The 57671-nt window shown below is 53.8% G+C and carries 47 protein-coding genes (1 of these 47 running past the window's edge); 40 read left to right on the top strand and 7 right to left on the bottom strand.

Translation table 11 applies throughout. The features are described from left to right. Positions 1-40: 40 nt before the first annotated feature. From aspS to NSQ80_RS15785, 3 genes are all read left to right on the top strand, one after another. The gene (gene aspS, locus NSQ80_RS15795; protein WP_260070217.1) at positions 41-1819 is read left to right on the top strand and encodes an aspartate--tRNA ligase; all 1779 of its coding nucleotides are present in this window, start codon (positions 41-43) and stop codon (positions 1817-1819) included. 37 nt (positions 1820-1856) lie between these two features. Continuing rightward, positions 1857-2615 carry a tRNA threonylcarbamoyladenosine dehydratase gene (locus tag NSQ80_RS15790; RefSeq protein ID WP_260070218.1) on the top strand — a complete coding sequence of 253 codons (759 nt, stop codon included), beginning with the start codon at positions 1857-1859 and terminating at the stop codon, positions 2613-2615. A 454-nt stretch (positions 2616-3069) separates the two neighbouring features. After that, positions 3070-5232 (top strand): ATP-binding domain-containing protein, encoded by a 2163-nt coding sequence (locus NSQ80_RS15785; protein ID WP_009224398.1) that lies wholly within the window; start codon positions 3070-3072, stop codon positions 5230-5232. Between the two features lie 543 nt (positions 5233-5775). On the opposite strand, the gene NSQ80_RS15780 is transcribed toward NSQ80_RS15785, so the two are convergent. Both NSQ80_RS15780 and NSQ80_RS15775 read right to left on the bottom strand, forming a co-directional pair. After that, entirely contained in the window at positions 5776-6705 is a 930-nt protein-coding gene (locus NSQ80_RS15780) for an HNH endonuclease signature motif containing protein (RefSeq protein WP_323077354.1), read from the bottom strand. Positions 6706-6853: 148 nt separating this feature from the next. After that, positions 6854-7150 (bottom strand): CD3324 family protein, encoded by a 297-nt coding sequence (locus tag NSQ80_RS15775; RefSeq protein WP_036644822.1) that lies wholly within the window; start codon positions 7148-7150, stop codon positions 6854-6856. A 460-nt stretch (positions 7151-7610) separates the two neighbouring features. On the opposite strand from NSQ80_RS15775, the gene NSQ80_RS15770 reads away from it, so the two are divergent. Further along, entirely contained in the window at positions 7611-8924 is a 1314-nt protein-coding gene (locus NSQ80_RS15770) for a replication-associated recombination protein A (protein WP_339299846.1), read from the top strand. Positions 8925-9078: 154 nt separating this feature from the next. Here NSQ80_RS15770 and mnmA read toward each other — a convergent pair whose 3' ends face one another. Further along, entirely contained in the window at positions 9079-10212 is a 1134-nt protein-coding gene (gene mnmA / locus NSQ80_RS15765; RefSeq protein WP_036644718.1) for a tRNA 2-thiouridine(34) synthase MnmA, read from the bottom strand. A gap of 240 nt (positions 10213-10452) precedes the next feature. On the opposite strand from mnmA, the gene NSQ80_RS15760 reads away from it, so the two are divergent. The 20 genes from NSQ80_RS15760 to NSQ80_RS15665 all read left to right on the top strand — a co-directional run bounded on the left by NSQ80_RS15760 (position 10453) and on the right by NSQ80_RS15665 (position 34388). Beyond that, the gene (locus NSQ80_RS15760) at positions 10453-10872 is read left to right on the top strand and encodes an Rrf2 family transcriptional regulator (RefSeq protein WP_036644716.1); all 420 of its coding nucleotides are present in this window, start codon (positions 10453-10455) and stop codon (positions 10870-10872) included. Positions 10873-10996: 124 nt separating this feature from the next. Continuing rightward, the gene (locus tag NSQ80_RS15755; RefSeq protein WP_009224392.1) at positions 10997-12148 is read left to right on the top strand and encodes a cysteine desulfurase family protein; all 1152 of its coding nucleotides are present in this window, start codon (positions 10997-10999) and stop codon (positions 12146-12148) included. A 97-nt stretch (positions 12149-12245) separates the two neighbouring features. After that, complete coding sequence (locus NSQ80_RS15750; protein ID WP_009224391.1) at positions 12246-12749, top strand: PRC-barrel domain-containing protein; 504 nt, start codon at positions 12246-12248, stop codon at positions 12747-12749. A gap of 33 nt (positions 12750-12782) precedes the next feature. Then, entirely contained in the window at positions 12783-12992 is a 210-nt protein-coding gene (locus NSQ80_RS15745; RefSeq protein WP_026263546.1) for a hypothetical protein, read from the top strand. A 243-nt stretch (positions 12993-13235) separates the two neighbouring features. Beyond that, positions 13236-14675: a PTS mannitol transporter subunit IICB gene (locus NSQ80_RS15740; protein ID WP_009224389.1), complete on the top strand. Its 1440-nt coding sequence runs from the start codon at positions 13236-13238 to the stop codon at positions 14673-14675. Between the two features lie 79 nt (positions 14676-14754). Beyond that, a complete protein-coding gene (locus NSQ80_RS15735) occupies positions 14755-16878 on the top strand; it encodes a BglG family transcription antiterminator (protein WP_339299844.1) in 2124 nt (707 codons plus the stop codon). Between the two features lie 43 nt (positions 16879-16921). After that, on the top strand, positions 16922-17359 hold the full coding sequence (locus tag NSQ80_RS15730; protein ID WP_009224387.1) for a PTS sugar transporter subunit IIA: 438 nt from the start codon (positions 16922-16924) through the stop codon (positions 17357-17359). Then, a complete protein-coding gene (locus tag NSQ80_RS15725) occupies positions 17356-18510 on the top strand; it encodes a mannitol-1-phosphate 5-dehydrogenase (protein WP_260070224.1) in 1155 nt (384 codons plus the stop codon). Before NSQ80_RS15730 ends, NSQ80_RS15725 begins: the two co-directional genes overlap by 4 nt. 795 nt (positions 18511-19305) lie before the next feature. Beyond that, positions 19306-20373, top strand: a complete 1068-nt coding sequence (locus tag NSQ80_RS15720; RefSeq protein WP_260070255.1) for an AI-2E family transporter — start codon at positions 19306-19308, stop codon at positions 20371-20373. A 396-nt stretch (positions 20374-20769) separates the two neighbouring features. Further along, a complete protein-coding gene (alaS, locus tag NSQ80_RS15715; RefSeq protein WP_339299841.1) occupies positions 20770-23394 on the top strand; it encodes an alanine--tRNA ligase in 2625 nt (874 codons plus the stop codon). A 134-nt stretch (positions 23395-23528) separates the two neighbouring features. Further along, positions 23529-23789, top strand: coding sequence for an IreB family regulatory phosphoprotein (locus NSQ80_RS15710; protein WP_016311191.1), 261 nt, complete (start codon positions 23529-23531; stop codon positions 23787-23789). Between the two features lie 59 nt (positions 23790-23848). Continuing rightward, positions 23849-24265: a Holliday junction resolvase RuvX gene (ruvX, locus tag NSQ80_RS15705; RefSeq protein WP_009224381.1), complete on the top strand. Its 417-nt coding sequence runs from the start codon at positions 23849-23851 to the stop codon at positions 24263-24265. A 12-nt stretch (positions 24266-24277) separates the two neighbouring features. Further along, on the top strand, positions 24278-24595 hold the full coding sequence (locus tag NSQ80_RS15700; RefSeq protein ID WP_009224380.1) for a DUF1292 domain-containing protein: 318 nt from the start codon (positions 24278-24280) through the stop codon (positions 24593-24595). Beyond that, a complete protein-coding gene (locus NSQ80_RS15695) occupies positions 24588-24887 on the top strand; it encodes a DUF1292 domain-containing protein (protein WP_036644712.1) in 300 nt (99 codons plus the stop codon). Before NSQ80_RS15700 ends, NSQ80_RS15695 begins: the two co-directional genes overlap by 8 nt. An 86-nt stretch (positions 24888-24973) precedes the next feature. Next, on the top strand, positions 24974-26029 hold the full coding sequence (gene mltG / locus NSQ80_RS15690) for an endolytic transglycosylase MltG (RefSeq protein ID WP_323077351.1): 1056 nt from the start codon (positions 24974-24976) through the stop codon (positions 26027-26029). A 64-nt stretch (positions 26030-26093) separates the two neighbouring features. Beyond that, positions 26094-27029: a peptidase U32 family protein gene (locus NSQ80_RS15685; protein ID WP_260070226.1), complete on the top strand. Its 936-nt coding sequence runs from the start codon at positions 26094-26096 to the stop codon at positions 27027-27029. An 84-nt stretch (positions 27030-27113) separates the two neighbouring features. Further along, positions 27114-28448, top strand: a complete 1335-nt coding sequence (locus NSQ80_RS15680) for a U32 family peptidase (RefSeq protein ID WP_009224376.1) — start codon at positions 27114-27116, stop codon at positions 28446-28448. A 240-nt stretch (positions 28449-28688) separates the two neighbouring features. Then, entirely contained in the window at positions 28689-30866 is a 2178-nt protein-coding gene (locus NSQ80_RS15675; protein WP_036644710.1) for a methyl-accepting chemotaxis protein, read from the top strand. A gap of 188 nt (positions 30867-31054) precedes the next feature. Then, a complete protein-coding gene (locus NSQ80_RS15670) occupies positions 31055-32839 on the top strand; it encodes a penicillin-binding transpeptidase domain-containing protein (protein WP_339299831.1) in 1785 nt (594 codons plus the stop codon). Positions 32840-32966: 127 nt separating this feature from the next. Beyond that, the gene (locus tag NSQ80_RS15665) at positions 32967-34388 is read left to right on the top strand and encodes a polysaccharide deacetylase family protein (RefSeq protein ID WP_036644708.1); all 1422 of its coding nucleotides are present in this window, start codon (positions 32967-32969) and stop codon (positions 34386-34388) included. 92 nt (positions 34389-34480) lie between these two features. On the opposite strand, the gene ilvD is transcribed toward NSQ80_RS15665, so the two are convergent. After that, positions 34481-36166, bottom strand: a complete 1686-nt coding sequence (gene ilvD, locus NSQ80_RS15660; RefSeq protein WP_009224372.1) for a dihydroxy-acid dehydratase — start codon at positions 36164-36166, stop codon at positions 34481-34483. A 188-nt stretch (positions 36167-36354) separates the two neighbouring features. After that, complete coding sequence (locus tag NSQ80_RS15655) at positions 36355-36621, bottom strand: general stress protein (RefSeq protein WP_009224371.1); 267 nt, start codon at positions 36619-36621, stop codon at positions 36355-36357. 210 nt (positions 36622-36831) lie between these two features. Here NSQ80_RS15655 and NSQ80_RS15650 point away from each other — a divergent pair, with 210 nt between their 5' ends. Both NSQ80_RS15650 and NSQ80_RS15645 read left to right on the top strand, forming a co-directional pair. Further along, positions 36832-37611, top strand: a complete 780-nt coding sequence (locus NSQ80_RS15650) for an HAD family hydrolase (protein WP_339299827.1) — start codon at positions 36832-36834, stop codon at positions 37609-37611. A 13-nt stretch (positions 37612-37624) separates the two neighbouring features. Next, positions 37625-38374 carry an NAD-dependent protein deacylase gene (locus NSQ80_RS15645; protein WP_339299825.1) on the top strand — a complete coding sequence of 250 codons (750 nt, stop codon included), beginning with the start codon at positions 37625-37627 and terminating at the stop codon, positions 38372-38374. Positions 38375-38401: 27 nt separating this feature from the next. Here NSQ80_RS15645 and NSQ80_RS15640 read toward each other — a convergent pair whose 3' ends face one another. Then, a complete protein-coding gene (locus NSQ80_RS15640; protein WP_009224368.1) occupies positions 38402-39265 on the bottom strand; it encodes an AraC family transcriptional regulator in 864 nt (287 codons plus the stop codon). Between the two features lie 177 nt (positions 39266-39442). Here NSQ80_RS15640 and NSQ80_RS15635 point away from each other — a divergent pair, with 177 nt between their 5' ends. The 13 genes from NSQ80_RS15635 (at position 39443) to NSQ80_RS15575 (ending at position 54671) form a co-directional block, all read left to right on the top strand. Beyond that, on the top strand, positions 39443-40618 hold the full coding sequence (locus NSQ80_RS15635; protein WP_036644705.1) for a galactokinase: 1176 nt from the start codon (positions 39443-39445) through the stop codon (positions 40616-40618). A gap of 5 nt (positions 40619-40623) precedes the next feature. Further along, the gene (galE, locus tag NSQ80_RS15630) at positions 40624-41610 is read left to right on the top strand and encodes a UDP-glucose 4-epimerase GalE (protein WP_009224366.1); all 987 of its coding nucleotides are present in this window, start codon (positions 40624-40626) and stop codon (positions 41608-41610) included. 14 nt (positions 41611-41624) lie between these two features. Next, on the top strand, positions 41625-43202 hold the full coding sequence (locus NSQ80_RS15625) for a UDP-glucose--hexose-1-phosphate uridylyltransferase (protein WP_009224365.1): 1578 nt from the start codon (positions 41625-41627) through the stop codon (positions 43200-43202). A gap of 189 nt (positions 43203-43391) precedes the next feature. Beyond that, entirely contained in the window at positions 43392-44555 is a 1164-nt protein-coding gene (locus tag NSQ80_RS15620) for an iron-containing alcohol dehydrogenase (protein ID WP_009224364.1), read from the top strand. A 146-nt stretch (positions 44556-44701) separates the two neighbouring features. Beyond that, positions 44702-45232: a hypothetical protein gene (locus tag NSQ80_RS15615; RefSeq protein ID WP_009224363.1), complete on the top strand. Its 531-nt coding sequence runs from the start codon at positions 44702-44704 to the stop codon at positions 45230-45232. Positions 45233-45256: 24 nt separating this feature from the next. Further along, a complete protein-coding gene (locus NSQ80_RS15610; protein ID WP_036644703.1) occupies positions 45257-46843 on the top strand; it encodes a flotillin family protein in 1587 nt (528 codons plus the stop codon). A 191-nt stretch (positions 46844-47034) separates the two neighbouring features. Then, positions 47035-47880 (top strand): PRD domain-containing protein, encoded by an 846-nt coding sequence (locus tag NSQ80_RS15605; protein WP_260070233.1) that lies wholly within the window; start codon positions 47035-47037, stop codon positions 47878-47880. 232 nt (positions 47881-48112) lie between these two features. Next, entirely contained in the window at positions 48113-50188 is a 2076-nt protein-coding gene (gene ptsG / locus NSQ80_RS15600) for a glucose-specific PTS transporter subunit IIBC (RefSeq protein WP_339299819.1), read from the top strand. Positions 50189-50319: 131 nt separating this feature from the next. Continuing rightward, positions 50320-50595: an HPr family phosphocarrier protein gene (locus NSQ80_RS15595; protein WP_009224359.1), complete on the top strand. Its 276-nt coding sequence runs from the start codon at positions 50320-50322 to the stop codon at positions 50593-50595. Beyond that, positions 50588-52300 carry a phosphoenolpyruvate--protein phosphotransferase gene (gene ptsP, locus NSQ80_RS15590; protein ID WP_339299815.1) on the top strand — a complete coding sequence of 571 codons (1713 nt, stop codon included), beginning with the start codon at positions 50588-50590 and terminating at the stop codon, positions 52298-52300. Before NSQ80_RS15595 ends, ptsP begins: the two co-directional genes overlap by 8 nt. Before the next feature lie 407 nt (positions 52301-52707). Further along, positions 52708-53421, top strand: coding sequence for a thioredoxin domain-containing protein (locus NSQ80_RS15585; RefSeq protein WP_339299813.1), 714 nt, complete (start codon positions 52708-52710; stop codon positions 53419-53421). Between the two features lie 24 nt (positions 53422-53445). After that, complete coding sequence (locus NSQ80_RS15580) at positions 53446-53886, top strand: disulfide oxidoreductase (RefSeq protein ID WP_260070256.1); 441 nt, start codon at positions 53446-53448, stop codon at positions 53884-53886. A gap of 77 nt (positions 53887-53963) precedes the next feature. Then, the gene (locus tag NSQ80_RS15575) at positions 53964-54671 is read left to right on the top strand and encodes a hypothetical protein (protein WP_260070236.1); all 708 of its coding nucleotides are present in this window, start codon (positions 53964-53966) and stop codon (positions 54669-54671) included. 60 nt (positions 54672-54731) lie between these two features. Here the strand turns inward: NSQ80_RS15575 and NSQ80_RS15570 are convergent, their stop codons facing one another. Then, positions 54732-55613 (bottom strand): AraC family transcriptional regulator, encoded by an 882-nt coding sequence (locus tag NSQ80_RS15570; protein WP_009224354.1) that lies wholly within the window; start codon positions 55611-55613, stop codon positions 54732-54734. Between the two features lie 131 nt (positions 55614-55744). On the opposite strand from NSQ80_RS15570, the gene NSQ80_RS15565 reads away from it, so the two are divergent. Then, positions 55745-57671 carry the 5' portion of a beta-L-arabinofuranosidase domain-containing protein gene (locus NSQ80_RS15565; protein WP_339299809.1) on the top strand. The gene runs 47 nt beyond the window's last position, so the window shows 1927 of its 1974 coding nt (coding positions 1-1927); its start codon is at positions 55745-55747; the stop codon falls past the right edge of the window.

The raw sequence follows: 57671 nt of genomic DNA, 5'->3' as shown, positions 1-57671 counted from the left end.
ACAACTACAAAAACAAAACGCGAAGAAAAGGGGAGTTACGATGAAACGAACGCATCATTGCGGCGCGCTGAGCACCGCGAACATCGGGGAAACCGTTACATTAAACGGCTGGGTGCAAACCCGCCGGGACTTGGGGGGTGTCCTGTTCATCGATCTGCGCGACCGCAGCGGCATTGTGCAAATCGTCTTTAACCCGGCTTATTCCGGCGAAGCGCTGAAAATTGCCGACCGCGTGCGCAGCGAATACGTGCTGGCCGTTACCGGGAAAGTGGTAGCCCGTGATCCTGAAACGGTCAACCCGAACCTGCCAACCGGCGATATCGAAGTGCAAATTACCGAAATCGAAGTGTTGAACGCAGCTAAAACGCCGCCGTTTTTCATTGAAGACGGCATCGAAGTGGATGAATCGCTGCGTCTGAAATATCGTTACCTCGACCTGCGCCGTCCGGAAATGCAGCAAACGTTGTGGCTGCGCTCCAAGGCGGCGAAGGTATTCCGCGATTTCCTTGACGGAGAAGGCTTCATTGAGGTGGAAACTCCGATCTTGACCAAGAGCTCGCCGGAAGGGGCACGCGATTACCTTGTGCCAAGCCGCGTGCATCCGGGAGAATTTTTTGCCCTGCCGCAATCGCCTCAGCTGTACAAGCAGTTGCTGATGGTCAGCGGCATCGAGCGTTACTACCAAATCGCCCGCTGCTTTCGCGATGAGGACCTGCGTGCCGATCGTCAGCCGGAGTTTACCCAGGTCGACATCGAGACTTCGTTCCTATCGCGCGACGAGCTGCTCGAGATGATGGAGAAGTTGATCGTACGCCTGTTCAAAGAAACGAAAGGCATTGATATTCCTACGCCATTCCAACGCATTAGCTATGCTGACGCGATGGATAAGTACGGCTCGGACAAACCGGACCTCCGTTTCGGTTTAGAGCTGGTGAACGTCAGCGATCTTGTGGCGAATAGCGGCGTTAAAGTATTTTCTTCGGTCATCGAAAAGGGCGGGGAAGTCAAAGTGCTGAACGCTAAAGGATGCGGGACTTGGAGCCGTAAGGAGATCGACGATCTTGGACCGTATGCAGCCCGTTATGGCGCGAAAGGTCTGGCCTGGATTCAAGTGAAGGAAGGCGAGTTCCGCGGTCCAATCGTGAAGTTCTTTACGGAGCAGGAGATCGAAGCGATTAAGGAACGCACCGGCGCCGAAGAAGGTGACCTGCTGCTGTTCTCCGCCGATAACAAGAAGGTTGTTGCTGACGTCCTCGGCGCATTGCGTCTGAAAATCGGCCGCGATCTTGGTCTGATCGACGACAGTGTGTATAAATTTGCTTGGGTCGTGGACTTCCCGCTGCTTGGCTGGGATGAAGAGCAAAAACGCTACGTCGCCGAGCACCATCCGTTCACCCGTCCGCGCGACGAGGATCTGCCGCTGTTCGACACCGATCCGGGGAAAATCCTCGCGCAAGCCTACGATCTTGTGCTGAACGGCTATGAAGTTGGCGGCGGTTCGATGCGGATTTACAAACGCGACGTGCAAGAGAAGATGTTCAAAGCGATCGGCTTGTCGCCGGAAGAGGCTCAAGATAAATTCGGCTACCTGATGGATGCTTTCGAATACGGTACGCCGCCGCACGGCGGGATCGCCTTCGGTTTCGACCGTCTGGTGATGCTGCTGGCCGGCCGTTCCAACTTGCGTGAGACGATTGCCTTCCCGAAAACGGCGAGCGCAACCGATTTGCTGATGAACTCGCCTTCCGAAGTCGACGGATCGCAGCTGGATCAGCTGCACATCAAGCTGGCTCCCAAGCTGGCGGAAGTAAAGAAATAATCGGTTAAGATGTCAACCTAACGGAGGTACACTGACCATGCTTCATCAATTTTCGCGGACAGAACTCGCCATCGGGGCAGAGGGTCTGGATATTCTCAAGAAAAGCACGGTTGCCGTGCTTGGCGTCGGCGGCGTAGGAGCGATGGCCGTCGAAGGGCTGGCCAGAACCGGAATCGGCCGGATTATCATGATCGACAAGGATGTTGTCGATATCACCAACATTAACCGGCAAATTCATGCGCTGACGACGACGATCGGACAGAAGAAAGCCGATCTGATGCGCGAACGGATCAAGCTCATTAACCCGGAGTGCGAAGCGATTGCGCTGAATATGTTCTACACGGAAGAAACTTACGAAGAGCTGTTTAAGTACGATATCGATTATGTACTGGACGCTTCGGATACGATTACGTACAAAATTCACCTGATCAAGCAATGCTTGCAGCGGGGCATCCCGATCTTGTCGAGCATGGGGGCTGCCAACAAAATGGACCCGACGAAATTCCAGGTTGCGGATATTTCGAAAACCCATATGGACCCCATGGCTCGTGTGATTCGCACGAAGCTGCGAGAGGACGGGATCAAGAAGGGCGTTAAGGTCGTTTTCTCGACTGAACCGCCGGTACGACCGCGCAAGGACGTCACGGAGAAAATCGCGCCAGCCGGCGCAAAAATCCGCAAGGCGAAGCAGCCGCCGGCCAGCAACTCGTTTGTGCCGCCGGTGGTCGGCTTGATCATGGTCAGCGTAGCGGTGCGTGAGCTGCTGGAGCGCGGAGGCGTAAGCGTAAGCGTATGAATCCGGAGCTCGTCAAGAAGCTGCGGTTACCTGCGGACAGCGACCGCGTGCTCGTGCTGGATGCGCCGGCCGGGTAGGTGGAGCAGCTGGGCTTAAGCTCGGAACAAACGCGAAGCGGCAGCCCTCACCGCCGCCGGAAACGCCGGAAGATCTAGCGGCAGCGCTGAGCGGGTTAGCCCCTTCGCATAAGAAGGCGTATATCGAGTGGATCTTGGATGCCAAACGTGCAGACACATGAGCGAGCCGGATTGCTCAAACCGTGGAGAAGTTTAAGGCAGGCTTAAAGCGCCCGTCGGATAAAGCATAGAAAAAATAAGACGCTGGGATTAGGCTTGTTAGACAAGTCTACCAGCGTCTTATTTTTTTGAGAAAATTCGCCTTTTGACCTGAGGTAGTGGTATAATGGAACTCCTTTTGAGTCTGGAGTACACAAAAACCTTAGGAGGTAACTGAAATGAATGATTTTCAAAGTGCCTATCAAGAAGAGAAGGCGCGGCTGGACCGCACCTTGGAAGAGATCGATCGGCAGCTGCAACGGCTGCGTTCGATTCCGGTGTACACCGGACATGACTTTACCGAGCAGCTCCTCGAGGAGAATCGGGAAACCCAGCGGAAGCAGCTGGAGCAGTCGATTCAAGAGCCGTATTTTGGCCGGCTGGATTTTGAGGAGCGCAGGGGAAGAAGAAAGCCGCTTTATATTGGCAAGGTCGGGGTGGGCGATCCGGATGGCAAAGACCCCATTGTCATCGATTGGCGCGCGCCTGTGGCTAGTTTGTTCTACTCGTTTACCGGCGGGGACGATGCTTCGTATGAAGCGCCTGAAGGCTTGATCGAAGGCTTGGTGTACTTGAAGCGCAACATCGTGATCCGCAAAGGCATCCTGGACCGGGTCGTGGATACGTATAACCGCGACAGCGACGGTCCGGCCGTATCAGATGAGTTCCTCGTGTACCGGCTTGGTGAGAACAAGGACAACCGCCTGCGTGACATCGTCTCGACCATTCAGGCCGAGCAGGACCGAATTATCCGGGCGGCGAAAAATACGGCGCTGATTATCCAAGGCGTAGCCGGCAGCGGGAAAACGACCGTGGCGCTGCATCGGCTGGCTTTTTTGCTGTATCAATATAAGGAACAGATTAAGGCGGAACGTTTAGTTATTTTTGCACCCAACCATATGTTTATCGACTATATATCCGAAGTGCTGCCCGAGCTTGGGGTCGGGGATATCCAGCAAAGCACGTTCAGTGATTGGGCGGCTAAGGTGCTGGGACTGGACGAGGTCCCAAGCGATGGATCGGAGGCGTTGTCCCGCTGGTTTGACGGCGGAGCGACAGGGGCGGAAACGTGGCAGGATACAGAGCTGCCGGGACGCTTCAAGGGCTCGATGGCGTTTAAGGAGATCATCGATGCGTCGGTAAGTACGCTTGAGTCGGCCTGTGTTCCTGAGGGCGATTTCGAGCCTTGGGAAGGCGCTCGGCTGCCGCGTAAGGAGATCTTGGCCTGGTTCGAAGGCGAATACCGCCATTTTCCAGTGGCACGGCGCAAGGAACGGGTGCTGGCGCGGATCCATCGCTGGATCGAGATGGAACTGAAGAAGGCGCCGTCGGCGGCGGCCCTGAAGGACCTAAAGAAAAAAGCCCAGCAACGGGAAAAAAGCTATGCGAAAAAATGGCCGGAGCTGACGCCGCTCAGCCTCTACAGGGAGCTGTTTGGCATCCGGAGAAGCGGCGGCACGGAAGGAATGGCCGATGTCTCCGACCGGATACCGCCGGGCATCTGGAAGGAGACGCAGGCGCGCTTAAAGAAAAACGTCGTCAAGGAAGAGGATTTGGCCGCCCTTTTGTATTTATATACTTTGATCCACGAAATCGACGGCAATCTGACCTTCGACCACGTCGTGATCGACGAGGCTCAGGACTTTACGCCGTTTCAGGTATATGTGTTGGACCGTTTTGTCAAAGGGCACTCCTTTACGATTCTCGGAGATTTGTCCCAAGGGATCCATTACTACAAAGGGGTACGTAGTTGGGAAGAAATGCAAGTTTTGTTCCGGCCGGAGGAGACCGCTTATTTCGCATTAACGCGCAGCTACCGGTCAACGATGGAGATCATCCAATTCGCCAACGATATCCTGGAACGGGGTGTAGATACGGAATTGCTGGCGGTCCCGGTATTCCGCAGCGGGGAGCCAGTGCGGCTGTTAGAAGCGGATAGTGAGCAGTGGCTGCCGTTAATTCGGAAGGCGTTGGACAAGGTGCTGGGCGGCTCGTTCCGTACGGTAGCCGTATTAACCCGAACGATGCGGGAGGCAGAGGAGCTGCATGCCGCGTTAATCCAAGGTGGGCTGGAAGTCAACCTGATTACCGGGGAGCTGACGCAATACGCCGGTGGGATCTCGGTGCTGCCGGTGTACCTGTCAAAGGGCCTGGAGTTTGATGCGGTGATCGTGACTGATGTTGACCGGGAGCATTACGGCCCCAAGGACGCCAAGCTCCTGTACGTCGGCTGCACCCGCGCCCTGCACGAGCTATGGCTGCTGCACGGCAAGGAGCTGCCGGATTACGTCCCGGGCGAGGGTTCGACGGACAATGCCGTTAGGACGAGCTTAGAGGCGTAAGGGTACGGGGCGTGAGTTGGCGGCTGATTATAGGGGAAGGTCCTGTCCCCTTTGCCCCTTTTGCGGTATTATCCCTTTTGTTCAGGTGAAGGCGGACGAGAAAGTGCATGCGGATTGGATGTGGAGATGTGGGATTAGCAAGCTCTTTGGTGGTCTTTTGCAGCATTATCCCTTTTGTTCAGGTGAAGGGCGCAACATGCACACCAGGCAGGCTTTACTCGGAAACCTTCCTGGGCGGCGAAGCGCAAAAGTCACGCGTCCGGAAATGTGTTCGATTTTTCATATATAATTTACCGGAAAAAGCGAAAAAACCGAATTGTATTCGGTTTTTCGCATAGATTCTGGGCAAACACCTTCAGTAGGCGCGAATGTATATGAAATTTCATATACATTTAGCCAAAATCGCTCAAAGCCGCCCAAATGTATTCGGTTTTTCATATAGAATCACATAACGTGGTCTCTTCAATGTACGGATTGCGGATACATGTGGTGGTTTATAAGCTTATCGCTTCTTCCCTATGGAACATAAAACGTGTACTTTGATCATACGTCGTCCTGCATGAACTCGTCCAGCCACCGATCGGCTTTGCTCTGGTTGCAGAGATTGCAGGCGCAGACGCAGTTTACCGGGGTCGTGTGACCGCCCTTGGCTCTTGGCAGCAGGTGGTCGATCGTATCGCCGTACTCCCCGCAGAAGAAGCAGGTGTAATCATCCCGCGTCAAAATATAATGGCGGAACGCTTTGTTCGTGTACAAACGCCGGATGGTGAAGGGGTTCACGACGACGGCCATATGCTCGCGCACGAGTGTGACCGCCAGATCATAGTCGATCTCCTGTTGCCAGCGCCGACCTTTGTCGGTACGCCCGCGCAGGCGGATCATGCCGTTGCGGTTCGGTCGCAGGGTCCGGACGTCGGGACCCTCGACCTTCGGCGGCGGGGCGGGCAGCGCCCGCTTGATCCGCCGCTTGGGCGGCGCGGCTTCACCGCCGTGCCGCCCCGCGGCGGCAGCCGGCGCCGCCGTATTAACGGCGCTTGCGCCGTCCTGAAAGGCCGCGATCTGTGCCGCGGACTGTTTGCTGCGGCGCTTGCGCTTGCGTTTGCGCGCCGCCTTGGCCGTGCCTGCGGCGCCGGCCTCCGCGCCCGGCGGCGCGCTTGGCCCGGCCGCGGCTTCGCTCGCGCGGCCGTCGCCGCTTGGCGCCGCCGGCGCGGGCGCTTTCGCTGGCGCTGCCAGCGCTGCGCCAGCGGGCTCAGGGGCCGCGGCCTGCGGCAACGCGGCCTGAGCCTGGGCAGCCTGCTGCCGCTTGCGCAGCGCCCGGCAGCTGCGGCAAGCGCCCCGGCGCGAGCCTTTGCCGGAGCGCTTGCCGGTGCGGCGCAGGAATTCGCCCAGCGGTTTGGCTTCGCCGCAATAGGCGCATATTTTTATCGCTTTCGCGGAAGTGGAGACGTGCTCAGGTTGCTGCTGCTGAGTCAAGGGGGTCACCTCAGTTTGGAATAGGCTGTAAGTAGGATCTGACTCCATTATACCTGATTCGATATAAATTAAGCCAAGACCGGCCGGTCTTGGCTTATGGTTTATGATAATGGATGTGATTTTGTAATGGGATGTTCCCAGGTTGCCGTTACTCGGACACGGTTGCGGGTTGTCTTAGGCTGCGCATTTTGGTTAAGATTTTGCGGATGCTTTCATCGGAGAGGTGAAATCTTTCGGCTAAATCCCGTACCTTGCTCCCGGCGCGGTACAAGCGAAAAATCTCTTCGTTTCGCTTGGCGATGGTGAGGCGGGAACCGCTCAGTTCTCCCCATAACGCCCTTGACCGTTCCGGCTTGGGAATGTATAGCAGCTCGCCCTGAATATAAGTTTGGAGCTCCTTCAGCAGCCTAGGGGGAAGAACATCCTTTCCATTTTTGTAATTCACGATCATGTACCTCCTTATTTCGTGCTCCGTCCTTGATTGCTGTTACGATATAAGTCAACATGCTCGCTTCCCCCTTTCAATTTAGTATTGGTAGCCGCTTCATCCAACCTTCTCGGTGTAGAGCAAACGACTTTTGACTTTAAATAAAGACAAAATTTGGTTTTAACTGGATCTATCTTAACACAGGTATCGTCAAACATAAATAAGGGAGGCTGTTCCCAGCCCCCCGTTTTATTGTGGTGCCGCTTACGCGACAGCCACCTCACTCACTGAAATCACTTCGATCAGCCCCCTTTCCCGTGATTCGTCGGCCCGACATCTATATTAACTCATATTTTCTGCCGCAGGAAAAGCGAAAGAACAACTATAAGTGTTTTTTACGTAAGGTATGCTAGAATAAATTTGGTATCATTCCATGTATCCTGTTTATCATGCTAACGATCAAGGAAGTGACTTGAAGGTGGATTTGTTTTCTTTCAATCAAGAGCAAAGCCCGGCGGGGCGGTTGCTGGCCGACCGGATGCGGCCGACCTCGCTGGATGAATATATCGGACAAGAGCATATCGTCGGCCCGGGCAAGCTGTTACGGCGGGCGATTGAAGCGGACCAGGTCTCCTCGATTTTACTGTACGGCCCTCCCGGCTGCGGCAAAACGACACTCGCCCACATTATCTCCCATCATACGAAGGCGGAGTTCGTCCGGCTAAACGCGGTGGATGCGTCGGTGAAGGATGTGCGCGAGGTAATTGAAAAAGCGCAGAACGACAAAGCTTTTTACGGCACGAAAACGATTCTGTTCCTGGACGAGGTCCATCGATTTAACAGCTCCAGACAAGATGCTTTACTGCCGGCGGTGGAAAAAGGTACGGTCATCTTCATCGGTGCGACGACGGAAAATCCGTTCCACTACGTTAACGGCGCTCTTATGAGCCGTTCCACGCTGTTCCAGCTGGAGCCGCTGACGAAGGAGCACTCGCTGATCGCGATGCGGCGGGCTTTGGCCGACCAAGAGAAGGGGCTTGGCTTTATGCCGCTACAGGTTGACGAAGAGGCGCTGCTGCACATCGCTGCGATGGCGAACGGCGACATTCGGCGCGCGCTGAATGCCCTGGAGCTGGCGGCGATGACTACGCCCCCGCAACCGGACGGGACGGTGCACATCACGCTCGAAGTGGCGGAGGAATCGATCCGCCGGCCGCTCGTCAAAGCGGACGAGTCCACGCAATACGACGTGCTGTCGGCGTTTCATAAATCGATTCGCGGCTCCAGCGATGCGGCGGTGTTTTGGTTCCTGTACGCCGTAGAGAAGCTGGGGATGGATCCGATGACGTTTATCCGCCGGCTGATCGCCGCCAGCAGCGAGGATATTGGCCTGGCCAACCCGCAGGCGATGGTGCAGGCGGTCAGCGCCTTGGAGGCTTACCGTAACAATGGCTGGCCAGAAGCGCGGCTGAACATTGTCCAGGCGATCCTGTTTGCGGTCGAAAGTCCAAAATCCAACGCGGTCGTAGAAGCGATCGGGAACGCCATGGCAGCGATTGAAGAGGTTAAATCCGCCGAAGTGCCGCTTCATTTGCGCGACACTCATTACAAGGGAGCGGCAAAGCTCGGGCACGAAGGCTACAAGTATCCGCATGATTACCCTGGGCATTACGTACAACAGGAGTATCTGCCGAAGCGATTGTCCGGCCGGACGTTCTACCATGCCACGGAACAGGGGAACGAAGCGAAGATCAAGCATAACCAGGAACTGCGGCGCAGAAGCGGCAGGTAGAAGGTAAGTGCGAGGCGAGGTAAGGTGACAACAGTTCATTTTTCGAGAAAAAGCAAAAGGCAAGACTCTCGCAAGCGAAGTTGCAAGAGCCCTGCCCTGCATAAAAAACGGGAGCCCCACATCATACGCTGACGCGGGGCTCCCGCTTTGTTGCTTAAGCTTGTACTGCCGGAATCTCAGTCCGCAGCTTCACCGGGGCTTCGATCGTGCCGCCACCGAGGCATTCTTCGCCTTGGTAGAACACGACGGCTTGGCCTGGGGTGATCGCTTTTTGCGGCTCATCAAATGCGACATGCACAGTGCCGTCCGGCTGCTTCGTCAGCGTCACGCCTTGATCGGGCTGACGGTACCGGAATTTCGCGGTGCATTTGTACGGCCCCTCCGGCATCTTGTCAGCGCCGGCGATCCAGTTGACGCCGGAAGCGATCAGCGATGTCGAGTACAGGCTCGGGTGCTTGTCGCCTTGCACAACATACAAAATGTTGCGCTCCAGATCCTTGTCGGCCACGAACCAAGGTTCACCGGTGCCGGAGCCGCCGATGCCCAACCCTTGGCGTTGTCCCAGCGTATAATACATCAGGCCGTCGTGGCGGCCCTTGACCTCGCCGGTGACAATGTCGATCATATCGCCGGATTGGGCCGGCAAGTAATTGCTCAGAAACTCCTTGAAATTCCGTTCGCCGATAAAGCAGACGCCGGTGCTGTCCTTCTTCTTCGCTGTATAGAGGCCAGCTTCTTCGGCGATCCGTCTTACCTCCGGCTTCGGCAGGTGGCCGATCGGGAACATCGCTTTGGACAACTGCTCCTGATTCAGGGCATTGAGGAAATACGTTTGATCCTTATTGCTGTCAACGCCGCGCAGCAGCTTGTACGTCTTGTTCTCTTCCACGACCCGTGCATAGTGCCCGGTCGCCACGTAATCCGCGCCGAGGTCCAGCGCTTTGTTCAAGAATTCGCCAAACTTGATTTCCCGGTTACACATGACGTCCGGGTTAGGCGTCCGGCCCCGCTTATATTCTTCGAGGAAATAGGCAAATACTTTATCGTAATATTGCTTCTCGAAGTTCACGGTATAGTAAGGGATATCGATCTGCTCGCAGACGCGGCGAACGTCTTCAGCGTCCGCTTCGGCTGTGCAGTAACCGAACTCGTCGGTATCGTCCCAGTTCTTCATAAATATACCGATGACGTCGTAGCCCTGCTGCTTCAGCAGGAGTGCCGTCACCGAGGAATCGACGCCGCCAGACATGCCGACGACGACGCGGGTTTCGCTGTTAGGCTTAGCCATCATTATCACTCCTTTGAGCGGCGAATCGCTCGTCGTTTATTTTACCACAATTGTCGCTTTATTTCCCAAAACACATATGATATGTTACGATAAGCACAGGGTAAAGATAGGAATAGGGAGGAATCCCCGGATTTGGGCGCGTATGTCGCGGAAGAACGCGGCGAATGGCCTGATACTGTTTTTTAAGGATCAAGGATTAATTATATAAAGTTTATTTGAAAATTGAAAGAGGTGCCTTCTTTGAAGATTTCGACAAAAGGACGCTACGGATTGACGATTATGATGGAGCTGGCCGCTAAATACGGCGAAGGGCCAACTTCCCTGAAAAGCATCGCCGAGAAAAACCAATTATCCGAGCATTACCTGGAGCAATTAATCGCGCCGCTGCGCAATGCCGGTCTGGTGAAGAGCGTGCGCGGTGCTTATGGCGGTTATATTCTTTCCAAAGAAGCTAGTGAAATTACGGCGGGAGACATCATTCGTGTGTTGGAAGGGCCGATTTCTCCGGTGGACTTTACCGAGGAGGACGATCCGGCCAAACGGGATTTGTGGCTGCGCATCCGCGACAGCATCGCTGAAGTGCTGGATTCGACGACGCTGGAGAATCTGGTGAACTACGAGGAACATGGAACCAAAGAAAATTACATGTTCTACATTTAGTCTGCGAACCGACTTGCCATCCACAATGAAATAAGATACAATCAACGAACAATTCGGTAGCCGTCCCGATTCCGGGGCGGTGATTTACGTTTTATCAAAAAGTTTTTGGGACAAGGTGAGAGCCATGAAGCATATTTATATAGATCATGCCGCTTCCACGCCGATCCATCCGGAGGTAGCGGAAACGATGCTGAAGGTGATGCGGGAGCAATTTGGCAACGCCTCCAGCGTTCATTATTTCGGTCGGGAGGCCAAACGTTTGGTGAACGGGGCGCGGGATACGGTTGCCGCACGCATCGGTTGCCGCCCGGATGAGCTGGTGTTTACCGGCGGAGGGACGGAGAGCGATAACCTGGCGTTGTTTGGCACGGCGTTTGCCCGGAAAGCGGAGGGACGTCATATTATTACGACCTCCATCGAGCATCATGCGGTGCTGCACTCCTGCGAGCGCTTGGAGAAGGACGGGTTTGAGGTGACCTATTTGCCTGTGGATCGTTATGGACAGGTGCATCCGGAGCAAGTGCGGGAGGCCATCCGGCCCGATACGATCTTGATCAGCGTGATGTATGGCAATAACGAGGTGGGAACGATTCAGCCGATTGCTGAAATCGGCGCGATCGCGAGGGAGCGGGGGATCGTTTTTCATGTGGATGCCGTGCAGGCGTTGGGCGCGTTGTCGATCTCTTGCCGGGATTTGCCGGTCGACTTGATGAGCTTCTCTTCGCATAAAATCAACGGTCCCCAAGGCGTCGGGGCTTTGTATGTACGTAAGGATCTGGTGCTGGAGCCGATTCAACACGGCGGGCTGCAGGAGCGCAAGCGCCGCGCTGGCACGGAAAATATGGCCGGCATCGCCGGCTTTGCCAAGGCCGTGGAATTGGCTGCGGCGGAGCGGGAGACGCGCGTCGCTCACGATGAGCAGCTGATCCGGGAGCTGCTGTCCGCACTGGAACAGCGGATCACCCGGGAGGCTTTCCATGTCAACGGCCATCCGACGAATCGGCTGCCGCATATCATCAACATCAGCTTCCCAGAGGTGGATTCGGAGACGATGCTGATGAATTTGGATATGGAGGGCATCGCTGCCTCCAGCGGCTCCGCATGCACCTCGGGGTCTCTGGAGCCGTCCCATGTGCTGGAAGCGATGCATCTTCCGGAAAGTTTTTTGCGTTCTGCGATTCGATTTAGCGTCGGAATGGGTAATACTAGGGAAGAAATTTACGAAATCACCGAAAAAATTGGAACCATCCTGGAACGTCTCCGTAGAAAAAAATAATGGGCATATTTTTGGGCTCAAATCGGCTTTTGCGGAGGGGAGGTTAGTTTTTTCGGTATTAGTATGAGATGCCCAAACAGGGAGTGTCCATTTCAACATGAGAATGCAAGAAATGATCGGTCTGACCGTCTATGATGTGGAGCGTGGCAAGAAGGTCGGGAAAGTCGTTGACCTCCTCCTGGACCACAATTGGTCGATCGTCGGCATCCAACTGGAGAATCGATTGTTTTGGAATTCCAGCGTCAAGGCCGTGCGATGGGAGGATATCGTGGCTTACGGTGAAGATGCCGTGATGATCTGCAATCAACAGGCTGTCCGCAAGTGGGAAGCCGAGAATATACAGAATACCTTCTTAACGGGAAATGGAAAATTAAAAGAACTGCCTGTCCTGACTGAAGACGGAATACGTCTAGGCCATGTAACGGATGTTTATTTTGAACACGAATTGGGAAATACAATTACTGGAATTGAAATTAGCGACGGGTTTTTCACCGATCTGATGGAAGGGCGCAAGCTGCTGCCATTTATGCCGGAGATGACCCGAGGGGAAAACGCGATCATGGTGCCCCTGGGCAGCGAACAGCTGCTTGAAAAGCCGTGAATTTTTTGTGGATGGATAGGTGATGGTTCTATGATGAAATGTCCAAATTGCAATTCCAAGGATATTGGGAAAATCGGCTCCCACCAGTTCTACTGCTGGGGTTGCTTTATCGAATTGACGGTAAACGGCGACAAAATGTCCGTATATCAAGTAGAAGAAGATGGAACGCTCAGCTCTCTGGATGATCTGTTCTTCGGTGAGGAAATGGTGCAGGACTTCCCGCAAATGCACGCTTCCTCGTAACAATATATTGCTGCTATGCTGTGAAGATGCACAAGCTGTCCCCTTTTTATATCGAAGGGGGCGGCTTTTTTTTGTTTAGGCAGGAATCACTCTTCAAATGTTGACAACAATAATCATGACGAAACCGTGTTTTGATTTGATTGAGTTAGAAAGCGCTTTGAATTAGGATGAGGGTAGAAACACGGTAAGCCAACAAGCAAGACTGTTGATGATCCGTGCATCTTTATAAGGGGGTTACTCTTTATGGCTATAGCACAAACCAAACAGCCGTCTGCAGGAACCGGCGGAGCCCGGGTGAAGGTTCAGCAGTTCGGTCGTGCGCTCAGCGGTATGGTGATGCCGAATATCGGCGCGTTTATCGCATGGGGGCTCATTACCGCATTATTCATCCCGACCGGATGGATTCCGAACGAGTATCTCGGCAAACTGGTCGATCCAATGATCAAATATTTGCTGCCGCTCCTCATCGGCTACACCGGTGGGCAAATGGTTCACGGGAAACGGGGTGCGGTAACGGCAGCCATTGTGACGATGGGGGTTATCATCGGCAGCGACATCCCGATGTTTCTCGGCGCGATGATCGTTGGTCCATTGTCCGCTTGGGTCATTAAGCAGTTCGACAAATTGGTCGAGGGAAAAATTAAATCCGGCTTTGAAATGCTGGTGAACAACTTCTCGATCGGGATTCTGGGCGGTCTCATGGCATTGGGATCATACTCCGGCATTGGACCGGTTGTAACCGCGATCAGCAAAGCGTTGTCTTCGGGCGTTGACTTCCTGGTGGACGCGAAATTGCTGCCTCTGGTCAACCTTATTATTGAACCGGGGAAAGTATTGTTCCTGAACAATGCAATCAACCACGGCGTAATTACGCCAATCGCTGCGGAAGAAGCACTTCGGGTTGGCAAATCGATGCTGTTTATGCTCGAATCGAACCCAGGCCCAGGTCTGGGGATCCTGCTGGCTTACTGGATCTTCGGTCGCGGCATGGCGAAACAATCGGCTCCAGGCGCGGTTGTGATTCACTTCCTGGGCGGGATTCACGAGATTTACTTCCCGTACATTTTGATGAAACCGATTCTGGTGCTGGCTGCAATGGCTGGCGGCGTTGCCGGTACGTTTACGTTCCAATTGACCGGTGCAGGTCTTGTAGGTTCTCCTTCTCCGGGTAGTATTTTTGCTTACTTCCTGATGACGCCAAAAGGCGGATACGTCCCAATGTTAAGCGGGGTCATTGTTGCGGCAGTCGTTTCGTTCCTTGTTGCGTCGCTGCTGCTCAAAACGGGTAAACAAACGGATGAAGAAATGGACTTGGAAGAAGCTTCGGCGAAAGTGAAAGAAATGAAAGCTGCAGGTACGAAGAACACGGCGGCAGCCCCTGCTGCTGCAGGCGGCGTGAAGAAACAAACGGTGAACAAAATCGTGTTCGCTTGCGACGCTGGTATGGGTTCCAGTGCGATGGGTGCATCCGTTCTGAGGAAGAAAATGCAGGACGCCGGCGTGAAGGTGACGGTCGTGAACTCGGCAGTCAGCGAAATTCCAAGCGACGCCGACATCGTCATTACGCAAAAAACGCTGACGGATCGCGCGATCGCCAACAAACCGGACGCCGAGCATATCTCCATTGATAATTTCCTGAAGAGTCCCAAATACGATGAACTGGTTGAGCGTTTGAAAGGCTAAGCAACGCCAGTTACGATGCGGGGGCAGAACACTGGCGATTTTCGCCGGTGTTTTGCGTCTATATTAGGAGAGACTTGATATGCGGAAAATGACCGCACGACAAAAGCAAATCCTCGTTCTCCTCCTCGGACGCAAGCACGGGATGACCGCTGCGGAAATCGCAGCGGAGATCAACGTCAGCGTCAGAACGGTTCACCGGGAACTGGACGAGATTGAAAAAATATTAGCCTATTTCGGCTTAGTCCTGCACCGTAAATCCGGTACCGGAATCTCTGTCTGGAGCAATGCCGAAGGCAGCGAGGAGGGCGAGAAGCTGCAAGAGGCCAAACGATTGCTGCTGGTCGATAAGCCCAGCGACTATTCCGTCGAGGAGCGGCATCTCTTACTGATCTGCCGTTTGCTTGAGGAGCAGGAGCCGTGTAAGCTATTTACGCTGGCCCATGGCCTAAAGGTGACGGTAGCGACCATCAGCAGCGATTTGGACGAGGTGGAGCCCTGGTTCAGCCGCTTTGGGCTGGAACTGGTTCGCCGCCGCGGCTACGGCGTCGAGTTGCTTGGCGAGGAACAGCAGAAACGCGCGGCGTTATGCCAACTGGCGGCTGAGCATTTGGATTACTCCGACTTGATTGGAGGCTCGCCGGAAAACCAAGTCTCCTCCGCCACGGCCAGACTGCTCGAGGTCGTTGGGACGGATAACCTGATGACGGTAGAAAACACGCTATGGGCGATGAATTGGAGCTGGACGGAGCATTTGTCCGAAAATGCCTACACGCAGCTGCTCATTCGTCTCTCCGTTTCAGTGAATCGGATCAAGGAAGGAAGGCTGGTTAGTTGCGCAGGCAAGAACCGCAAGCTACCTCCCGTCGGGGGCGGAGAGCAGGATGAGGCAGAAACGGCCCGATTCGCTTCTCGTTTGGCCGAGAAGCTCGAGCTGACATTCCCGCCGGAGGAAATCGCTTATATGAACGGCTTGTTCAGCCGGGCCAAAGAAGCTTCACCCGAGCTCGTCCAAGCGGATATGGAGCTGGTCGATACGGTGTATCGGCTGACCGAGAACGTCGTTAAGCGTACCGGAATTCCGTTCCAGGAGGATCGACTGCTACGAAGCGGTCTGCTAGAGCATATGGGCCCGGCTTTCAAACGCATCCGCGAAGGCTCCCGCATCCGCAACCCGTTGTTGGGCGCCATTCGTAAAGACTACGATGAATTGTTTGGCATCGTACGTGAGGCGATGAACGAAAGTGTGGCCGGCTTAGAAATCCCGGACGAAGAGATCGGCTTCCTGGTGATGCATTTCGGAGCCTCCATGGAGCGTCTGAACCAGCTTGGCCTCAGCGTACGGGCGATTCTGGTCTGCTCGAGCGGGCTAAGCTCCTCCAAGCTGCTGGCCACGCGGCTTGCCAAAGAAATGCCGCAAATCGAAGTGCTGGGCAATGTCTCGTGGTACGAGGCGAAGCGGCTTCCCGAATCCGATTACGACTTAATCATCTCGACGATTGATTTGCCTCTTCCAGAGGATCGTTACGTGAAGCTAAGTCCGTTGTTAACGGACGAGGACACCGAGCGGCTGCTCGAGTACGTCCAGCGTACGGTATTAAAATCGCGGAAGATGACACCTGAGCCGGAATCCACAAAAACAAGGGCTTTTGACAAGGTACGGTCGCTGTCGGTGTCTCTGAACGAGGTTGTCAGCCTGCTGGAGCAATTCGACGTGCGTGTGCTAAATAACAGGGGATTTTCACTGCGGGAGACAGTTACGGTGGCGCTGGAGGAAATGAACCGGTTATTCGTCCCGCCGTCCGGTTCCGCAAGCTTTGGGCCGGAGGAGTGGCAGACGAAGCACACTGTATCCGATGTGCAGGCTGTAACCGACCGTTTGCTGGAACGGGAGAAAATGGCCAGTCAGGTGATTCCGGGGACTTCGCTGGCGCTGTTCCATACACGAACCCGGTTCGTGAATTACCGTTCGCTGGCGTTGTTCCGGCTGGAAGAACCCGTGGTGTTGGACGGGGGAACAGAAGTTAGTGCGCTGCTATTTATGCTCGCGCCGCGGGAGCTGTCGCGCGAGAGCTTGGAAGTGCTGAGCGAAATCAGCGCCTTGCTGCTGAAGCCGGAGCTGGTGGAGCTGCTGGAAACCGGAGAACGTCAGGAGATCCGAAATTTTTTGGCGACCGAGCTGTTGGTTTATTTTGAGAATTTGTAAACAAAAGAGAAGATAGGATAACGTGGAAAGGGAGAGAACAATCATGAAATTATTGTCTAAAGAGAAAATTATATTAAATGGAAAAGCGAGCGATAAATATGAAGCGATCCGCCTCGCCGGAAAGCTGCTGGTTGACGCGGGTCATGTGACGGAAGAATACGTGGACAAAATGATCGAGCGTGAAGAGATCGTCTCCACCTATATGGGCGGAGGTTTGGCGATCCCGCACGGGACGAAAGAAGCCAAAGGCATGATTTTCTCGACCGGACTGTCGGTTGTCCGCTTCCCTGAAGGCGTTGATTTCGGCGGGGATGAGCCGGCCTTTATCGTGATTGGCATCGCCGCAGCCGGCGGGGATCACATGGAAGTACTGACCAATGTCGCTATGGTGTTCACGGACGAATCCAATTTGGAACGAATTATGAATGCCACAACGGAAGAAGAAATTGCGGAGATCCTTGAAGGGGGCATGGAAGGATGAAGGCGGTCCATTTTGGTGCAGGCAATATCGGCAGAGGATTTATCGGTTTGCTGTTGTCCCGTTCCGGTTACGAAGTATGCTTTGTCGATGTGAACGAGAAGCTCGTTTCGGAGTTGGCACGGCGTAAGGAATACCCTGTTACCCTGGCGAGCGATCAGCAGGAGACGGTCATCGTAAAAGGCGTGACGGCGATTAACAGTATGAGTGATCCCGCTGCTGCTGCCCAGGCGATTGCTGAGGCCGATTTGGTCACGACGGCGGTTGGTGTGACCATCCTGAAGCATATCGCCGGTACGATCGCCCAAGGGCTGGTGTTGCGGAAAAACGAAGCTGCGGCTTCCCCGCTGCATATCATTGCCTGCGAGAACGCGATCGGCGGCAGCTCCCAGCTCAAGGAGCATGTCTATGCCCAGTTGGATGAAGCCACACGGCAGTGGGCGGACCGTCATGTAGCGTTTCCCGATGCGGCGGTCGACCGGATCGTTCCGTTGCAACAGCATGAGGACCCGCTGCAGGTTGTGGTGGAACCTTTTTATGAATGGGCGGTTGACCAATCGCAAATGTTTGACGGCTTCCATCGGGTCGAAGGCGTTCACTATGTTGACCGGTTGGAGCCTTATATCGAACGCAAGCTGTTTACCGTAAATACCGGCCATTGCTCGGCCGCTTATATGGGATATCTGCAGGGCCATGCCACGATTCAGGAAGCGATGAATGATCAAAAAGTCGCCCAGCATGTGCGCGCCGTCCTCTCGGAGACCGGGGCGGTGCTTGTGGCGAAACATGGATTTTCGCCAGCCGAGCATCAGGCGTATATCGATACGATTCTGGAGCGCTTCGCCAATCCGGCGCTGACGGACGAGGTTTCGCGGGTCGGCCGTTCACCGATCCGCAAGCTGTCCGCCGGCGATCGGCTGGTCTCCCCGGCAACGCAGGCGTATGAACGGGAGTTTGGATACGGCTACCTGGCGCTGACGATGGCGATGGCGCTCTGTTTCGATGTTCCGGACGACCCGGAAGCCGCGGAGCTGCAGGCGTCGCTGCGAGAAGTTGGCGCTTCGCAGACCTTGGCCAAATACACCGGCCTCGACGCCGAGCACCCGATCCATCAAGCGGTGCTGGCGCATTATGAGGAGTTGAAGAGCCGCTAAGCGGTGGCAAGCAGGGGAAGAGCTTATTCAGGGCATGTGAATAACGACCTCGGGCCGCTCTTGTCCGCCGTTTGTCACGGATGAGATGAGAGGCTTGAAGCTCTTCTCCGGCTCGCTTCAGCAGCCCGGATGCATCGGTAACACCAGATGTATCCGGGCTTTTTGGTTGTGGATGTCCGTGGGGGGTCTAACGGACCCAGGAGACCTTATTCGCTTCTGGATCCGGTAGTCGGGAATCTAACGGACTGAGAAGACCTTATTCAACTGGAGTTGCCCCTGTTAACTGCATTTCGAGCTGATTAAGGGCCACTGGGTCCGTTACATCGGGAAATGGACGGGAAATGACCTAATAGCGTCTCTCAGGTCCGTTACGAGCAAGCGGCTCCACGCAATCCTTACTTACATGCCCGGACAATCATGCCTTGCAGATTGCCGGGCCACAGCTACACCCCCCGGCGGCGAAGAACCGGGGATTGGTGGGAGCGATGAAGAAGAGCACCAAAGGCCAGAGGGGGAAATGATTCTGGAGAAACTAAACATCAACTCTTTTCAAGCTCTCGTACCCCACATCCCCGCCTCTTCGCCGCCCCCTCTCATAAATTTACCTCCCCAGACAAATACTGATCTATACGAGTAATTCGCTGTGAAATAGGGAGGGGCGTAGCATCGATGGGACCCAATGAACAGAAGGAGCAAGCGCACAAGCAGCAGAAGGAGCAAGCGCACAAGCAGCAGATGGAGCAAGCGCAAAAGGAACCGAAAAAGCAAGAAGAGCGGGAAGAGCAGAAGCAACCGCTGGTACCGATCACCCAAAGCAAGCTGTTCCAATATGGCGTTTGGCTGTTGTTGGGGCTGGTGATCCTGTTTTTTGTGTGGCAGCTGCGGCCGATGTTTGCGCTCGTCTACCGATTTTTGAAGGCCGTTTTCGCTCCGTTTGTCATCGCCATCATTATCTCTTATGTCTTAAATCCGATCGTTCGGATGCTTGGCGGGCGGAGGGTGCCGCGGACGATGGCCGTGCTGCTGATCTATGCGGTGTTTCTGACCGGCTTGTCCGTGGTGCTCATGAACGTGATTCCGATGTTCGTCGAACAGCTGGAGGAGCTGGGCGAGCATTTGCCGGAGCTTACCCTTCACACCCAGCAAATGATGAATCGTTGGGACAACGGTATTTTGCCGGGGAGCATTCGCATGGGGATGAACAACTGGTTTTATCAATTTGAAAACCGTTTGGCAAGCGCCATTTCCGGCTTCCTGGACAATATCGGAACAACGATCGGCGTCGTGTTTAATGCGTTTATTATCCCGTTCCTGATCTTCTACATGCTGAAGGACATCGAGCTGATCGAGCGGCTGATCCTGCAGTACTTGCCGCGCTCGCGGCGCAAGTCGATCATCACGCTGCTGAAGGAAATCGATATGGCTCTGGGTAACTATGTCCGGGGGCAACTGCTGGTGTGCGTCATTATCGGTGTGCTCGCCTATATCGGCTATATGTTAATCGGTATGCCGTTTGCGCTGCTGCTGGCGGGAGTGGTTGCTCTGTGCAACATCATCCCTTACCTGGGCCCATTTCTCGGGGCTGCTCCGGCCTTGGTTATGGCGACAACGATTTCTTGGAAAATGGTGCTGCTGGTCCTGCTCGTCAACATGCTGTGCCAAACGATCGAAAGTAACGTCATTTCCCCGCAGGTGGTTGGACGTAGCTTACATATGCACCCGATGCTGATCATTTTGGCGCTTCTCATTGGCGGGGAGTTGGCGGGGGTGCCCGGGTTGATTTTGGCGGTGCCGTTTTTTGCCGTGGTGAAGGTAGTTATTCAGCATTTCTATGCCTACTACGTTCGCCGCAAAGCGATGTAACGCAAGGTGGACAAGCTGCATTGACACGGCGTTCCTCGCCTTATATACTTAAAATGTTATGTGAAAATTTTCAAAGCGTTGATGAAATCAAGTACGTTCGGCAAGCGGATTTGCCAGAGAAGGGTTCCGCTGCAGGCGGCGTCCCGCAAGGGGGGCCGAGGCGGTGGCTGAGAGAACCTGAAATCTCGCGCGGACGGAAAGCTAATTTCGGAGTGTGGGCTACAAATTCACCGGCAGGTCCCCGTTATCGGACCGACGAGGCGATCGCTTTAGAACGCCGGCGGACAACCCGTCCAGCCGCATCGGAAGCGATAACCAGGGTGGTACCGCGATGCAATCGTCCCTGATTTTCAGGGGCGTTTTTATTTTTAGAGGAACATTTAGGAGGTCAAGACGATGAAAGCAAGTGAAATCCGTTCCAAATGGCTGGAGTTCTTTGCCAGCAAAGGCCATAAAATCGAACCCAGCGCTTCACTCGTCCCGCATAACGATCCTTCGCTCTTGTGGATCAATGCAGGGATGGCGCCGCTGAAGCCGTATTTCGACGGGCGGGTCAAGCCGGAAAATCCGCGCCTTGCCAACTCGCAAAAATGTATTCGCACGAACGATATCGAAAATGTCGGGAAGACGCGCCGGCACCATACGTTTTTTGAGATGCTGGGGAACTTTTCGATTGGGGACTATTTTAAGGAAGAAGCGATTACTTGGGCTTGGGAATTCCTGACGGATAAGAAATGGATCGGTTTTGATCCAGATCGCCTGTCGGTTACCGTATATCCTGAGGATGAAGAAGCATTTAAACTGTGGAATGAAAAAATCGGCATTCCTGCAGAACGCATCATTAAGCTGGAGGATAACTTCTGGGATATCGGGGAAGGGCCTTGCGGACCTTGTACGGAAATTTTCTATGACCGCGGCGACGCTTACGGCGATCTATCGGATCCGGAATGTTATCCAGGCGGGGAGAATGAACGGTTCCTGGAAGTGTGGAACCTGGTGTTCTCACAATTCAACCACAACAAGGACGGCAGCTACACGCCGCTTCCGAATAAAAACATCGATACCGGTGCCGGACTTGAGCGGTTTGCGTCGATTTTGCAGGACGTGAACTCCAACTTCGATACCGACTTGTTCCAACCGATTATCCAAAAGACCGCCAGCTTGGCTGGGGTAACTTACGGCGCTGCTGAGGACAGTGACGTGGCACTTAAGGTAATTGCTGACCATATCCGTACGGTGACCTTTGCGGTAGCTGACGGCGTTCTGCCTTCGAACGAAGGCCGCGGTTATGTCATCCGCCGCCTGTTGCGCCGGGCGGTACGTTATGGCAAGCTGATCGGATTGGACAAACCTTTTATGTTCAGCTTGGTAGAGACGGTTGGCGACATCATGGGCACCTACTATCCGGATGTAGTTACCAAACGTGAGTTTATCGAGAAAGTCATCCGCACGGAAGAGGAACGCTTCCATGAAACATTGAGTGATGGCTTGGCGATTCTGGCCGATATCAGTGCTGAAGCGAAAGCGCAAGGCCGCACGCAGATCAGCGGGGCTGATGCGTTTAAGCTGTACGATACTTACGGCTTCCCGCTGGATTTGACCGAGGATTTCGCAGCGGAGCAAGGGCTTAGCGTAGATCGCGAAGGCTTTGAAGCCGCCATGGAAGAACAGCGTGAACGCGCCCGGGCAGCCCGCCACGATAGCGGCAGCATGAAGGTGCAGGGCGGCGTTTTGGCGGATTTTACGACTAAAACCGAATTCGTTGGATATAATGAGCTTGAAGTTACCACTAGCATTGTAGCGATTGTGGTTGATGACGCTTTTGTGGATTCCTTGAGCGAGGGCCAATCGGGTCAAGTGATTCTGGCTTCTACGCCGTTCTATGCGGAAAGCGGCGGCCAGGTCAGCGACCAAGGGACGATTCATAGCGACTCCGCTAGCGCCGATGTGGAGGGCTTGTTTAAAGCTCCTCATGGGCAGCATGTGCATCAAGTCACGGTGAAGACCGGTGAACTGCGGGTTGGCGCCGAAGTTACCGCTTCCGTAGACCGTGAACAACGCAGCCACACAGTAAAGAACCATACAGCAACTCACCTGTTGCATAAGGCGTTGAAGGAGACGCTTGGCGAACACGTGAACCAGGCCGGCTCCCTCGTTGAACCGCAGCGCTTGCGCTTCGACTTCTCCCACCTCGGCAGCATCTCGCCGGAGGAACTGGCGGAAATCGAACGCCGCGTCAACGAACAGATTTGGAATGCCTTGCCTGTAACGACCTCGCTGAAGCCAATTGATGAAGCGAAAGCGATGGGGGCAATGGCGCTGTTCGGTGAGAAGTACGGGGACATCGTCCGCGTCGTCAAGGTTGGCGACTACAGCTTGGAGCTTTGCGGCGGCTGCCACGTGAACAACTCGGCTGAGATCGGCCTGTTCAAAATCGTCAGCGAAAGCGGCATCGGTTCCGGGGTACGCCGGATCGAAGCGGTGACTGGACGCGGCGCATATCTGTTTATGGATGGACAGCTGGACCTGCTGAAGCAAGCGGCTGGCCTGTTGAAAGCCAACGTAAACGATGTGCCGAAGCGGGTTGAGGGATTGTTCCAGCAGCTTAAGGAATTGAGTCGTGAGAACGAATCGCTGCAAAGCAAGCTGAGCGTCATCGAAGCCGGCGAATTGACGAGCCAAGTGGTGAGCGTTGGCCAAACCAAGCTTTTGGCTGCACGCGTGCAAGCCGGCAGTATGGATGCGCTGCGCACGCTGGCTGACGAGCTGAAGGTGAAATTGCCGGATGCCGTGCTGGTGTTGGGCGCGCCAAACGAAGACAAAGTAAATTTTGTCGTCGTTGTTCCGAAGGAAGAAGTGGCTCGCGGATTGCATGCCGGCAAGCTCGTCAAGGAAATTGCGGCGGTATGCGGCGGCGGAGGCGGCGGTCGTCCGGATATGGCTCAGGCCGGAGGCAAGGATGCCAGCAAGCTGGACGAAGCATTAAAAGTAGCAGCGGAGTGGATTGCTTCCCAAGCCTGAGAAGGTGGTGAAATTTGACGGGGCATATCACTGAAAATTTCCTTATGGAACCCATGATATGGTATAGTATGATTAGGCTAAGAGGAAAACAGCTGCGATCATAAAGGCGTATGTCGAAGAAGCGAGGTGTCATCATGGACTCCATGGATAAAACCGTCAAATTTAACGTCAAGGGCGATGAACTAGAAGCGTCGGCGCAGGAGATTCTTCTTACGGTTTACCAGGCTTTGCAGGAGAAGGAGTATAATCCGGTAAACCAGATCGTCGGATATCTGTTATCGGGGGATCCGGCCTATATACCGCGTCATAACAATGCGAGAAGTTTGGTTCGCAAGAAGGAACGCGACGAGCTGATCGAAGAGCTGGTGCGCTTTTACATGGCGAATCACCGTTGATGGCAGCGAACCTTCTCAAGAACGGATAAGCGGTGGATCCGCATTTAAAGGAGCAATACATGAAAATCATGGGCCTAGACTACGGGGACCGGCGGATCGGAGTGGCTGTGAGCGACAGCTTGGGTTGGACCGCCCAAGGGCTCGAAACCATCGAGCGCCGCAAGGAAGGCAGCGAATTTGAGCGCATCGCCGAGCTTGTGAAGCAGCACGAGGTGGAAGAGATCGTTGTGGGTTTGCCCAAGAATATGAACGGTACGATTGGTCCCCGTGGAGAAATATGCATGGCGTTTGCCGAGGATCTGCGGGCTAAGCTGAATCTGCCCGTGCATCTCTGGGATGAACGGCTGACCACCGTTTCTGCGCAGCGTACGCTGCTGGATGCGGATGTCAGCCGGAAGAAACGCAAAGGTGTCGTCGACAAGATGGCCGCCAGCTTGATTTTGCAAAATTATTTGGACTCTAAGAGTATAAAGTGAGGGTGATCGCGTATGTCTAAAGATCGTATCGGAAATGAAGAAGAACCGGAAATTATTTATATCCCCGATGAAGAGGGCAATGAAGAAGAGTTCGAAGTGATTATGAAATTCGAAGTCGACGGTTCGGACGCCAAGTATATGATGGTCGTTCCTTTGGATTCCGATGGGAATGAAGATGAAGAGAGCGAAGAGGTATACGCGTTCCGTTACGAGGAAGACGGCGATGACCTGAAGCTGTACACGATCGAAAGCGACGAAGAATGGGAAATCGTTGAGGAGACCTTTAATACGCTTATCGACGAGTTTGATGGAGAAGATGGCAATGACTGAATTTACAGCAGACCAAGCAGTAATGACGTCGCGGGTTCGCGACACATTTGGCCCAGTCGTGGAACTTGAAGACGAATCGGGCAATGTCTCCTATTATCAAGTCGTTGAGGAGTTTGACGTCGCCGGAGCGGCCTACGCGGTATTATTGCCGGAGGACGCGTCCAAGGATGAAGAGCCGGAGATTTTCAAGATCGTGACGAGCGGCGATAAGCTGGAACTGGTCACGATTGATGACGACGAGGAATGGGAGAACGTATCCGAGCTGTACGATGAATTGACCTTTCCGGAGTAACGGGAAGGCATTGCAAGAGCACGATAGATCAGTCCGGGAAGAGCGGGAGATTTCCGCTCTTTTTGGCTGTTAAGGGGGAAGGCGGTTTGAGGAAAGCGCTGAAATGGCTGGCTGTTCTGCTGCTGATCGTGATCATCGGAGCAGGGGCGGCCGGATTTTATGTGTACACAAGCATGCTCCCGGTTGAAGCGAAGGAACAGCCAGTCAAGATTACGATCGAACCGGGAACGGGAACGGCCGACATCGCAAAGTTGCTGGAAAACCAGGGACTAATTAAAAATTCCTTTTTGTTCGTTTCGTATTTAAAATGGAAGTCGGAAGGCAGCCGGTTTCAGGCCGGGGTCTATGAGATGCAGCCGGGCATGACGTATGACGAGATCATCGCCAAGCTGAACAGCGGCGACGTGGTTAAGGCCGAGATGATCCGGTTTACGATTCCCGAGGGCTTCACGGTCAAACAAATGGCTGACAAGCTGGCGGAGGAAGGCTTGGTTGATCAAGCCGCGTTCTTGCAGCTGGCGAAGGATGCAGCGGGTCTTCACGATGAGCTGTTATCGCAAATCCCGACGGACGAGCGGTTGACGTACCGGCTGGAAGGGTATTTGTTCCCGGAAACCTATGAGCTGAAAAAAGGCAGCAACGAGCAGGACATCATCGCTCGGATGCTGCAGGAAACCCGTACCCGGCTCGGTAAAATCCCCGATTTTGAACAAAAGCTGCAGGCTCGCGGCCTTACGTTAAGTGAGCTGATGACGATAGCTTCGCTGGTAGAGCGAGAAGTGGTTGTTGATGCTGAACGGCCATTGGTGGCCGGAGTCATCTATAATCGGCTAAAGGACGGCATGAAGCTGGAAATTGACGCCACGGTGCAGTATGTGCTGGATAAACCCAAGGAGCGCTTGCTCAATTCGGATTTACGAAGCGTGGACAGCCCCTACAATACCTATTTGTATGAAGGGCTGCCTCCGGGGCCGATCGCTGCGCCTAGCCTCAAATCGATCGAAGCGGTGCTTGAGCCGAAATCCTCGGACTATCTATTTTATGTGACGAAAAAAGACGGCAGCGGGGAGCACCTGTTCGCCAAGACTTACAAGGAGCACTTAAAGAACATCGAAACAAGCAAGGCGATGGCCAATCAATGAATAAGGTGGAAGTTCAAAATGTAGATAACGTTTTGAACAACCTTTTAAAGGTGGTAGTATCAACATGAGTAAAAAACCGGAATTGTTAGTTCCTGCCGGTTCGCTGGAAGAACTGAAGCGCTACTTTGCGGCAGGGGCTGACGCGGCGCTGGTTGGCGAAGCCCGCTACGGAATGCGTCTCCCTGGCGATATGACGCCCCAAGACATCGCTGAAGCGGTTCAGGTAGCGCGCCAGTACGGAGCTAAAATTTATGTTAGCCTGAACAACCTGATGACCAATGACATGCTGGAGGGGTTGCCCGATTATGTGAAGCAGTTGGCGGAGTGCGGCGTAGACGCCGTTGAATTCGGTGACCCGGCCGTGCTTCAAACGGTGCGCACGGTTGCGCCTCAGCTGAAGCTGCATTGGAACGCGGAGATGACCTCCACCAACTATGCCACGGCCAATTACTGGGGCACGAAGGGAGCTTCCCGAGTTGTGCTCGCTCGTGAGCTGAATATGGACGAGATCACTGCAATGCCTCCGAAGCTGAACATCGAAGCAGAGGTTCAGGTGCATGGAATGACCAATATTTATCACTCGAAGCGGCGCTTGGTGCATAGCTACATGGTGTCTCAAGGGCGGCCGGTTGATCCGGACAGCAACCTGGGGATGAGCCGTGGGCTGTTCCTGATCGAGGCCGAACGGCCGGACGAGAAGTTCCCGATCTTCGAGGATATCAACGGAACGCATATTATGAGTTCGGACGATATTTGTATCTTGGAGGATTTGCACCTGCTGATGGCGGCTGGCGTGGACAGCTTCAAAATCGAGACGCTGCTGAAGCCGGCATCCTATAACGAAGTGGTCATTGCTTCGTATCGCCAAGCCATCGAAGCTTATTTCCGCGATCCGGACGGCTATGAGCTCGATGAGAACTGGCTTGAGGCCATTCGCGAGATTCAAGATCCGGAGCGGGAGCTGACCTTCGGCTTCTTTTATAAGGAACAGGTCTATTAAGAGGAAGTTGGGTGCTGAAAAGCCGACTTTTTTGACCTATATTTTAAATTTAAAAACCCAAAAAATGATGAGAGGTGAACGAAGATGCAAACTGCGGAGAAGCATATCCCGAAATATACGGGAAAACGTTATCGGCTGGCGAAACCCGAGCTGCTTGCCCCGGCAGGCAATCTTGAGAAGCTGAAATTCGCTGTCCATTACGGCGCCGATGCCGTGTATATCGGGGGACAACAATACGGCCTTCGTTCCAATGCAGATAATTTCAGCTTTGAAGAAATGCGGGAAGGCGTGGAATTTGCCAAGAAGTACGGCGCCAAGGTGTTTGTCGCCACGAATATTTATGCCCATAATGAGGATCTGGAGGGCATCGAGGAGTATTTGCGTAATTTATACGAGGTAGGCATCGCTGCCATTATCGTCGCCGACCCGGTGATCATAGAGACCGCGAAGCGGGTCGTCCCCGAACTGGAGGTTCACCTGAGTACTCAGCAATCGACGGTGAACTGGCAAGCGGTACAATTCTGGAAAGACCAAGGCTTGCCGCGGGTCGTACTGGGACGGGAGACCAGCCTTGAGGAAATCGAGGAAATTAAACGTCATGTCGACATCGAGATCGAGGCGTTTATTCATGGCGCGATGTGCTCCTCGTACTCGGGACGCTGCGTGTTGTCCAACCATTTTACCGACCGTGACTCCAACCGTGGGGGTTGCTGCCAATCCTGCCGTTGGAAATACGACCTGTTCACGGACGCCCGTGCGGATGGCGAATGGATTTCCGAGGAAGAAGCCCGCGATAACAGGGTACTGGAGAAGTTCCGTCTTGGCGTAACTCAGCTACCGATGTTTGAGGAAAACGATCATGCATTTACGATGGGATCGAAGGACTTGTGCATGATTGAGCATATTCCTGATCTCATCGACGTCGGGGTAGACAGTTTCAAAATCGAAGGGCGGATGAAGTCCATCCACTATGTGGCGACGGTGGTGAATGTCTATCGCCAAGCGATTGATGCTTACATGGCGGATCCGGACAATTACGTCTTGAAGCCGGAGTGGATCGAAGAAATCAACAAAGCGGCGAACCGGCCGCTGAATACCGGATTTTTCTACGATACGCCGGATCATGAAGATCATATTTACGAACCGGAAGAGAAGGCGGCGCCTTATGATTTTGCCGGATTGGTGATGGCGTATGACGAATCGACGGGAATGGCAACGATCCAGCAGCGCAACCATTTCAAACCGGGACAAGAAGTCGAATTTTTTGGTCCAAACGGGACGTTCTTTAAGCAGAAGGTCGGGACCATCTACGACGAAGACGGCAATGAATTGGATGCCGCCCGCCACCCGCTGCAGCGGATCCAAATGAAGGTGGACCAACCGGTTTCCTATTTCGATATGATGCGTAAAAGAAAGTAATGGAAAAAATCAATATGCTTTAGGGCCTGTTCGTTTCTAGGACGAAAGGCCCTTTTTTGTGACTTTTGTCAATATTATTTAAAATCCACCACATATGAAACCGATATTATAGAGGAGAACGTCAGGTATTGTCGAATATTTTCAATAGCTGACGAGAAATGTGAGAAACCAACAGCATTATGTATGACCTCAAGCCTAAAAATTGAGGTCTGCAACTATTATGAGTGGTGGGTGATCAACATGAGTCTGGTTCCGAAGAACGAGGACCAAGAAACCAACAGCAAAAAGAAGGAAAAGAAACAAAAGGGAGAGCGGACGAAATCCAAGGCGGTTCAGCCAGGAGGAAAAGCAACGCGAGATACCAAAGCTTTACTGGCTAATTTGCTGGACAAGCTGCCGAAACAATTCAACCCCGCGAAAGCAGTGGGGGTACGGTTGTTCCTGATCTTCTTTGTCGCAATCATGTTTTTCGTCCTGACGATCGGGATTATGTCCTCCCAAATGGCGAAGGGAACCATTCAGGACAATGCGGAACAAGCCAACCTGCAGACCATCGTTCAAACCTCGCAGAAGCTAGATATTGTCATGCAGAAGTATGAGGAGAACCTTCAGCAAATGTTCTTGGACGATGAGATGCAAAATGCAATCATGGATGCTTCGTTGGCGAACATTTCGGATTATGACAAGTTTACGGCAACCAACAAAATGAGAACACGTCTGAATACGTTGACCTTCTCCACGAAGGGGGTTTCCGCCGTTTACATGTTGTCGGCTGACAACATTGTGGACGACGTCACTTCGGGCAGTGCCGATGTCACGTTCTTGGATACCGTGCGCGAAGAAGCCTGGTTTAAAGATCTGACCAGCGCCACTAAAACTTTATGGATGCAAGTGCCATCGAAAGGTAAGGGTACGGAAGTCTTCCGTTTAGCTCGCTCGGTACAGAGCGTTAACAGCATGAAACGCTTTATTCTGATTGCTGATATCAACCTGGAAATCCTAGACGGCTATTTGAAAGAGGTTAAGCTGGGGAATAACTCCAAGCTGCAAATGGTGACTCAAGATAACATCGTTGTAGGTTCTTCCGTTGAAAGAGATCAAGGAAATCCGTCCGAATTTGATATGGGACAAGCCACCGAGGCTTCGGGTACTTTCCGGACGAAGGATGCCAACGGCAACGCTGTCCTTGCTTCCTATAGCACCCAGTCGTCCGGCTGGAAGTTAATCGGTACCGTCGATACGGCTGAACTGACGAAGAGCGCAAATCGCATTCTGATGTTTACGATCTTCTCGCTGATCGTGGTTGCGATCATTGCCATTCTGATCGGGGTATGGATGGTTCGGATGATCGCTTATCCGCTTGGCAAGCTGAGAAACCTGATGGAGGAAGGCTCCAAAGGGAATCTGAACGTTCGGATGAACACGAAATCGAAAGATGAAATTGGTCAATTGGCAGTAAGCTTTAATGTGATGATGGAAAATATCACAGCCCTCGTTAAGCAAACCAATAACTCCGCACAGGATGTATTGGATACGGCTGCTGAATTGACACAAGCGTCGAACAAAACGGCGTTGTCTGCGAAAGAAATCGCCGTGGCGACTGAAGAAATTGCTAACGGGGCAACCAGCCTGGCTAACGAAGCGGAACGCGGTAATGAGCTGACCGAGAATATTTCCCGGCAAATGGAACGCGTTGTCCAATCGAACAAAGAGATGGAGATTTCGGCTCGTCAGGTGGAGAAGTCCAGTCAGCAAGGGACTCAGTATTTGAACGGATTGATGGAGAAAACCAATATGACGGTCGAAATGATCAACGCTTTGACCGCCAAGGTCGACTCGCTCAAAGCAAGCACTGGCTCCGTCTTGAAAGTGCTTGATGTCATGCAGAACATTACGCAGCAAACGAATATCCTGTCGCTTAATGCTACGATTGAAGCAGCCCGCGCAGGTGCTGCAGGCCGCGGATTTATGGTCGTTGCCGATGAAATTCGCCAACTGGCCGATCAGTCGCGTCAGTCGATCACCATGGTCGGCGAAATCACAGATACGATTCAGAAAGAGATGAATGAAACGGTGAAGACCTTGTCCGAGGCGAGCCCAATCTTCCAAGAGCAAATCGCATCGGTGCAGGAAACCAACCAAATTTTCGTATCGGTGCAGCAACAAATGGAAGGCTTCGTGCGTCACCTGGATTCCGTAACGGCTTCCATCGACCAGCTAAACGAATCGCAAGCGGTCTTGTCGGAAGCGATGAGCAACGTCAGTGCCGTCGCACAGCAATCGTCCGCCACGTCCGAAGAGGTTGCATCGCTCTCCAGCGAACAGCAAACGGTCGGCGATCAACTGGTACAGCTGTCAAACAAACTGGAGAATGTGTCGGCTGGCTTGAAAGAGTCGTTGTCGAAATTCACCGTATAGATAGCAGGCTTAAGCGACGGAAATCAAAGCTTGGCCCATCTCCGAGGGTTCCGGGGGCGGGGAGAAGCCCGGCTCATCTGCGATGCAGGTGCAGCCGGGCTTTTACTTTGCAGGGGATCAAGATAGCTTGGTGTTTGTTTAGCCCGACTTTTCCCAGGAAATAATGGGAACAGAATGGAGGGCGAACGATGTCGTTATTGCGCAAAAAACGGATATTTTATCTGTTACTTTCCTTTGCGGCGGTGCTGGGACTATTTTCGCTGCGGATCGCTTGGATTCAGATGGCTTCAGCGTTTAAGGCGGTGACCGTAAGCGGCAAGACAATCAATGAACTCGCCGTCCGGCAACGGGAAGAGAGTATTGAGTTGGATCCGGGGCGAGGTCAACTTGTTGATCGCAACGGAAAGGCGCTGACGGGCGAAGTCGGTTGGACACCAATTCTGTTCCCTGTCCGCAAGTTGCCCGCAGCAGATCAGCTTACCGGATTGGCGGCCGTATTGGGGACAACGATTCCCGAACTCCAAAGGAAGTGGGAACAGTTGGAGCGCCCTTACGTCTGGCCCAAGCCTGGCGGGGAGCCGGGGGAACCGCTTCGGCTTAGCGAAGAGATAGCCCGTTCTTTGCCTCATCTGGAAGGGCTGGAGGTGCTGCCGTATATGACGCGTTACGGACCGGGCGAACGGGGGAATCAATGGCTTGGCTTCGTGACGCAACGGCCGGACGTCATCCGTAAGTTGCGAGAAGATAAGCACCAACCGGACTTCGCGTTAACGCTGCAGGTTGGAGCTTCGGGGTTGGAGAAAACGCTGGATAACATGCTCCGCGGAATCGGCAGCGTCAGAGCGGCCTACACGGTTGATGGCCGCAAGGATCCGCTAGTTGGGATGGGGACGCGGGTGAATGCGGAGGCTAGCCGATACTATCCGCTGCAAATCCAAACGACAGTTGATGACACCCTCCAACAAAAAATCGAGCGGTTAGCGGATGAGATGAAAGTGACGGATGGAGCAGTGGTCGTGCTGGACGCCAAAACCGCCGATATCGTCTCGATGGTATCGCTGCCTTTCTACGATCCGCATCACGTTGATCCGGCAGCAGAGAACTGGAGTAATAAGGCGGTTAAGGCCAGTGTGCCGGGTTCGATTTTTAAGGCGGTGATTGCGGCGGCTGCGCTGGAGGAGCAGGTGACATTTCCCGGGGAGATGTTCCACTGCAGCGGGCATTACGGAAAATACGGCTTGTCATGCTGGAAGGAAGGCGGACATGGAAACCTTACGCTGGAGGAAGGCTTTGCGAGGTCGTGTAACGTGGTATTCGCCACACTGGGAGAACGGCTGAGTGCGGAGGCGATTGCCCGGACAGCCGCCAAGCTGGGGCTGGGGCGCACCGTGGGCTGGCACGATCCGTCCTTCCTTGGAGGGGATTCCTTGCGGCCGCTGGATCAGGAAGAAGCCGGGGCGGTCTTTAGCAATCTGGCGGCGGCGGACGGCGGGGTGCGGGCACAGACAGCGATTGGTCAGCGGGACGTGCTTGTCTCTCCACTGCAAGCGGCCAATCTGGTTGTTACTTTGCTCCACGGCGGACAGGTTATGGCGCCCCGCTTAGTCAGCGAGATCCGTTATAAGGAAGGTTCGCTGCTCTCCGCATTGCCGGTTCAAGCTTCGCCCTCCTCCGCTGGACAAATTACTCCGCAAATGGCACAACGGCTGTTGTCCATGATGAGGCTGGTTGTCACAGACGGCACCGGGCGAACTTTGCAGAAAGCCAAATGGCCGCTGGCTGGAAAATCGGGAACAGCTGAGGTTGTGAAGAATCATAAGCAGCTGAATCATCAATGGTTTATCGGTTACGGACCGACTCATCAACCCAAGTATGCTGTCGCCGTCCTCGTTCAAAACCAGCCGGAAAGATCCAAGCATCTGGCCGCCGAATTGTTCCGGCGAACAATGGATTTACTGGCTGCGGAAGGTTGACCGATTTCCTATGCCTTCCCCAAAAAAATGCGCCTAAACTGAAGATGTCTGTGATAAAATAGTGTAGATGCTATGCTTTTCACGGAGCATGCCAAAGTCATTGATCATAGAAAAGTGGGGAAAGCATATGGAGACTTTGCTGCTATGGTTATTTTATATCTCTACGCTGTACGCTTTTATACCCGGATTGATCACTCGGATTTTCGGTTTTCGCGTATTTAAGCGCGGGATCAGCGAGAAGGCGTTTGCGCTAACGTTCGACGATGGTCCCGATCCGAAATATACTCCACAATTGCTTGATCTGCTCAAGCGCCACGGAGCGAAAGCAACGTTTTTCCTCGTTGGTTCCAATGCGGAGAGACACCCCGAATTGATTAAACGGATTCATGAGGAAGGCCATTTGATAGGGTCGCACAACTATGTGCACAAAACCAATTGGCTCATGGGGCCGGCGGCCGTCAAGAAGCAGATTCAGAAGACGAATCAGATCATCCATGACGTGACGGGCTTCAATTCTCATTACTATCGTCCGCCGTGGGGCATTGTCAACTTGTTTGATTTTGCGAACCGCGGCAATACACAGATCGTGCTGTGGTCGGCTATGTTCGGCGATTGGCGGGTCAAGGTCGGCGCTGACCGGTTAACGGAGCGTATGCTGAAGAAGCTGCGGGGCGGTGAGGTCTTTCTCCTGCACGACTGTGGTGCCACACTAGGTGCGAACACCGGAGCGCCGGCGGAAATGCTGATCGCGCTCGAGCGCGTGCTGACGGAAGCGGATCGCCGCGGATTGCGAAGCATCCGCATTGATGAATTGATTCAGGCGACGGAAGAGGCCAAGCTTCAAGGCAAACGGGTTGAAACTGCAACGCCGAAGGGGAGAACGCCAGTGAAGATTACCTGGTTTAAGCGATGTATCGTAGCCTTATGGCTCGTTTGGGAGAAGATCTTCCACATCCTTTTTCAATTGAAAGCTCCCGAACCGGAGGATCCTTTCCTTCATTTCCGAGTCCGATCCTATCATGGAGAGCCGGTGGCGATGAACAATGGGAAGACATTGGAATCTGGAGATCAAGTGATGGAGCTTCATTTTGACAACAAAAAATTGTTTGAGTATGGGGCTCGCTCCAGAACAAGCGTGCATTTGGCGATTCAAATGATCCGCAAAATGGAGAAGACACTACCCCTTTTTGCCAAATATGTGATCGAGCATCCTGAGTTAAAAGACGTTAAGGCGCTGTATGGCGTCAGCATGATTAACCGGGGTCCGGAGCAATTTGGGTTTATAATTAAGGATTTACCGAAGGGCTGGTTTGCCAGCTCGACGAAAATCTATTTGAAATTATTAATGAGTGTTATTCACCCTGCCGGTACCTCAAGATTAAAAGAGCAACCTCAGGAGCTGGTACCGAAGATGATCGTGATGCCGATGGATGTGCTGTTGGAGCGGTTCGCCGAGAACGGCTCGCATCGCAGCAGCCATACGGTGGATGAGAAGCCGGAGGCCGTGGAAGAGGAGTCTTTGCTTAGCGTATCCTTGCCTACGCGTTAATCGCTCTTATCCATTATTTTTGTTAACTCTAAAAGAAAAGGCCGTACCCGAATCTAAAATGATCCGGGTACGGCCTTTTGAGTTAAGCTAAATTAAATTTTCATCACGCCGCCGGAGCTGGCGTTGGTGACCAGTTTGGAATAACGGGCCAGATAACCGGTTTTGACCTTCGGCTCAAAGCCTTTCCAATTGGCTTTGCGGCGCGCGAGCTCTTCATCGCTGACATGCAGCTCGATTTTGCGGTTATTCAAGTCCAGCTCGATGATGTCGCCGTCTTCAACGAAAGCGATTGGGCCGCCTTCAGCAGCCTCAGGAGAGATATGACCGATGCTGATTCCGCGGGAAGCGCCGGAGAAGCGTCCGTCGGTGATCAGACCGACCTTCGCGCCCAGACCCATGCCGACGATCTGCGACGTTGGAGCCAGCATTTCAGGCATGCCTGGACCGCCCTTTGGTCCTTCATAGCGGATGACAACAACGCAACCCTCTTTGACTTTACCGTTCGCGATCCCTTCGAGCGCTTCTTCCTGCGAGTCGAAGCAGATCGCCGGGCCTTTATGATATCCGCCAACCGAAGGGTCAACAGCTCCCACCTTGATGACTGAGCCTTCCGGCGCCAGGTTACCATACAGGATAGCAAGTCCGCCTTTCTCGGAATGCGGATTGTCGATCGGACGGATGACGTTGTGGTCGAGGATTTCGCATCCGGCGACGTTCTCGGCGAGCGTTTTGCCGGTAACGGTGATTTGATCGCCGTAGATGGCTCCCGGCTTCTTCAGCAGCTCGTTGAGCACGGCGCTGACGCCGCCAGCCCGATGCACGTCTTCGATAAAGATATCGGACGCCGGAGCCAGCTTTGCAATATGCGGCACGCGGTTGGCCACTTCATTGATCCGTTCCAGCGGGTAATCGATTCCTGCTTCTTGGGCCAAAGCCAGCGTATGCAGGACGGTGTTCGTGGAGCCGCCCATAGCCATATCCAGCGCAAAAGCGTTGTCGATCGATTCCTTCGTCACGATGTCGCGCGGTTTCAGATCAAGCTCGATCAGCTTCATCAGCTGCTGCGCAGACTTCCGGACGAATTCGCGGCGCTCTTCGGCGACAGCGAGGATGGTGCCGTTCCCCGGCAGCGCCAAGCCCAGCGCTTCAGCGAGGCAGTTCATCGAGTTGGCCGTGAACATACCGGAACACGAACCGCAGGTCGGACAGCCGTATTGTTCCAGTTCGAGCAAGTCCTTGTCGCTGATTTGTCCGGCTTGGTGGGCGCCAACGCCTTCAAAGACGGAGGTCAAGGACAATCTGCGTCCTTTGCTGTCGACGCCGGCTTTCATTGGACCGCCGCTGACAAAGACGGTTGGGATATTGACGCGCAAGGCGCCCATCATCATCCCTGGCGTGATTTTGTCGCAGTTCGGAATGCAAACCATCCCGTCGAACCAGTGCGCGGAAACTACAGTCTCGAGCGAGTCGGCGATGATTTCCCGGCTTGGCAGGGAATAACGCATCCCAATGTGTCCCATCGCGATCCCGTCGTCTACACCAATGGTATTGAATTCAAACGGAACGCCGCCCGCTTCGCGGATCGCTTCCTTAACGATTTTACCGAACTCTTGTAAGTGCACATGTCCAGGCACGATATCGATATAAGAGTTGCAGACCGCGATAAACGGTTTGCCGAAATCTTCTTCCTTCACGCCTGCAGCACGCAGCAAGCTGCGGTGCGGCGCGCGGTCGAAGCCTTTTTTGATCATATCAGAACGCATTTTCTTGGCTGGCATGATCTCCGATCCTCCCATGATTCATTATAGTTTTGGAGCTTTACACCGCTAAAGGTTTTCTCTAAAGTCTATCATAAGTGGTTATGATTTTCTACCTATCGATCACAGGAAAAAGCATGTGGAATGGTGTGGATCGGGTCTATAAAAAACAAAGAAAATCTCCGGGGGTTCCGGAGATTTCTTAAGACTTACGCTTCGATTCCGGGTTTACTGCGGGCGATCCCGCCTTTACGGCCGATTTCCCGGTAAAAGCCTTTATCATGCTTCTGGGATGTCGCCTCGCCGCCCTTCTGGCCGATTTCCTGATAAAATTCGCGGTTGTGGGTTTTCGAGGTCGCTTCGCCGCCTTTTTGCCCGATTTGCTTATAAAAGGCTTTGCCGTGGTTTTTGGCCGTGGCCAGTCCTCCCAGACGTCCTGCTTCTTCCCGGGTCATCTTGCTTTGGCTTCGTGCCATCGAATCCCTCCTTGGATTTTATTTTGGAGTACGTATGTTTTATTTACCACGGATTTTTCCATGTTGAAACGGATTTATCTAAAATTTTAAGGATTCGCCAAAAGATACCTATTAAATAATTAGGAAGTAATGAGATGAACTTAGGAGCCGCCGCAGCCCACACCTGTGAAAATGGTATAATAAGGACAATGTAGGGAAGGGGGAGCGAGGATGGCCACGATCGAAGTGCGCGGGCAGAAAGCAGCTTGCAAGGCCATTTTGTTTGATAAAGATGGAACGCTGTTGAATTTTATGGGGCTATGGGGCAGCTGGGCCGCGGTCTTAACCGATCTGATGGAGCGGAAGCTGGCTGAGTTGGGCTCGCCTGGCGGGTTCAACAAATCCGCGCTGCTAGGCCTTCAAACGGATGAGCGAAACCGGGTGATCGGTTACGACAAAACCGGTCCGATTGCGATGGGGACGGAAGAAGAGATCATTGCGCTACTGGCATCGACGTTATATGCCGCAGGGCTGCCTTGGAACGAAGCGACAACCGTTGTTCGCGAATTAAATGCAACGGCGATGGCGGAGCTCAAGCGGCGGCGGGAAGCGGTGCCTTTGCCCGGGCTGCGCGATTTTGTCCAGAGTTGCCATGAGGCGGGTGTGAAGCTGGCGGTCGTCACCTCCGACTCAACCTCGGAGGCGCTGGAGCATCTGGAATGGCTTGGCATCCGGGATGCGTTCGCCAGCGTGGTTGGCCGGGATCGCGTTGCCCGGGGCAAGCCGGGGCCGGACATGGCGCTGCTCGCCTGCCGTGAACTGGGGCTACCGCCAAGCGAAGCGGTGGTCATTGGCGACAGCAACGCCGATATGCAAATGGGAAAGCGTGCAGGCGTCGTGATGACCATTGGCGTGTCGGAGGAGTACGGTGAAGAGGCCCAGGAAGCAGTTTATTTGCGGGACGCGGACGTTATTATATCCAATTATCGCGAGTTGACGATACATCCATAGGAGGTTCGAGCGGATGAGCAAAGAGATCGACACGTTGGCAGCATGGATTGAGGAGAGTTCAAACATTGTATTTTTTGGAGGGGCCGGGGTATCTACCGAAAGCGGAATCCCTGACTTCCGTTCGGCGGCAGGCATCTATCAGATAGAGAACGCGTCGCCTTATGCGCCGGAGGAGATTTTGAGCCGGAGGTTCTTCGATCGGCATCCGGACGTATTTTTCGATTTCTATAAGACGAAAATGCTCCATCCGGAGGCGCAGCCCAACGCCGCGCACCGCTGCTTGGCTGAGTTGGAGCGAGCAGGGAAGCTAAGCGACGTGGTGACGCAAAATATCGACGGGCTCCATCAACAGGCGGGCAGCCGCCGCGTGCTGGAGCTGCACGGATCGGTGCACCGCAACACCTGCATGGAATGCGGCCGTACCTATACGTTAAAGGACGTCATGGACAGCGAAGACGTCGTGCCGCGCTGCAGCTGCGGCGGCATCATCAAGCCGGATGTGGTACTGTATGGGGAGAACCTGGATGAGCAGGTGATCCAGGACACGGTAACGGCGATCGCCGGCGCTGACCTGCTGGTGATCGGCGGAACCTCGCTGACGGTGCAGCCCGCAGCTCATCTGGTCACCTATTTCCGCGGCGAACGGACGGTGCTGATCAACGTCTCGTCCACCGCGTATGATAACCGGGCTGACCTCTTGATCACCGAGCCGATTGGCGAGGTGCTGGGGGCCGTTTCCCGGAAGCTGGACTTGGCGGAGTGAGACGAGGCTCGCGAATTTTGCGTAGACTCACTCCTTCGCGGGATTCCGGGTGACCGCCCGGCGATATTCGCTTGGTGATTCGTTGTGAAACCGGCGGAACTGCCGTGAGAAGTAGAGCGGATCGGTAAGGCCGACAGAAGCGGCGATTTGCTCGATCGACAGCTCGGGACGTTCGCGCAGCAGTTGGCGGGACTTATCGATTCTCAACTTCAGCAGGTAGGTGACGGGGGTGAAGCCCGTTTCTTTTTTGAAAATCCGCGAAAGATAAGCTCGATTATAGCCCAAGGATGCGCACATCTGTTCGATGGAGACCGGATGCGCGTATTGGCTGGCCATATAATGAATCATTTGCTTCACGATCCGCTGAACGCCCGATTCGCCCGACGGCAGCGCGGAGGCCATGCCAAGCGTCTCTTGAGCTTCGGCCATAATTTGATGAAGCAGCCCCAGCGACAGCAGATGGGAGCTGTTTTTTTTCGTTTGGAATGCTTGTAACACGCTGCTGAGCATGGCAGGGATCGGGCTGTTCCCGCCTTGCCGGAACACCGGCTGCTGCGGGGTGAAGCCGACTCGCTTCACGAGCTCCGCCGCCTTAACTCCGGTGAAGGCGATCCAACGATAACGCCAAGGCTCGGCCACATCGGAAGCATAACTGACGAGCTGATCGGGGAGAATCAGGAAGCCATCCCCTTCGCTCAGCTCATAGGAGGCGGATTCGGTCCGGAACGTGCCCTTGCCTTGCTCTACGAAATGCAGAAGGAAATAATCATAAATTTTCGGGCCCAGCCGGTGATCGGGAAGGGTCTGACTTTCGCCGGCGAACAGAACATGCAGCTCATCTGTCTCGATCAAATCCGGGTTGGCGGCCGCGCTATAGGTTTCTTTGAACATGGGATAGTCTCCTTTGACCAGGGGGACGGATAATGCCCCATAAGACTTCGCTCCCATTTTACTCCGAAAAGTCACATTTATCTATATTGTTCTCGCAAAGTTGCATTATCAAAGCAAAGCGATTTCATTATACTGGGTACAAGAATCAAAGATTTCATGACGATGGGGTGTACGTTGATGAAAAAGCAGGAAATGGAACAATTGTTTATATTCAAATATGGGGAAAGCGCTGAGCCGATTCGCGTATTTAACGCCCCAGGACGGGTGAACTTGATCGGTGAGCATATCGACTACAACGGGGGGTATGTGTTCCCGGCGGCGTTGGAATTTGGGACGACGCTGGCGATCCGCAAGCGCGCTGACGGCAAAGTCGCCTTTGCTTCCAGCAACCTGCCTTACACGGCAGAGCTGGCACTGGAAGAGCTCGGCACAAGCAAAACCGGTGAATGGATCGACTATCCGATCGGCGTTTACGTGGAGCTGAAGAAGCTGGGCATCTCGCTTACGAGCGGGTATGACCTGCTGTTCCATGGCGAAATTCCGAACGGTGCGGGCTTGTCCTCCTCCGCATCGATTGAAGTGGTAACGGCCTTGGCGTTCGTGAGCATGGAAGGGAAGGAGCTCGACAAGGTGGAAATCGCCCGGTTGTCTCAGCGGGCTGAGAATCAATATGTCGGCGTAAACAGCGGCATTATGGACCAGTTCGCGGTGGCGAACGGGGCCAAGGACCATGCGATCCTGCTGATGTGCGACACCTTGGAATACAAGCTGGTCCCGTTCCGGACAGGCGCGTATAAGCTGGTCATTGGCAATACGAAGAAACGCCGCGGGCTGGTCGATTCCAAATACAACGAACGGCGTTCGGAATGTGATGCTGCGCTGGAGATTTTGCAAAAACGCGAGCCGGGCTTGGAGTTCTTGGCCCACCTGAAGCCGGAGCAGTTGGAGCAGTGGCGGGGAGATTTTACGAACGAAGTGCTGTATAAACGGGCCAAACACGTGGTGGAAGAGAACGCGCGCGTGCTGAAATCGGTGGATGCGCTGAGCGCCAACGATTTGAAGGCTTTTGGCGAGCTGATGAACGCCTCCCATGATTCGCTGCGTGACTTGTACGAGGTGAGCTGCCTGGAGCTGGACGTGATGGTTGAGGAAGCACGGAAGATCGAAGGCACATTGGGCGCCCGGATGACCGGGGCCGGATTTGGCGGCTGTACAGTATCGCTGGTGCATGAGGATTCGGTAGAGCGGTTCGTGTCCGAGGTTGGTCGGTCTTATAAGGAACGGACAGGGCTGGAAGGCGAATTTTACGTGTGCGGCGTAGGCGACGGCGTACATGAGATGAAAGGGGAGTAATCATCATGGCGATACTGGTTACGGGGGGAGCCGGTTATATCGGCTCGCATACAGTAGCGGCGCTGCTGGAGCAAGGAAGAGAGGTCGTCGTGATCGACAACCTGCAGACCGGACATCGCGAGGCGTTGCTCGGCGGTAAGCTGTATGAAGGAGATCTGCGCGATAAGGCGCTGTTGGCCAAGTTGTTTGCCGAGAACGAGATCGAAGCGGTCATCCATTTTGCCGCGAACTCTCTGGTTGGGGAGAGCATGAAGGATCCGGTCAAATATTTTGACAATAACGTGTACGGGACGCTTTGCTTGTTGGATGCGATGGATCAGGCGAATGTGCGCAAGATCGTGTTCTCCTCCACGGCGGCAACCTACGGCGAACCGGAAAAAGTGCCGATTGAAGAGAGTGATCCGACCCGGCCAACGAACGTGTATGGCGAAACGAAGCTGACGATGGAACGGATGATGGCTTGGTTCGATCAGGTGTTGGGGATCAAATACGTGTCCCTGCGTTACTTCAACGCGGCTGGTGCCCATGAGAGCGGCAAAATCGGCGAGGACCATCGCCCGGAAAGCCATTTGATCCCGTTGATCATTCAAGCGGCCTTGGGACAACGTCCGTCCATCCAGGTGTTCGGCGATGACTACAACACGGCGGACGGTACTTGTGTCCGCGACTATATCCACGTGAGTGATTTGGCCGATGCCCATCTGCGCGCGGTGGATCATTTGCTGGGCGGCGGAGAGAGCGACGTATTTAACCTTGGCAACGGGCAAGGTTTCTCGGTCAAGGAAGTGATCGAAACCGTGAAGCAGGTCACCGGCCGCGACTTCCCGGTCGCGATCAGCCCGCGCCGCGCCGGCGATCCGGCGGTGCTCATCGCTTCCTCGGATAAAGCCCGCCGCGTGCTGGGCTGGAATCCGACTCGCAACAAGCTGCCCGGCATCATTGAAAGCGCATGGCAATGGCATAACAGCCATCCGAACGGTTATAACGACTAAGGGAGTGTTATGGGATGGGAGTAGAAGAGAGAAGTCGTCAAGACGCGCTTCATGCGATTGAACGGCTAGTGAATTATGCGCTCGAGCAGGGCCTGATCGATTGGTGGGACGTGGACTATTCGCGCAATCGTCTCCTGGAGCTGTTCTCCTTTGATGAGCCGTACACCGGCGAAGTGGCGAAGGAGGCGCTGACCGGACCGCAGGAGCCGCTTGAGATCTTGATCGATTACGGGCTTACGATCGGCTTGATTCCAGAAGATACCGCTACGTACCGCGATTTGCTGGATGCGAAAATCATGGGCTTGCTCATGCCGCGCCCGTCGGAAACAATCGCCGCCTTCCGCAAAACGGAAAGCGAGCAGGGAATTGCCGCCGCGACCGACGCCTTCTATAAGTTGTCGGTAGCCAGCAATTACATCCGGATGGACCGGGTGCGTCAGAACATCTATTGGGAGCAGCCGACGCCGTTTGGAGACATGGAAATCACGATTAACCTGTCCAAACCGGAGAAGAATCCGAAGGAAATCGCGATGGCGAAGCTGCTGCCGCCTCCGGTGTACCCTAAATGTCAGTTGTGCCGCGAGAACGTTGGTTATGCCGGACGACTGAATCATCCAGCCCGCCAGAATTTGCGAGTTATTCCACTGACGCTGAACGGGGAGCCGTGGTTTTTCCAATACTCGCCTTACGTCTATTACAACGAGCATTGTATCGTGTTCCACCACGATCACATTCCGATGAAGCTGACCCGCGATACGTTTAAGCGGCTGTTGGAATTCACGACGTTGTTCCCGCATTACTTCATCGGCTCCAACGCGGATCTGCCGATCGTCGGCGGGTCGATTCTGACGCACGACCATTTCCAGGGGGGACGCCACACGTTTCCATTGGAAAAAGCTCCAGTCGAAGCTGTCTACGTCCATCCGGACTTCGCCGGCGTCACCGTCGGCAGGGTGAAGTGGCCGATGTCTGTGCTGCGGGTGAACGGCCAAGAGCGGGAAGCCGTGTTGGAAGCGGTAGATCATCTGTACGAAAAATGGAAGCAATACAGCGACCCATCTGTTGGCGTCCTGGCCTTCTCCGAGCAGGAGGGGGAATCCGTGCCGCATAACACGGTAACGCCGATCGTTCGCCGCAGCGCGGACGGCGGGTATGAAGCGGACATCGTCCTGCGCAATAACCGGACGGACGAACAGCATCCCGAAGGGATTTTCCATCCGCACCGCGAGATGCATCACATCAAGAAGGAGAACATCGGCCTGATTGAAGTCATGGGCGTAGCCATCCTTCCGGGCCGGCTGAAGGAAGAACTGGCGGGGGTTGCTGACATTCTGAGCGGCGATAAGGCGCTCTATGAGCAAACTGTATCCGATCCGAATGCCCGCTTGGCCGTGCATGCGGACTGGGTGAAGGAACTGGTTGCACGCGTTGGCATGTCGTTGGGTCGTGAAGAGGCCGAAGCGCTGCTGCGTGATGAGGTTGGCCGCAAGTTCGCGGAGATCCTTGGACATGCCGGCGTATTTAAAGCGACGCCCGAAGGCTGTGAGGCTTTCGAACGCTTTGTTGAATCGGTTGGTTACCGCAGACGGTAAGGCATAACCGAATTTAGAAGTAAAGGGGCGTTCCAAATCGATAAAGGTTTGGGATGATCCCTTTTTCTGTTTGTTATTTTGTTACAGTTAGAAGTATAATAGTTTGGGAGTTCGAAGAGGCTAGAAATAGCACCAGCGCATTGTAGAAACGCTCCATTTACATAACCAAATTTTAGGAGGAGTTAAGGCATGGACAATTTCGTATTTCATAATCCAACCAAGCTGATCTTTGGCAAAGGCCAGCTGGAGGCGCTTCGCAACGAGGTGCCGGCTTACGGCAAAAAAGTGCTGCTAGTCTACGGCGGCGGCAGCATTAAACGCAGCGGGCTGTACGATCAAGTGACGGCCATTCTGCGGGAAATCGGCGCCGAAGTGACGGAGCTTGCGGGCGTTGAGCCGAACCCGCGTCTTTCGACGGTGCACCGCGGGGTCGAGCTGTGCAAATCCAACGGCATCGAGCTGGTTCTTGCCGTCGGCGGCGGCAGCGTGCTGGACTGCTCGAAGGCGATTGCCGTCGGGGCTAAATACGACGGGGATATGTGGGATTTCGCAGAGCGCAAAGCCGTACCGAAAGCCGCCCTGCCGCTCGGAACGGTACTTACGATGGCCGCAACTGGCTCCGAAATGAACGGAAACTCCGTCATTTCCAACGAAGAAACTAAGGAGAAGCTGGGTTGGAGCAGCAAGCTGGCTTATCCTGCATTCTCCATCCTTGATCCGCAGTTCACGGTTTCCTTGCCGAAAGACCAAACGGTGTACGGCATGGTGGATATCATGTCTCATGTATTCGAGCATTATTTCCATCCAACGCCAAACACTCCGCTGCAGGATGAGTTCTGCGAAGGGCTGCTGCGGACGGTGATCGAAACGGCACCGAAGCTGGTACAGGATTTGGAAAACTACGACCTCCGGGAAACGATTCTGCTGTGCGGCACATTGGCGCTGAACGGCGTGCTGAACATGGGCTTGTCCGGGGACTGGGCTACTCACAACATCGAACATGCTGTGTCGGCGGTTTACGATATTCCGCATGGCGGCGGCCTGGCCATCCTGTTCCCGAACTGGATGAAATATAACCTGAAGCAGGATGTCGCCCGCTTTAAGCGTCTGGCGATCAACGTCTTCCATGTCGATCCTGCCGGCAAGAGCGATGAGGCAGTGGCGCTTGAGGGCATCGAAGCGTTGCGGTCATTCTGGAACTCGATTGGCGCACCAAGCCGCTTGGCGGATTACGGCATTGACGACAGTCAATTGGAAGTTATGGCCGATAAAGCGGTCCGCTTTGGTTCGTTTGGCAATTTTGCCGTGTTGGATAAACAGGACGTGCTCGAAATTTATCGGATGTCGCTGTAAATCCCCGCTTCATAGATCCCTACTTAAAATAACCGGTCTCACGACTTGGCGTCGTAGGCCGGTTTTTCTTTTTTTGAAACATATTTCACCAATTTACGTATTTAATTGTAGAGTCCAACAATATTTTGGGTAGAGGGAGGAACGGGATGGAAGCGCTGTTTTGGGGTTGTTTCGTCGGCGGTGCTTTGTTTGCCGTCATCAGCGCCGTGCTTGGTGACTTGATCGGAAGCTGGCTGGATGGCGTGTTTGATTTCCTGTCCGCGGATTTTCTCAAGCCGATCATCACGGCATCGGCGATCACGTCCTTTGGCGGAGCCGGTATTTTGCTGGACCGATACACCGGGCTTGGCACGGCTGTTGTAGTGGTTTTAGCGATAGTTGCAGCCGTCCTGCTGTCTGCTACCGTGTATTTCGCCTATGTGAAACCGATGGAGAACAGTGAAAATTCCACGGGATTCTCTGAATCGGAGCTGCCCGGTAAAATCGGCGAAGTCACCGTGCCCATTCCGGCGCAAGGGTATGGCGAAGTGATGGTGAAGCAGGTAGGCGGCAATTCGCTGCATATCGCCTCCAGCTGGGATCGGAAGGAGATTCCCGCCGGAACAGCCGTCGTTGTGATCGGGACGGCGAAGGACGGGACCGTCCAGGTTTCCGAGCTTTACCCCCACCCGATGTAATGCCAATTAAAGAAGAGGGAGCTGATGTCATTGTTCGAAAGTTTTCCGGATTTCCTACTGATCCCCGTGATCGTGATTGCAGTCATTGTCGTGCTTGGGCTGGCGTTTTGGGCAAGATACAAAACGGTGGGCCCCGATGAGGCGATGATTGTGACGGGGTCTTTTCTAGGCAGCAAAAACATTTCCGACGACCAATCCGGCCGCAAAATCAAAATCGTGCGCGGCGGCGGGGCATTTATCTGGCCGATCTTTCAGAAAGCCGAGTTTATGTCGCTGCTATCCCATAAGCTTGACGTGATGACGCCCGAGGTCTACACCGAGCAAGGGGTGCCGGTATCTGCAGACGGCGTGGCCATCATTAAAGTGGGCAGCTCGATCGAAGACGTCGCAACAGCCGCCGAACAATTTATGGGCAAACCCATCGAATCGCTGAAGGGCGAGGCACAGGAAGTGCTGGAAGGCCATCTGCGTTCCATCCTGGGCTCGATGACCGTTGAGGAAGTCTATCGCAACCGCGACAAGTTTGCTCAGGAAGTGCAAAGCGTCGCAGCCCGGGATCTGAAGAAAATGGGACTGCAGATCGTTTCGTTCACGATCAAGGACGTTCGGGATAAGCACGGTTATTTGGAGGCGCTTGGGAAGCCGCGGATCGCTGCGGTTAAGCGGGACGCCGACATCGCTGAGGCCGAAGCCCAGCGGGATGCACGGATCCAGAAAGCGCTGGCCGAGGAAGCTGGGCAGAAGGCCGAGCTGGTGCGCGATACGAACATCGCCGAGGCTGAGAAAGAGAAGGAACTGAAGGTAGCGTCCTTCAAGAAGGAGCAGGACACTGCCAGAGCCGAAGCCGACCAAGCTTATCACATTCAGGAAGCTCGGGCTAAGCAAGTGATGGTCGAAGAGCAGATGAAGGTCGAGCTGGTGCGGAAGGAACGGGAAATCGATCTGCAGGACAAAGAAATTATCGTCCGTCAGAAGCAATATGATGCTGAAGTGAAGAAAAAGGCCGATGCGGACCGTTATGCCGTCGAGCAGGCCGCCGAAGCGGAAAAAGCCCGGAAGATGCGGGAAGCCGATGCGCTGCAATACTCGATCGAAACGCAGGCCAAAGCTTCCGCTGAACAGAAGCGGCTAGAAGGCCTGGCGATTGCGGATGCCGAACGGGCCAAAGGGACGGCGGATGCTGAAATCATCCGTCTGCGCGGCTTGGCCGAGGCCGAAGCGAAGGAGAAGCTGGCCGAAGCGTTCCAGAAATTCGGCGAGGCGGCGATCCTCGATATCGTAATGAAGATGCTGCCGGAGCTGGCAAGCAAGATCGCTGCACCGCTGTCCTCCATCGACAAGCTGACCGTCGTCGATACCGGCAAAGGCGAGGGAGCCGCTCGCGTCAGCAACTACGTGACCGAGCTGATGGCCACAGCGCCTGACATGCTCAAGAGCGTCTCCGGGATCGAACTCGATCGGTTGATCCAAAGCCTGACCAAAGGCAAAGTTGTCGCCGCAACACCGGAGCTTGAGACGGCTTCCGTCAAGTCTGCAGCAGGCGGAAAGGTGCCAGATCCGGTTGTGCTGGAAACCGCGGCTTCGAAGGCAGCCGACCCAGACCAAAAGTAGGGCCTAAGGTGGCTTGACAACCGCCCTCCATCCGTGTATCTTGTCCTAGGATAAAAAGAAACCGGCGTCCCGCTCATCATCAGAGTGAGGACGCCTTTGAAATGCCTGGGAATCGGCTGACGGCGCCCAAAAAATCCATTATAATGGGCTTAACCGTTTTCGGAATATAGGAAAAGAGGTGCTACTGTGTTGTGAACAGCCTGCGCGTGGCCAAAGTGTTGAATAACAATGTCATCATCGCAAATCATCCGGAGCATGGCGAGGTCGTTGTCATCGGCAAAGGCATCGGATTTAACCGAAAAACGGGAGATTCCATTTCGCTGGAAGCCGTCGAGAAGATGTTTATCCTTACGAACCAGCAGGAGCAGGAGCAATACAAGCAACTCGTGCACCAGGTGGATGAACAGCTGATCGAGATCATCGGCGAAATTATTATGTATATTTCCGGGAAAACTCAAACCGAGCTTAATGAGCATATTCACATCGCGTTAACTGATCACTTGGCGTTTGCGATAAAACGGGCGGAGCAGGACATCGCGTTTCATAATCCATTTTTGTTCGAGACGAAGGAAATTTATCCGCTGGAATATGAATTGGCGGAATATGCCATTCGTTTGATCAAGGAGAGGCTGGGTATTGATCTTGGTGAAGACGAAATTGGCTTCGTTGCGCTTCACATCAACAGCGCCATCACCAACCGTCACATCAGCGAGGTCCGCGGACATGCCCAGTTGATCGCCGATTTGGTAGGCATCATCGAGAAGGAGCTTCGCTTCTCGATCCTCCGCAATTCGCTGGACTATTCGCGTCTGCTCACCCATTTGCGGTTCGCGATCGAGCGGATTCGGCGGGGAGAGCAAGTCGGCGAAGTCGACAAGCTGGAACAGCTGCTCAAGCAGGAGTATCCTGTGTTGTATTCGCTTGCCTATAAATTGACAAAAGTTATGGAGCAACGGCTCAAGCTGCCGGTTTATAAGGCAGAGGTTAGTTATTTAACCATGCATTTACACCGTGTGGCTCCGGCAAATCTTCAATAGCTTGCTTGCGCGAAAAAAGAAGGTCTGCTATAATTCCTAATGCATTAACAACAACTTCATAATCACAATGTGTGACTGATTCGATCAGGCATGAGTTGATAAAGGTTTTTTTGGATTGTATTGGACGGTTACGGGGTATTATATCCGTAAGCGATCACGGTACAGCACAAATGACCTATATTGGCTCATGCCTGTTTTTGTTAGTCCACTATGTAATTACAGGAGGGTATTTATGTTTAAGCGTTTGTTTGGGGTTTTACAGCGGGTAGGTAAAGCGCTGATGCTTCCGGTAGCTCTTCTTCCGGCGGCAGGCCTGCTGCTCGGGATCGGTAATATGCTGGTCAGCCCTGAGTTCCTAAATTTGGTTCCCGCATTGGATAACCACGCTGTTCATGCTGTAGCTACAGTCATGATGAACGCCGGCCAAATCGTCTTTACGAACCTGGCCTTGCTGTTTGCAGTTGGCGTCGCCGTTGGTTTGGCAGGCGGTGAAGGGGTTGCCGGTCTGGCTGCCATTATCGGGTACCTCGTCATGAACGTGACGATGGGGACGGTCATTGGCGTGGTGCCGTCGATGATCGGAACCAATCCGGCCTATGCCAATGTACTTGGTATTCCAACGCTGGCAACGGGGGTATTCGGCGGTATTATCGTGGGTATCCTGGCTGCCGCAATGTATAACCGGTTCTTCCGGATTGAGCTTCCGTCTTACCTCGGCTTCTTCGCCGGGAAACGGTTCGTGCCGATTATGACGGCCGCTACTTCAGTTTTGCTCGGTTTGATGATGGTTGTCGTATGGCCACCGATCCAAACCGGATTAAACTTGGCTTCCCACTTTATGTTGGAGCAAAATCGGACGTTGTCCGCGTTTATTTTCGGGGTGGTCGAACGGGCGTTAATTCCGTTTGGTCTGCACCATATCTTCTACTCGCCGTTCTGGTTCGAGTTCGGCGAATACATCAATAGCGCAGGTCAGCTCGTGCGCGGGGACCAATCAATCTTCATGGCTCAGCTGCGTGACGGCGTGCCGTTTACAGCCGGTACATTTATGACCGGTAAATTCCCGTTCATGATGTTTGGTTTGCCTGCCGCTGCGCTGGCGATTTACCACGAAGCTCGTCCAGAGCATAAGAAATATGTGGCCGGGATTATGGGCTCGGCAGCATTAACTTCTTTCTTGACGGGGATTACGGAACCGCTGGAGTTCTCGTTCCTGTTCGTTGCACCGGCGTTGTTTGCCGTTCATACGATCTTCGCAGGTTTGTCTTTTATGACGATGCATATCCTGGGGACGAAGATCGGGATGACCTTCTCCGGTGGTTTGATCGACTTCCTGATTTTCGGGGTGATTCCAAACCGGACGCCTTGGTGGAACGTCATCATCGTTGGTCTGATTCTGGCGGTCATTTACTACTTCGGTTTCCGTTACGTGATTCGCAAGTTTAACTTGAAAACGCCGGGCCGCGAAGATCAAGTTTCCGATGAGGAAGGCGCGGGAGCTGGTGGAGCAACTTCGCAAGACGATTTGCCGCATAACATCTTGTCCGCGCTGGGCGGTCAAGAGAACATCGTTCACTTGGATGCCTGCATCACTCGGCTGCGGGTGGAAGTGAAGGATAAAGCAAATGTCAGCAAGGATCAGCTCAAGAAACTGGGCGCATCGGGTGTGCTTGAAGTAGGTAACAATATTCAAGCGATCTTCGGAACACGTTCCGACACGATCAAGTCGCAAATTGCCGATATTATGAGCGGCAAGACGCCACGGCCTGCGGCGAAATCGGAAGCGGTCAAGACGGAAGAGGTTAAACCTGCTGAAGTGGAACAACAAGCAGCCCAAGACGGCGATGCGATTATCAACGAAGATATCGTCATGCCGGTAAATGGTGAGCTGATGGATATTTCCAATGTACCGGATCCTGTCTTCTCGGAAAGAATGACCGGCGACGGATTTGCCGTGCTTCCGCACGACGGGGTGATTGGTTCCCCGGTTTACGGGAAAGTATTTAACGTCTTCCCAAGCAAGCATGCCATCGGCATTATGTCGGACGGCGGGAAGGAAGTGCTGGTGCACATCGGTGTAAATACCGTTAAACTGAAAGGCCAAGGCTTTAATGTACTGGTGAAGGAAGGGGATCTGGTCGCTGCTGGACAACCGATCCTGGAAGTCGATCTGGATTATGTGAAAGAGCATGCTCCATCCATTATTTCGCCAATCGTGTTCTCGAACTTGCCGGAAGGCGCGTCCGTGAAGCTGAACAAAACCGGCAAGCTATCCAAAGGCGAAGCCGACATCGTCACCATTAAGTAAAGCTCCAATGCGCTGTCGTTTGATCGCGGCGGTGCATTTGGCATTGGTTCTCACGTTCCCTTACAATAGGGTAAGGAGCGTATTATATATTTTTTTCTAAAATTATAATTCAGAAAGCGAGAGGATTACTCATGGAAAGAATGTTCAAAATTACGGATGAAGACGGAATTCATGCACGCCCGGCAACGGCTCTGGTGAACACTGCTAACAAATTCAAGGGGGCCGAATCCTTCGCTGAAGCCGGCGGCAAGAAAGTAACGCTGAAATCGATCCTCGGCGTACTGTCCTTGGGTCTGGAACAAGGCGATTCGCTGAAGCTGATCGTTGAAGGCGAAGAAGCAGAAGCAGCACTTCAAGCGCTCACCGAAGTGATGGTTAACGAAGGGCTTGGAGAAGTGAATGCTTAAGATTGAAGGCATTGCCGCTTCGGCTGGCGTGGCCATCGCCAAAGCTTTCAAGTTGGAACATCCCGACTATACGATTCATCGTCGGGATGCTTCCGATTCCGCTGCGGAATTGGCACGCCTGGACGAAGCTCTGGCCAAATCTCAACAAGAGCTCGAAGCGATCAAAGAGCGCACGCTTCAAGAGCTTGGTGAGAAGAAAGCGGAGATTTTTGAATCCCATTTGTTGATTTTGAACGACCCTGAGCTGTTGACGCCGGTTCGCGATAAAATCACGGCTGAGAACGTAAGTGCGGAGTACGCTCTGAATGAAACCGCTAATGAATTCATCTCGATGTTTGAAAATATGAAAAGCGCCTACCTCAAGGAACGCGCAGCAGATATGCGAGACGTTACCAAGCGTGTGCTCACGCATTTGCTCGGACTGAACTACGTCAACCCGGCTGACATCAACGAGGAAGTCATCGTGATTGCGGAAGACTTGACGCCATCGGATACGGCACAGTTGAATCGCAATTACGTTAAAGGCTTTACAACGAATATCGGCGGACGGACGTCGCACTCGGCAATCATGGCCCGCTCGCTGGAAATCCCGGCGGTTGTTGGTACCAAAGAGGTGCTGGATAAGGTAAACAGCGGCGATCTGGTGATCGTGGACGGATTGGACGGCAGTGTCATTATCAATCCGACCGAGGATGTCCTGAACGAGTACAAAGCCAAACGCGATAAGTACCTGGTGCAGATCGAAGAATGGAAGAAGCTGCGCGAGGTGCAGACGACGTCGAAAGACGGCGTTCACGTGGAATTGGCTGCGAACATCGGTACGCCTAACGACGTGACGGGCGTGCTGGAGAACGGCGGTGAAGGAGTGGGCTTGTACCGGACAGAATTCCTGTACATGGGACGCACAGAGCTGCCTTCAGAGGAAGTTCAATTCAACGCCTACAAGACCGTGCTGGAAAAAATGGAAGGCAAACCGGTTGTTGTCCGCACGTTGGATATCGGCGGCGACAAAGAACTGCCTTATTTGAATCTGCCGAAGGAAATGAACCCGTTCCTGGGCTTCCGTGCGATTCGCCTGTGCTTGGAGCAGAAGGATTTGTTCCGCACGCAGCTGCGCGCTTTGCTTCGCGCCAGCGTATACGGCACCTTGCGCATCATGTTCCCGATGATCGCAACGTTAGATGAGTTCCGCGCGGCGAAGGCGCTGCTTCTGGAAGAGAAGGAGAAGCTGCAAGCCGAAGGCGTTCAAGTCTCCGACGAGATTCAGCTCGGCATTATGGTGGAGATTCCTTCGACTGCGGTCTTGGCCGATCAGTTCGCCAAAGAAGTGGACTTCTTCAGTATTGGTACCAACGACCTTATTCAATATACGATGGCAGCCGATCGCATGAACGAACGTGTATCTTACTTGTATCAGCCATATAACCCATCGATTTTACGCTTGGTCAAAATGGTCATCGATGCAGCGCACAAAGAAGGCAAATGGGCTGGAATGTGCGGCGAGATGGCTGGCGATGCAACGGCAATTCCGTTGTTGCTGGGGCTTGGACTGGATGAATTCAGCATGAGCGCGACTTCGATCCTGCCGGCTCGTTCGCAAATCTCCAAGCTGTCCAAAGCGGAAATGGAGCAGCTGGCGGCGAAGGCGCTGCAAATGCAGACGGCTGAACAAGTCGTCGAGCTGGTTCGCTCTATCGAAGCATAAGAATTGTTAGATTCGTAAGAATTTAAGATCTTTTCCAACTGGAAATACGGGTTTCCTCTTGAACCGGTGCCGTTAGGGCGCCGGTTTTTTTCTTGGTTGCGGCTTTATAGAGGTGTCTGGCTCTCTTTTTAACGATTATCCCGTTGCATCAGGGGGGTGGGGAACACAGAATGGCTTGGATAAATAGGATCTATCTTGATCCCCTATTTCTGAAGGAAAGGGATAATGGTGTAAAAGAGGCCTGAAGAGGCATAAATCTTTGATGAGTACGAACCATCACACTTTTTCGTTGGGAAGGTCCTGCGAGGTTCTGGGTTCAACTTGACGAATCTTGCTTTTGTAACTAGAATGGTTGCAGGATAAAACGTATTTTGAAATTGAACTATTAAATAGAAAGAAGGGATCGCATGCCGCCGAAAACAACAAAGAACGCTTTGGCCAAGCGCAAAGCCGAACAACAAAAGCTGCAGCAGCAATTAAAGAGGAGACGACTGATCTGGTTTTCGACCGTGGGGTTGCTTCTGATTCTGATCATCGTCGTGTTGACGATTCAGCCGAAACCGAAGCCTGTCGAATTTGATTATGCTGCGCTGCCTGTGTTAGGACAAGCTGATGCCCCGGTAAAGATTGTAGAGTTCGGGGATTATCAATGTCCGTCGTGTAAACATGTAAATGAACTGATTAAGCCGGAATTGGCGAAGGATTATATAGATCAAGGTAAAGTCGCTTTTTATTTCATGAATCTGCCGTTTATCGGCTCCGATTCCTTTACGGCCGCGCTGGCCGCTCAATCGGTGTATCATCAAAGCAATGATGCGTTCTGGAAGTATTTCGATGCGATTTTTGAACGCCAGGGGGAGGAGAACAACGGTTGGGCTTCGCCTGAATTTTTGGTCAATCTGGCCAAAGAACTGGAGCTGCCTATCGATTACGACCTGCTGCAGAAAGATATCGCCGAAGCAACGTACCAGGACGAGGTGCAAGCGCAGTTGGCTCGAGGAGACAAGCTGGGCGTAGACAGCACGCCGACGTTCTTCATCAACGGTATTGAATATGCCGGCAACCTAGGCGATTATGAGACGCTGAAGAAGACCATCGATAACGAATTGGCCGGAGAATAAGAATATGAGGGAGGAATGGGGATGATGCGGGGGTTTTTGAAGGACTATGGCATCTACCTCGCCTGGCTGGTTGCGATGGTCGCGACGGCGGGCAGCTTGTATCTAAGCGAAGTGCTGCATTATGAGCCGTGCCGGCTGTGCTGGTTCCAGCGGATCTTCATGTACCCGCAGGTCATCTTGCTGGGGATCGCCGCGTATAAGAACGACCGTCAGATCATTCCATACGTGCTTCCGCTCAGCATCATCGGCGGCATGATCTCCATCTATCATTACAGCGAGCAAAAAATCCCGGCGTTAGCCAAGCTGCTTCCCTGCAAAATTGGCGTACCTTGCAACGTCGATTACTTAGGCCAAGGCTGGCTCGGATTTATTACGATTCCGTTTATGGCGCTGGTCGCTTTCGTGCTGATCGTCCTGTTCTTGTTGGCCGCTCGCGAGGGCAAAGAAACTGCTGAGGAACAATAATACCTGCAATATTTCCCTCCCTCGTGATGGCAACTTTTTTGAGGTTCGGCCCGTCTGTATATGCGGGGGTGTTCGAAGTGAACAACAAGAATGTACTAAAAACGAAATGGAAGAAGACCACCGGCTGGCTGGGGATGATTCTGCTGGTGCTCTCGCTGACCGCGTGCTTCGGGAACAGTTCCGAGCCTGGGATGAATGCAAGCGGTGAAACGAACGGGAACCAGACGGATACAGACAACAACGTGCCGGATGACGCCGCAGCCGAAACGAAGCAGGGGACGGCTCCTGCCACAGAGTCGACGGACTCCGGTGCAACATCGGAGCTGCCGGCTGAGAAATCGATCGAGGTTGAGCTGGAAGGCATGAAAGAGACGCGAACCGCCACTTTGCAGAGGGGCGAGGGCTACGCTTTTTATATGTTCGACATCTTCTCCTTTGATGCCAAAACCAACAAGTTAATGATGAATTACGACTCAGACTATCATGTGGTCATTACCAAGCTGCCTGCCGATTACAACATCGAGGAGCTGGCGAAGTCGGCCAAAAGCGAGATGTCTAAAATCGGTAAAGTCGAGCAGCGTACCGGTGACCAGCTCTACGAAACGATGCGAGATGCCGAGCTGTTCTTGATCGCCCAAGGCAAGGGGCTGACCCAGCAGTATATCGTCAAGAACATAGGCGGGCAAGGATTTGCCTTTCTGCTGAATTCGCCGCATGGCGAAGCATCGGAAGGCTTTGGCCCGCTGGCGTTCGCGTCCATCAACACCGTTGTGGCAACGAATTAACACGAACTAAAGCTAAACCGTCCGCGCAGGGCTTCTGCAGCGGGCGTTTTTTTTACCTCCTCATGACATATATCGCTTGCGGAACTCGCGGGGAGAGCAGCCATTTTTGAAGGCAAACCGGTTCGAGAAATAGGGAGTGCTGTTGAAGCCAACGTAAGAAGCAATATCCGCAATCGGCCACTCCGTGGTGAGCAGCAGCAGCTTGGCTTGCTCTAACCGGTAATGCAGCAAGTAATCGTTGGGCGTCATGCCATACACCTGCTTCATGCAGCGCGTGATGTAGTTATAGTGGTAATGCAGCGCATCGGCCATCTGCCCGCTGTTGAGCTCCGAACGGAAATTGCTTTTGATGTAGGCTTCAGCCTTTTCCGCAACGGTCACTACCGGGGAGGCATGTGATTCTAACTGCCGGAGATCCATCGCACGAAGCAGCTCCTCGAACCGCTGCTGCCGGTTCCAAAACGCCCGGGATTGACGTTCCCCTAGGCTCTCCAGCAGCTGCCGGAACAAGCGGAATGTCTGGTCGGGAGAGGGGAGGTCCCACGCTTTCGGCAGATGCAGGGAATATGGCGAAGCCAGGAAACGGCTGTAATGCTCGTCCGCGTCCGGATAGAGGTGATCGGCTTCCTCTGCCGGAAGCTGCTGCCAGGCACAGACCGTATGAAAATGCAGCCAGTAAAACGACGTAGGCTCTTCGCACGGCTTCACCGCGTAATGGTGCCGATCGGGCAACAGCAGCAGCGATTGGCCGGCCCCCAGACTCCAGGATTGCCCCGCCTCCCCGAGGTATAACGTGCCAGATTCCACGACGATCCAATCAAAAATACCGATATTCCGCCGGTTGGGATGTTCGTCTCCGGGCTGATATACGGTATGTCCGCATTCCAAAAAATAGGGCAAGGGCGGCGCCGTCAGCTGCACCAGGTCGGTTGGTTTCGGCAAGGCACTCTCCTCCGTTTCGAGTGTGAAATATTATAACTTTGAGGTTGATAGAATTCGTATTTCGTTCTAAATATATGAGATAAAATGAGATTTGTCAGTATGATTTTTTGAAAAAAGGAGGAGGCTTTGCGATGAAGCTAGCCGGGCAAATGCCGCGTTCCGAGCGGGTTGCGCTGAATCGAGTGAACATCCGCGACGAATTTTGGAGTTACTATATCCGTTTAGTGAAGGATGTGGTTGTCCCTTATCAATGGGAGGCATTAAACGATCGGGTGGAAGGAGCCGAACCTAGCGGCGCTGTACGCAATTTTCAAATTGCCGCAGGGCAAGTTCAGGGTGAATATTACGGGCTGGTGTTCCAGGACAGCGATTTGGCGAAATGGCTGGAAGCGGCAGCTTATATTTTGGAAGCGGATCCAAATTCGGAGCTGGCGGCGATCGCCGACGGGTTAATTGACACAATGGCCTTGGCGCAGCGGGAAGACGGGTATTTGAACACGTATTATATCCTGAAGGAGCCGGGCAAGCGCTGGACGAATTTGACGGAATGCCATGAGCTGTATTGCGCGGGACATTTAATCGAAGCGGGAGTCGCCTATTATCGGGCCACAGGCAAAAGAAAGCTGCTCGACGTGGTCATCAAGTTCGCGGATTACATCGACAGCGTGTTTGGCACGGAGCCCGGCAAGTTGCCGGGGTACGACGGCCATCAGGAAATCGAGCTGGCGCTCGTCAAGCTGTACGAGGTGACCGGACAGGAGCGATATTTGCGTCTAAGCCAATATTTCCTTGAGCAACGGGGGCAGAAGCCTTCCTTCTTCGAGGAAGAACTCAAGCGGCGGGGCGGTCAAACGCACTGGGCAGGGCATGCAGATCACGTTGACCTCACTTACCATCAGGCGCATCTGCCGGTACGGGAGCAGGAGACAGCGGTTGGCCATGCTGTGCGGCTGCTGTATATGTTGACCGGGATGGCCGATGTTGCGGGGTTAACCGGTGACGAGTCGATGCTGGCCGCCTGCCGCAAGCTATGGGACAACATTGTCGGCAAGCAGATGTATATTACCGGCGGGGTGGGCTCCATGCCGCAGGGCGAGGCGTTTTCGTTTGATTACGACCTGCCAAATGACACGGTGTATTCGGAGACTTGCGCTTCCATCGGGTTGATCTTCTTCGCCCAGCGGATGCTGCGGATTTCGCCGGACTCGAGATACGCCAATGTGATGGAGAGGGCTTTATACAACACGGTTGTCGGTGGAATGGCCCGGGACGGCAAGCATTTCTTCTATGTGAATCCGCTGGAAGTCGACCCGAAGGCTTGCGGGGGCGCCAATCATAAGTTTGACCATATAAAAACGGTTCGTCAGGAATGGTTCGGCTGCGCCTGCTGTCCGCCGAACATCGCCCGGCTGCTGGCATCGCTTGGCGAATACATCTATACAGTGCAAGGCGATACGGTATATGCTCATCTCTATATCGGCGGGGAAGCCGAATTGCAAACGAGCGGCGGCAAGGTGAAGCTGACGCAAACGACCAATTACCCTTGGGGTGGAAACGTGCGGTTTGAGGTGCAGCCGGAGGGAGAAGGCCGCTTTACACTGGCGTTGCGGCTGCCGGATTGGTGCCCGGAAGCGAGTCTCCAGGTGAACGGAGAAGTGGTGGAACTGGAGGGAGCTTTGCTTCAGGACGGCTACATCCGGCTGGCGCGGCAATGGTGTGCAGGGGATGTTGTGGAGCTGAAGCTGGCGATGCCGGTGACACGTATGTACAGCCATCCTCTCGTACGTGGAAACGCCGGCAAGGTGGCGCTGCAGCGCGGCCCGCTCGTCTATTGCCTGGAGCAGGCCGACAACGGCGCGAACCTGCATGAGCTGGTGTTGCCGCGGGAGGCCGAGCTTCACGCGGAATACGAAGCCGAACTTCTTGGCGGCATCGTTACCGTGCGGACCGAGGCGGTCCGCATCACCGGGCCGGACTGGGACGGCGGGTTGTACAGCGCGTCCCCGCGTCTGACGGAGCAACCGGCAGCGCTTAAGTTCATCCCGTATTACGCCTGGG

Origin of the sequence: Paenibacillus sp. FSL K6-2441, assembly GCF_037964765.1 — a bacterium.
In the GTDB taxonomy this organism is placed as follows: domain Bacteria; phylum Bacillota; class Bacilli; order Paenibacillales; family Paenibacillaceae; genus Fontibacillus; species Fontibacillus phoenicis.
The sequence above is the reverse complement of the archived record's forward strand: the minus strand, read 5'-3'. Positions and strand labels throughout refer to the sequence as shown.

What these genes read in the sequence shown, in the direction of transcription:
- NSQ80_RS15725 (WP_260070224.1), top strand. Translation starts at nt 17,356, where the DNA reads ATGAAGGCGGTCCATTTTGGTGCAGGCAATATCGGCAGAGGATTTATC.
- NSQ80_RS15755 (WP_009224392.1), top strand. Translation starts at nt 10,997, where the DNA reads ATGAAGCATATTTATATAGATCATGCCGCTTCCACGCCGATCCATCCG.
- NSQ80_RS15580 (WP_260070256.1), top strand. Translation starts at nt 53,446, where the DNA reads ATGCGGGGGTTTTTGAAGGACTATGGCATCTACCTCGCCTGGCTGGTT.
- NSQ80_RS15640 (WP_009224368.1), bottom strand. Translation starts at nt 39,265, where the DNA reads ATGTTCAAAGAAACCTATAGCGCGGCCGCCAACCCGGATTTGATCGAG.
- NSQ80_RS15685 (WP_260070226.1), top strand. Translation starts at nt 26,094, where the DNA reads ATGAGTAAAAAACCGGAATTGTTAGTTCCTGCCGGTTCGCTGGAAGAA.
- NSQ80_RS15670 (WP_339299831.1), top strand. Translation starts at nt 31,055, where the DNA reads ATGTCGTTATTGCGCAAAAAACGGATATTTTATCTGTTACTTTCCTTT.
- NSQ80_RS15655 (WP_009224371.1), bottom strand. Translation starts at nt 36,621, where the DNA reads ATGGCACGAAGCCAAAGCAAGATGACCCGGGAAGAAGCAGGACGTCTG.
- NSQ80_RS15785 (WP_009224398.1), top strand. Translation starts at nt 3,070, where the DNA reads ATGAATGATTTTCAAAGTGCCTATCAAGAAGAGAAGGCGCGGCTGGAC.
- NSQ80_RS15675 (WP_036644710.1), top strand. Translation starts at nt 28,689, where the DNA reads ATGAGTCTGGTTCCGAAGAACGAGGACCAAGAAACCAACAGCAAAAAG.
- NSQ80_RS15695 (WP_036644712.1), top strand. Translation starts at nt 24,588, where the DNA reads ATGACTGAATTTACAGCAGACCAAGCAGTAATGACGTCGCGGGTTCGC.
- NSQ80_RS15790 (WP_260070218.1), top strand. Translation starts at nt 1,857, where the DNA reads ATGCTTCATCAATTTTCGCGGACAGAACTCGCCATCGGGGCAGAGGGT.
- ptsG (WP_339299819.1), top strand. Translation starts at nt 48,113, where the DNA reads ATGTTTAAGCGTTTGTTTGGGGTTTTACAGCGGGTAGGTAAAGCGCTG.
- galE (WP_009224366.1), top strand. Translation starts at nt 40,624, where the DNA reads ATGGCGATACTGGTTACGGGGGGAGCCGGTTATATCGGCTCGCATACA.
- NSQ80_RS15595 (WP_009224359.1), top strand. Translation starts at nt 50,320, where the DNA reads ATGGAAAGAATGTTCAAAATTACGGATGAAGACGGAATTCATGCACGC.
- NSQ80_RS15710 (WP_016311191.1), top strand. Translation starts at nt 23,529, where the DNA reads ATGGACTCCATGGATAAAACCGTCAAATTTAACGTCAAGGGCGATGAA.
- NSQ80_RS15665 (WP_036644708.1), top strand. Translation starts at nt 32,967, where the DNA reads ATGGAGACTTTGCTGCTATGGTTATTTTATATCTCTACGCTGTACGCT.
- NSQ80_RS15750 (WP_009224391.1), top strand. Translation starts at nt 12,246, where the DNA reads ATGAGAATGCAAGAAATGATCGGTCTGACCGTCTATGATGTGGAGCGT.
- NSQ80_RS15620 (WP_009224364.1), top strand. Translation starts at nt 43,392, where the DNA reads ATGGACAATTTCGTATTTCATAATCCAACCAAGCTGATCTTTGGCAAA.
- NSQ80_RS15645 (WP_339299825.1), top strand. Translation starts at nt 37,625, where the DNA reads ATGAGCAAAGAGATCGACACGTTGGCAGCATGGATTGAGGAGAGTTCA.
- ilvD (WP_009224372.1), bottom strand. Translation starts at nt 36,166, where the DNA reads ATGCCAGCCAAGAAAATGCGTTCTGATATGATCAAAAAAGGCTTCGAC.
- ruvX (WP_009224381.1), top strand. Translation starts at nt 23,849, where the DNA reads ATGAAAATCATGGGCCTAGACTACGGGGACCGGCGGATCGGAGTGGCT.
- NSQ80_RS15625 (WP_009224365.1), top strand. Translation starts at nt 41,625, where the DNA reads ATGGGAGTAGAAGAGAGAAGTCGTCAAGACGCGCTTCATGCGATTGAA.
- NSQ80_RS15740 (WP_009224389.1), top strand. Translation starts at nt 13,236, where the DNA reads ATGGCTATAGCACAAACCAAACAGCCGTCTGCAGGAACCGGCGGAGCC.
- NSQ80_RS15700 (WP_009224380.1), top strand. Translation starts at nt 24,278, where the DNA reads ATGTCTAAAGATCGTATCGGAAATGAAGAAGAACCGGAAATTATTTAT.
- ptsP (WP_339299815.1), top strand. Translation starts at nt 50,588, where the DNA reads ATGCTTAAGATTGAAGGCATTGCCGCTTCGGCTGGCGTGGCCATCGCC.
- NSQ80_RS15610 (WP_036644703.1), top strand. Translation starts at nt 45,257, where the DNA reads ATGTCATTGTTCGAAAGTTTTCCGGATTTCCTACTGATCCCCGTGATC.
- mnmA (WP_036644718.1), bottom strand. Translation starts at nt 10,212, where the DNA reads ATGGCTAAGCCTAACAGCGAAACCCGCGTCGTCGTCGGCATGTCTGGC.
- NSQ80_RS15635 (WP_036644705.1), top strand. Translation starts at nt 39,443, where the DNA reads ATGAAAAAGCAGGAAATGGAACAATTGTTTATATTCAAATATGGGGAA.
- NSQ80_RS15680 (WP_009224376.1), top strand. Translation starts at nt 27,114, where the DNA reads ATGCAAACTGCGGAGAAGCATATCCCGAAATATACGGGAAAACGTTAT.
- NSQ80_RS15745 (WP_026263546.1), top strand. Translation starts at nt 12,783, where the DNA reads ATGAAATGTCCAAATTGCAATTCCAAGGATATTGGGAAAATCGGCTCC.
- NSQ80_RS15735 (WP_339299844.1), top strand. Translation starts at nt 14,755, where the DNA reads ATGCGGAAAATGACCGCACGACAAAAGCAAATCCTCGTTCTCCTCCTC.
- alaS (WP_339299841.1), top strand. Translation starts at nt 20,770, where the DNA reads ATGAAAGCAAGTGAAATCCGTTCCAAATGGCTGGAGTTCTTTGCCAGC.
- NSQ80_RS15650 (WP_339299827.1), top strand. Translation starts at nt 36,832, where the DNA reads ATGGCCACGATCGAAGTGCGCGGGCAGAAAGCAGCTTGCAAGGCCATT.
- aspS (WP_260070217.1), top strand. Translation starts at nt 41, where the DNA reads ATGAAACGAACGCATCATTGCGGCGCGCTGAGCACCGCGAACATCGGG.
- NSQ80_RS15730 (WP_009224387.1), top strand. Translation starts at nt 16,922, where the DNA reads ATGAAATTATTGTCTAAAGAGAAAATTATATTAAATGGAAAAGCGAGC.
- NSQ80_RS15615 (WP_009224363.1), top strand. Translation starts at nt 44,702, where the DNA reads ATGGAAGCGCTGTTTTGGGGTTGTTTCGTCGGCGGTGCTTTGTTTGCC.
- NSQ80_RS15585 (WP_339299813.1), top strand. Translation starts at nt 52,708, where the DNA reads ATGCCGCCGAAAACAACAAAGAACGCTTTGGCCAAGCGCAAAGCCGAA.